The following is a 55,331-nucleotide window of genomic DNA, read 5'->3' on the forward strand; positions in this document are numbered from 1 at the left end:
TTGTCAGCGGCATGGTTCAGCACATCGCCCACCGCCTTGCGCAGCGCGGGCACATCCTTGGCGGGAACGCTGGCGGTGATGGTCTGGTTCAGAAACGTCAGCGGCGCGGCAGAAGCGGCACAGGCCAGCCCCCCCAGAACGGTGGCCAGCACCAGGGCGGACAGGGGACGAGCAGCGGGCTTTTTCATGGTGGCATATCCTCTCATTGAATTTCTCGGTGCGGTCCTGCGCGGCTGGGCAGGCCTGCACAGCGAGCGTCCTCGGGACCGCGTTATCAGCGAGATGATCATATTCCATATAGCCTGATCCACCCACCCAATGAAGGCGATGAGGGCGTTCAGCAGCGCTGCCAGATCCTCCGCAGGATCCCGCCCTGCGCTGCGAACACATCAATGACTCGCGGGCCTGGGCGGTAGCGCGGCAAGGCAGCTTCACCAGGGTGGCCGGGCATCGCAAGTGCCGCTGCCGGTGTCCAGCGGCTGCGGGGTGGTCAGGCCAACCGGGGCAGGTGCCGGGCCACTGCAGCTCCCCTCTGCAGCGACCACTTCAGCGGGTTCCACTACCCGCACCTGCACCGCTTGAGGACTGCGACGCGCTTGGGCGGGATGTAGGGCCTTAGCAGCAGCGCTGACCCCGTCCATGCCACCGCAGCACGAGGCTTGCCAACAAGGCGATGCCAAGAAACAACGCAAATGATAATCATTTTCATATAAAATGGCATTTTTCAGGCGCCAGCAATAACAACACCTTGCCTTGAGCCTGCATCCTCCGCATGCAGCACGGGTCAGTAGCCAGCAGTCTTTCCTTCCCCTTTTGCATTCACTGGCTGGACCCTATGGCTTCTCGCACCTCTGACAAGGCGCAGCGCATGGCTGCGCGCGCCACTTCCACTTTCCAACCCTGTTGCCTGGCCGCTGCCGTGGCCGCGCTGGTATCCAGCGGTGCCTGGGCGCAGCAGGCCGCGCCGGAGCCGGCTGTGCCACTGGCACAGACGGAATCGACGATGCCGCAAGTCACGGTGCAGGCCAAGGCAGAAAAGGCCCCCGGCACGATCACCGTGATCTCCGGCGAGGAGCTGGAAAAAGCCAACAGCATGGCGGACATCTCGCGCTACCAGCCCCTGGTGTCGGCCCCCGGCACGGCATCGGGCACCAGCCGCAACCGCAGCAGCTTTGACCGCTCGGGCACCACCGGCTACAACATTCGCGGTATCGAAGGCAACCGCATCGGCATGGATGTGGACGGCATTGAAATGCCCGATGCGAGCACCCGCCCCTATGTCAGCCGCGCCGGCAACAACACCTTTGGCATTGGCCGCGACTTTATCGACCCGGAGATGTTCTCCTCGGTCGGTATCCAGTCGGGCACCACCACGGCCCGGCGCGCCGCTGGCGGCATTGGCGGTGCCGTCAGCTTCAAGACCAAGTCGGCCAGCGACTTTCTGCGCAATGGCAACACCAGCTACTTCGGTGGCAAGCTCGGCTTTGATTCCGCCGACCATTCCTGGAACGAAAGCATCACCGCAGCCGGCAAATCGGGCAGCCTCGATGGCCTGATCGCCTTCTCGCGCCGCGATGGCAAGGAGACGCAGAACAACAGCGCGCTGGGCATCAAGGCATCGCCGGAAGACTGGCATTCCAACGCGCTGCTGATGAAGGGCGGCCTGCAGATCGATGCCGAGAACCGCCTGGAGCTGTCCGCCGACCTGTACCGGCGCAGCAACCAGAACCAGTTCTATGGCTGGAGCAGCGACAACAGCACCATCACGCAAAACAATAGGCAGGACAGCGACACCAGCCGCAACACGCTGCAGCTGTCGCACCTGTGGACGCCCACCAACGCCGTGCTGGACCAGTTGGACACGCGCCTGTTCTTCCAGAACACCGATACCGAAGACGTGACCGACACCACGACGTTGGCGGGCGGCGCCACCACGCGCAACCTGTCGCAAAACAAGACCAAGGCCTGGGGCCTGTCGACGACCGGCGACAAGCACATCGGCCGCCATCGCATCAGCTTCGGCTTCAACGCGCAGGCGCAGAGCCAGGAGCGCCCCTGGAACGTGCCGGGCTACATGAAGCCACAGCCCGACACCGACACCACGCGCCTGGGTGCCTTCATCCAGGATGACATCGGTTTTGACGTCGGCGGCAAACGCCTGGGCGTGATTCCAGCGCTGCGCGTGGACCGGGTCCAGGTGGAGCCCAAGCATCTGGGCGATTTTGCCGAAGGTGCGCTGACCGAAGAGGCCGCCTCCAAGCTGTACAGCAACCTCAGCAGCACCATCTGGAGCCCGAGCCTGGGCCTGACCTATGCGCTGACGCCCCAATTCATCGCCTACGGCCAGTACAAGCGCAGTGGCCGTGCACCGACCGCTGGCGAGGTGTTTGGCTCCTGGAACATGGACCAGAACTATGCCGGCTCTGCCCAGTACGCACTGATCGGCAACAGCAACCTCAAGCAAGAGACCAGCAACGCCTTTGAGATCGGCGTCAAGGGCTCACCGGCGGACGGCGTGCTGTTCAATGCATCGACCTTCTACACGCGCTACAAGGATTTCATCGGCTACACCCGCTACACCCGCGCCAGCGCACCGGACAAGTTCAGCAATGTGCCGGCGCACATCGGCACCATCTACCAGGCCGAGAACCGCGACGAGGCCACGATCTATGGTCTGGAAATGAGCGCCCGCCTGGACCACGGCCAGTGGGCACCCGCCGTCAAGGGCCTGTACTCGACCTGGGCGCTGGGCCTGGCCCATGGCACCTCCAAGTCCTACTATGCCGGTGACAAGGACGTGCCGCTGGATACCATCCAGCCGCGCAAGGCCATCATCGGCGTGGGCTATGACGCGCCCATGCGCGCCTGGGGCGTGAACATGACCGGCACCTTTGTGGCCGGCAAGCAGGCCCAGGCCACCAACCGCGACAGCTACACCAATGCCGGCAGCAACCTTGCCGACTCCAGCATCGAGCAGTTCCGCGTGCCCGGCTATGCGCTGTTCGACCTGTCGGGCTACTGGCAGATCAACAAGAACGCCCGCCTCAACGTCGGCATCTACAACCTGACGGACAAGCGCTACTGGGATTACGCCAGCAGCCGCAGCCTGCAGCCCTCCGTCGCCAAGGACCAGCGCGACATCCAGCTGCTGACCAACCCGGGCCGCACCTACGCCGTCTCGTTGAACGTCAATTTCTAAGCTCATCTCCCACCAAGAAAGGACCCCGGCATGAACCGCTTTTCCGCCACCATGGCCGCACTCGCAGCCGCCGCGCTGCTGACGGCCTGCGCCAGCAACGACAGCAAGACCGCAGCCCCCGCCGCTGCTGCCAAGACCGCAGCCCAGGGCCCAGTCGCCCCCGTGGGCGGCCACGGCCACAATGCCTTCATCGGCAGCTATGACGCCAACCGTGACGGCGTCGTCACCCGTGAGGAATACGACACCCTGCGCAAGCAGCGCTTCGTCGCCGCCGACACCAACAACGATGGCTGGCTGAGCGAGGACGAATACGTGGCCGAGTTTGAAGGCCGCCTCAAGGCCCAATATGCTGCTGCAGGCAAGAAGCCCGACCAGCAGTACGAAGGCAGCATCAAGCAGGCCCATGTGCGTTTCCACATCCTCGATACCAACAAGGATGGCAAGCTGAGCCTCGAAGAAGAAATCGACATTGCCAACAAGACCTTCAAGAACGCCGACCGCAACGGCGACGGTGTGGTCAACGCAGCCGACATGGCAGGGCAGTAAACCATGCAAGCGCGCCATCTGTTTGCTGCGCTTGCGGCGACGTTCAGCCTGAGCGCCGCCCAGGCCCACATGCCCTTTCTGCTGCCCAGCGTGTTCGATGTGCAGCCCAAATCCACCATCAGTGTGGATGCGGGCTTTGCAGAAAAACTGTTCCTGTCCGAGGTCCAATTTGGCGACACGCCGTTCAGCGTCACCACGCCCTCGGGCACCACGCTGCCCTTTGGAGATGTGCACCAGTTCAAGACCCGCACGGTGGCGGAGCAAAAACTGCCTGACGAGAAAGGTACCTACCGCCTCTCCACTGGCCCGCGTCTGGGCGCCATCTTCCGCAGTTGGGAAGTGAACGGCAAAACCACCGTCGTGCGCGACCCCCAGGCCGCCATGCCCGAGGGTGGCGTGATGAAGCTGCACTACCAGTCACTGTCGGTCTCCGAGGCCTATGTCACCGCCGGTGCGCCCACCCCCACCAAGCCCTACGGCAAGGGGCTGGAGATCGTGCCCAGCACGCACCCCAGCGATGTGTTCGCCGCAGAGAGATTCAACTTTGCAGTGCACTTTGACGGCAAGCCGCTGGCAGACCACAAGGTCAGCATCTACCGATCGCCGATGGACCTGCAAGGCCAGAACAGCGTGGATGAGCTCAGCACCGATGCGCAGGGCGACATCAGCTGGACCCCAAGCAAACCGGGCATCTACATGGCGCTGGTACGCCACCGCGCCCCAGCCCCCGAAGGCGCTGCCGCGCCGACCTATGGCTACAACTACACGCTGACCTTCCGGGTGCTGGAGCAGTAGTGTTGCTCAGGGCTGTGGCACTCGCAGCGCTTGCTCCATCTCTTGCAAGCTCCCCGCAGGGCCACGGCCCGCCTTCCATCACCCATCACCAGTTGGCATCCGCCCTCCCCGGCGGGCGCTGCGGCGCGAACACCTCAACCAGGTGGTCCACCAGCGCCTTGGTCTTGGCGGGCAGATGGGCTCCGCCGTGGAACTGCAGATAGATATCGGCGGGCGGCAGCCGCCAATCCGGCAGCACCGGCAGCAGTTGACCCGCGCGCAGCAGTGGGCCGACCTCCCACTCCGAGCGCATCAGGATGCCGTGCCCCGCCAACGCCCAGGCGGTGGCCGACTCGCCATCGTTGGCGCTCAGCGGCCCCCTCACCTTCACCGTTTCTGTCTGTGTCCCGTTGCGCAGATGCCAGGTGCCAAACGCCTCGTCGCCCTCGCGGATAAAGAGGCAGGCATGGCGCGTCAGCGCTTGCGGTGACGATGGCGCGCCCCTGTCTTGCAGATAGCCTGGCGAGGCACAAAGCACACGGCGGTTGCGTGCCAGCACCCGGGCCGTCCAGCGCGAATCGGGCATATCGCCCATCCGAATGACCACATCGAAACGGTCCTGAGCGAGATCGGCAGGCCGGTCGCTCAGCTGCAGCTGTACCTCCACCTCTGGATAGCGGCGTGCAAACGTTCCCAGCGCTGGCGCAATATGCCGGCGCCCAAAGCCGAAGGTGGCATTGACCCGCAACAGGCCCTGCGGCACGGCGGCCGCCCCGCCAATGGCACGCTCCAGCGAACCCAGCTCGGAGAGCAGACGCGCACCCTCGACCAGGTAGCGCTCGCCCTCAGGCGTCAAGCCCATGCGGCGGGTGGTTCTTTGCATCAGCCGGGCACCCAATCGCGCTTCGAGCGCCGCCAGGCGCTTGCTGACGGCCGGGCCGGTGACACCGAGCTGCTGGGCCGCGCTGCGCATGCTGCCCTCTTTGCTGAGCAGCGCAAAAAAGGCGATGTCGGAAAATCCATCCATTCGTAACTCCAGCGACCGAAAGTCGTGCTCTGGCGCGCATTGTATATTTTCGCCTCAGCTGTGAGACTCGGAGCCATCAGTACACAGAGCTCCCCACATGCACCGCACCCTTTACCGCAAGCTGGTCGACGCCCATACCGTCGCCCAGCTCGATGCGCAGAACGTCCTGCTGTTCTGCGATCTGCACTTGATGAACGAGTACACCAGCCCCCAGGCCTTTGCCGGCCTGGACGAGCAAGGGCGCCAGGTGCTGATGCCCGGCCAGAACATGGCCGTGGTCAGCCACGTGATTCCGACCGACCCGGGCGTCATCCGCGTCATCCGCGATGCTGCGCCCGCGCTCCAGGCCAGCAACCTGCGCAAGAACTGCGAGCAGCATGGCATTCCCCTGTTCGGCACCCAGGATGCGCTGCAAGGCATCGAGCACGTGGTGGCGCCTGAGCACGGCATGGTCCGGCCCGGCATGGTGGTCATTTGCGGCGATTCGCACACGACGACCTACGGGGCATTGGGCGCGCTGGGCTTTGGCATCGGCACGTCGGAGGTCGAGCACGTACTGGCCACGCAAACCTTGGTGTACCGGCTCGCCAAGGACATGCGCATCCAGGTCGATGGCGTGCTGCCGCTGGGCACCACCGCCAAGGACCTGATCCTCATGGTCATCGGCCATATCGGCGCCCAGGGTGCGCGAGGCCATGTCATCGAGTTCTGCGGCACCGCATTCGATGCCATGTCGATCGAAGCGCGCTTTACCGTGTGCAATATGGCCGTCGAGGCAGGCGCCCGTGGCGCCTTGATCGCGCCCGACCAGGAGGCCGCAGACTATGTGCTTGCGCGCTCCGCAGACCTGAGTGGCGCCGTACAGCAGGCCGCCCTGCAGCACTGGGCCAGCCTGCGCAGCGATGCAGGCGCGGTGTTTGATGTGGAGCACCGTTTTGATGCCAGCGACGTGCCCCCGCATGTGACCTGGGGCACCAGCCCGGACCAGGTCGCGCCCGTTGGTGGCGCGGTTCCTGACCCGGCGATGCAGGCCCCTGGGCCCCTGCGCCGCAGTACCGAGCAGGCACTGCGCTACACCGGGCTCGCAGCAGGTATGCCGCTCGAAGGCATCGCCATCCAGCATGTCTTCATCGGCTCCTGCACCAACGCCCGCATGGAAGATCTGCGGGCCGTGGCCGAGGTGGTGCGCGGGCGCCAGGTGGCCCAGGGGGTCCGTGCGATGGTGGTCCCGGGCTCCGGCGCGGTCAAGCAACAGGCGGAAGCAGAAGGCATCGCCCGCCTGCTGCTGGATGCCGGCTTTGAATGGCGCGAACCGGGCTGCTCCATGTGCCTGGCGATGAACGGCGACATTCTGGCAGACGGTGTGCGCTGCGCCTCCACCACCAACCGCAATTTCGAGGGGCGCCAGGGACGCGGCGCCATCACCCACCTGATGAGCCCGGCCATGGCGGCTGCCGCCGCCATCACCGGCACCATTACCGACGTTCGGCGTCTGGAGACCCTGCATGCGTGAGCAACACATCCTGAGCGGCAAGATGGCCCCTCTGGCGATCGAGAACCTGGACACCGACCAAATCATGCCCAAGCAGTTTCTGCACGGCATCGACAAGGCCGGGCTGGACAAGGGCCTGCTGTATGACCTGCGCTTTGACGCCGCAGGCCGCCAGCGCCCCGGCTTTGTGCTGAACCAGCCCGAGCGGGCCGATGTGGAAATCCTGGTGGCAGGTGCCAACTTTGGCTGCGGCTCCAGCCGCGAACACGCGGTATGGGGGCTGCAGCAATACGGTATCCAGGCCATCATCGCACCCAGCTTCGGAGAAATCTTCTTCTCCAATGCGATGAACAACCAGTTGCTGCTGGTCATGCTCCCCGAGACGGACATCGCCATGCTGATGGCCGATGCCGGCAGCCTGGAGACCTCGCATGTCCATATCGATCTGCAGACCCTCCGGGTCAAGAGCCAGAGTGTGGATGCCGCCTTCAGCCTGTCGGAACGCCACCACCGCATGCAACTGGAACGCACAGACCTGATCGGCATGTCGCTGATGTACCAGGCTGAGATCAGGCATTTTGCGCAGCGCCACTGGGCAGCCTATCCTTGGCTCAAAGACGTGGCCCTGCGCACCCGCCAACAATTGGGTGCGACGCCACGCGCCCAGCAACCGGCCAGCTTTGGAGGAAAAGCCTGATGTTCGAGCGTTTTGACACCCGCGATGTAGCCGTCAATGGCACCGTGATTCGTTGCCGCGTTGGGGGCAGCGGCCCCGCGCTGTTGCTGCTGCACGGCCACCCGCAGAGCCAAGTGATGTGGCACCGCGTGGCGCCGGCGCTGGCCGAAACGTTCACCGTCGTCTGCGCCGACCTGCGCGGCTATGGCGACTCGGCCCGCCCCGGGGCCAGCCCGCACCATGCCGCCTACAGCAAGCGCACGATGGCCCAGGACATGGCCGATCTGATGACCAGCCTGGGCCACCAGCAGTTCCGCCTCGCCGCGCATGACCGGGGCGCCCGTGTGGCCCACCGCCTGCTGCTGGACCACCCGGGCCGGGTACAGCGTGCGATGCTGCTCGATATCGCACCAACCTTGGCCATGTACGAGCAGACCACGGAAGCCTTTGCTAAAGCCTACTGGCACTGGTTCTTCCTCATCCAGCCCGCACCGCTGCCGGAGCGGCTGATCGACGCCGACCCCGCCGCCTACATCCGCGATGTGATGGGACGCCGCCATGCGGGCCTGGCCGCCTTCGCGCCGGAGGCACTGCAAGAGTACCTGCGCTGCATTGCCATCCCGGGGACCGCCACATCCATCTGCGAAGACTACCGCGCATCCGCAGGCATTGACCTGGAGCACGACCGGGCTGATAGGCAGAAGGGGCACAAGGTGCTGGCCCCACTGCGCGTGCTCTGGGGCGCCGAAGGCGCCGTGGGGCGCTGCTTCCCGGTGCTGGACCTGTGGCGCGAGGCCGCCACCGAGGTCAGCGGCAAGGCGCTCGGCTGCGGCCACTACATTGCCGAGGAGCAGCCTGCACAGTTGCTGGAGGAGATGGCGGAGTTTTTTGCCGTCTGATGGGCAGCGATGGAGGTGGTCATCTCGAGGCTCGCTGAGGGTATCGGCGGGCCTTTTGCATGAACTAGGACTGATCAGCTGCTATGGAGCCCACTGCATGGGTGACCTTGGCCTGCCGACCTGCGACTGTCTCCGCCCGCTTCTTTCCATGCAGAGCTGCAGAACGCCGTTCGCCAACGCGCAGACAGTTTGCAATTCATTGCTCATCTTCAGGTCTCAACACCGAATACATCCAAGGCAGGCTGACGAGAAGTGCCTTGGCATCTACGTCAAACTCTTCCCTGTAGTGGTGCTGGTGTGGAACCGGAATGCTCGGATCACCCACCTCGAAACCGAGTGCATTGAGCCTTTCTTGGTACCGGCCGATCGGACCGTAAGCAAAGATTTGATCGTGGCGGTCCCAGACAATAGTCGCCCTTTCTTCCACGGAATAGGCCCAAATATCAAACCTCGCATCACCGCCTAGAAACGAGCAGAATCTGCCGATGAAAGCTTGAAGTTCTTCTAGTGAAAGTGCTGGACTTTGGTAGCGACCTTCCGCCCCTTCCCCTCGCGACGTGTGAAGAACAAAAAGCAGAAGATAAGGCGGCGCGAGACTGGCAACGAGCGCCGTAAATGGCAAGGCATCGCCAGCAGGTACGCCTGCTATCAAACGCGCTGTGGAATCCACTGATAAAACTGTATACACCCGTCTATGCGAGAACGGAGCCCAACTGTTGGCGACAAAATAGGAAAGCTTGTGCATCTGGGATAACCACTTGAATGTCGGCCTCTGTGTGAAGCAACCAAGGCCAGAGCAGATCACCAGATTCGCCTGATCCAAGCCGAATCGACGAATCCTAGAGCCCCTTGTGACGCTCAGATAATCTTCAGATATTAGACCCATTCAGGAACCTGACCTTTTCCACCGGAAGTGCAGTCCTGAAAGCCTTGCACACATCGCTTATCGTCGACATTTTCAATCGGTTGATGGTGACCAAGATCATTGGAATGAATCCCGCTGCTCAGATGGTTTCGGCCATCCCACACGCTGTCATATAGACGTTGAATCGCCCCATCTTTGGGACACCATTGAGGTGTTAGAAATATCGCTGTTCAGAGGAGATAGCCCTGCCGCCGGCCCGACTTGGCTCTCAAAGAACTCGTTGGCCTTGGCAACAAGCTTTGGGTGATGAATCCTTGCCTAACCCATCTCTCTGATCAGGAATGAACGCCAATTCTTCTTGCATATCTGGACTCGGTTCGAGAGTACTACTGGTGATATCTTCTCAGCTGAGTGGAAGGACAGACAGGGACGCCTGTTTGCGGCCCATTTAGCGCTGAGCCTTGTATTTCACCATTAGGCTCGCCAATGAAAGTTTTCGTCATCGGTTTAGATTCCTCCACTACGTAGCGGCCGATTGCGGCCCTAAATCGTCATCTCGAAACTACCAAAGGCCCTTTCGCTGCCATTCATGAGTCCCACTTATGACTACATGCGCTCTAAAGGGCTCGAACAGAAGCCGCTAAACCTCTAGCATGCAAGCCATGTATCAGCGGGCCGAGCCTGCGGCCAACGGCAAAGTCCACACACGCCATCGTGCCAGCACGGCGCTGCCTAACACCTTGGCCAACCAGAAGCGTTAAAGCGCTAGCCCCTGGTGGGCTCGCCCTGCACCTGCCCCCAGCCGCCGCCCAGCGCCTTGTACAAGGCCACGCTGGCGCGCAGGCGCTCCTGGTGCAGCTGCACCGCCAAGTCCTGCGCCTGGTACAGCGAGCGCTGCGTGTCGAGCAGCACCAGCTGCGTCTCGGCGCCGGCGCGGTAACGGGCCTCGGCCAGCGCCAGCGCCTTGCGGGCCTGGCGCAGTTCCTCCTCTTGCGCCAGCGCCTGCTGCTGCACACCGGCAACGGCGTTCAACGCGGTCTGCACATCGCTGAAGGCCTGGACAATGCTCTGGCGGTAGGCCAGCAGCAGCTCCTCGCGCTGGGCCATCACCAAATCACGGTTGGCGGCCAGGCGGCCGGCATCAAAGATGGGCGCAGCCAGGCCAGCGGCCAGCGAGTACAGCGGGTTGTCCAGCACACGGTGCAGTTGCCGGCCTTGTGCGCCCAGCTCAGCGCTCAAGGTCAGGCGGGGCAGCATCGCGGCGCGTGCGGCTTCCAGATCCGCATCGGCGGCCTGCAAGCGGGCCTCGGCGCGGGCAATGTCGGGCCTGCGGGTGACCAGCGCGATCGGCTCGCCCTGGTCGATGCGGGGCACCTGCAAGGCTAGCACACTGCTTTGGCGGACGGCAGGGCCTTGCGCCTGGCCCAGCAGCAAGGCCAGGCTGCGCTGGGCATCGGCCTGCTGCTGGTCGAGCGCAGCCAGCGCGCGGCGCTGCGCCGCCACCAGGCCGCGTTGTTGCGCCAGCTCCAGCGGTGTGGCCGCGCCCAAACGGGCCTTGGACTCGACCAGCGCCAGCAGGCGCTCGGCGGTTTGCAGATTGCGCTGGGCAATGTCACCGCGCTCACGCAGGCCCACGTTCAGCAGCCAGGCGTCTGCGACTGCGGCGGTGACCGACAGACGCACCGTGTCATGGTCAAAACTGCTGGCGCGCAGCGCAGCGCCTGCTGCATCGCGCTGCGACTGCAGACGGCCCCAGAGGTCCAGCTCATAGCTGGCGGCCAGGCCCACCGACAGGTTGCGGCCCGTCGTTTCGGCATGGCCGCCCAGCCGCCCTTGGTGCCCGGCCTGGGCGGTGGCATTGACGGATGGCAACAGCTCGGCCCCGGCATAGCGGGCGCTGGCCTGTGCCTGCTGCACCCTGGCCATGGCGGCGGCCACATCCAGGCTGTGCTGCTGGGCATCGGCCACCAGCGCATCCAGCTCCGCGCTGCCAAAGCTGCGCCACCAGCCCTGGCTGACGGCATCGCCTGGGGCAGCGTCACTGCGCTGCCATTGGGCCGGCACATCCAGCGCCTGCAGTTGCGCCTGCTGTACCCCCTGAACCTGCGGCCACGCCGACACACAGCCGGCCAGCACCAGGGCCGCTGCCAGCGCGCTGGCAATTGGGAAGATCTGCATACTCACTCTCCTGCCAGGGCCCGTACCGGGTCCAGGCGCGCGGCCGTCCTGGCCGGCATATAACCAAACACCAGACCGGTGACCACTGCACAGGCAAAGGCACCGGCCATGGCCCGGATGGAAAACACCACCGGCACACCCGCCAGCACCAGCACGGCACCTACCAAGGCGCCCAGCACCAGACCGACGGTGCCACCGGACAGGGTCACCAGGCTGGCCTCGGTCAAGAACTGGCGCAGGATGTCGCTCTGCCGCGCACCCACTGCCATGCGGATGCCGATCTCCCGCGTGCGCTCGCGCACCGTCATCAGCATCACATTCATCACGCCAATGCCGCCCACCACCAGCGACACCGCGGCAATCAGCCCCAGCATCACCGCCATGCTCTGACGCGTGGCCGCCTCGGCCTGAATGCGTGCGGCGGCATTGCCGATGCCAAAGTCCTCGCGGCCGCCATGGCGGGCCAGCAGCACGCGGTGGATGGCCGCCTCAGCCTCGTTGACCACCTCGGAGGACATGGCCTCCACCACCACATAGTCCGGCTGGGTCTGCGCCTGGTAGACGCGTGCCCGGCCCGATTGGTAGGGGAGGAAGACCATGTCGTCATAGTCCTGCGCGCCCGAATCCGCCCCGCGCTCGCTCATCACGCCAATCACCTCGAAGGCCGAGGTGCCGATGATCAGCTGCCGCCCCAGCGGGTTGGGCGTGTCGGGGAAGAAGTGCTTGTGCGCCTTGTGGCCCAGCACCACCAGGGGCGCCAGATCGCGGTCTTCGGTGTCCGTGTAGTAGCGGCCCAGCCTGGGCTTCCAGTGGTGCACCAGCGGCATCTCTTCGCTGGCGGCAAACACATAGACCTGCTTGTCGGCATTGCCATAGCGCACGGTGACAGGGTCGCCAATCACCGGCATCACGCGCCGTATCTCAGGCAGCTCGCGCAAGGCATCCAGGTCTTCTTCGGTGATCTGGCCAGCGGGCCCGCCGGTGGCCGGCGGCTTGCTGCCCATGTAGAGAATCGCCGTGCCCATGGTGCCCATCTGCTCGACCACCTTGCGCCGCGCGCCTTCGCCAATGGCCAGCATCACGATGACCGACACCACGCCGATCACAATGCCCAGCAAAGTGAGACTGGTGCGCACCCGGTTGAGGCGCATGCCCCGCCAGGCTGAGCGCGCGGCCTCCAGCAGCTCGGCCCACAGTGGCGTGGCCGACGCACTGCCGCCCTGGGGCACCGGCGCCAGCTGCATGCGCTTGCCCTCGCCTGTGCTCGCGCTTGCACTAGCAGTTGCACTTGCGGCGGCGGGCGCTTCGGGCTGGCTGGCACTGTCGCCCACAATGCGGCCGTCGCTGATTTCAATGACCCTCTGCGCCTGCGCCGCCACATCGCGGTCGTGGGTGATCAGGATGATGGTGTGGCCAGCGGCGGCCAGCTCGCGCAGCAGTGCCATCACCTCGGCGCCGCTGTGCGAATCGAGTGCGCCGGTAGGCTCGTCGGCCAGGATGATGTGGCCCCCATTCATCAGCGCACGCGCAATCGACACGCGCTGCTGCTGGCCGCCCGAGAGCTGGTTGGGCCGGTTGCCCAGGCGCTCGCCCAGGCCCAGGCGTTGCAGCAGAGACTGCGCGCGCTGCACCCGCTCGCCTTTCGGCAGGCCGGAGTAGATGGCCGGCATCTCCACGTTCTCACTGGCGCTTTCGCTGGCAATCAGGTGGTAGCCCTGGAAGACAAAGCCAAAGGCCTCGCGCCGCAGCCAGGCCAGCGCGTCCGAGTCGAACTGCGCCACATCCTGGCCCTGGAAGTGGTAGCTGCCATCGCTGGGCCGGTCCAGGCAGCCCAGGATGTTCATCAACGTGGACTTGCCCGAGCCCGAGCTGCCCACGACGGCCACAAATTCGCCCGCGTAAATATCCAGGTCAATGCCATGCAGCACCGTCACCAGCGGCTGGCCGCTGGCGGGATCGCCATAGTGTTTGCGAATGCCCCGCAGTGCGATCAGTGGCTGGTTTGCGCCCACCGGGCCGCTCACCATTGCAGCCACCTGGGGCCACGCTGCAGCGCGGTCTCGCCGATGACGACCTTCTCACCTTCGGCCAGGCCTTCCAGTACCTCCACCTGGTGGCGGCTGCGTATGCCCAGCTTCACGCTGCGGGTCTGGGGTTGGCCGTCGGCATCCAGCACCCGCGCCACATGGGCGCCGTCGCGGGCCTTGTCTTCTTCCACCGCCGTCAGCGCTACCGCCAGCGCCTGGCTGGCACGGGCGCTGACAAACACGACCTGCGCCGTCATCTGCGGCATCAGCTCGGCGTCGTCATTGCCCACGTCAAACAGCACGGTATAGGCCACGGCCTTGGTGGCGGGTGCCGGCGTCTGCGCATTGCCGGCCGGCTGGGCCTGGCTGGCGGCAGGCGCGGGCAGCACCTGGCGCACCTGGCCCTGCCAGCGCCGGGGCTTGGTCTGGCCCGCGCCCCCCAAGGTGGTGAAGTAGACCGGCATGACCTCCTTGACACGGCGCACATCGGCCTCGGACACCTCGGTCCAGACCGTCATCGCCGACAGATCGGCAATGCGCAGGATATTGGGCGTCTGGTAGGTCGCGTTCAGGGTCTGGCCCTCGCGTGCGTCGACCGACACCACGGTGCCCGCCATGGGCGCATAGATGCGGGTGTAGCCCAGGCGTGCCTCGTCGGCCTTCAGCGATGCCTGGGTCTGGCTGATCTGGGCCTTCAAGTGGTCCATGCGCGCCACGGCCATCGCCAGGTTGGCCTGGGCGGTCTGCAGGTCTTCCTCGCGCGTGGCCTCGTGCGCGCTCAGCTGCTGCTGGCGCTGCAGCTGCTGGCCCGCCAGCCGGTGCTGGGCCTGCTGCTCGGCCAGCTGGGCACGCAGCCCCGCCAACGAGGCACGGCCCGCATCCACCGTCGCACGCTGCACGCTGGGGTCAATCTCCACCAGCAGATCGCCCTTGGCCACCTCGGCACCGGGCGCCACCTTCAGCTTCAGGATCTGGCCCGAGACCTGGGCACCCACATCCACATAGCTGCGCGGCTGCAAGGTGCCAATCGCCGTCACCGTGGCCTCGATATCCTGGCGCGCCACCGGCTCGCTCTGGTAGGCCATCGCCGGGCGGCCCGACCACCACAGCACCGCCGCTGCCACTACCGCCGCAACGGCGACCACGGTCACTCCGACACGCGAGGCCTTCATGAGATATGTCCCTCAGCCACGCCCAGCCACTGCTTGTGCACACCCGTCATTGCTTCCCCCACCATCGTCCCCTCCACGGTTCTTCAACAGGCCCTCAGGCCCACCACCACCCACCCAACAAGGCCAGCGGCGCCGCTGCAGCCGCTGCACGCGCCGCCCAGCGCGGCGCAGCCGCAATCCACAGCACGGCGACCAGCGCCCCGGCCGATATCCAACCCAGCCAGGCCACCACCCCCACGGTGGCGCCCCAGCCGCCCACACTGGGCAGCACGGCGGCTGCCAGCAGCAAGCTGCCCAGCAGGCGCAGCAAGCGGCTGCGCCCTCTCGCAATCTCTTGTTCGCCCGTCAACTGCGCATGGTGGCGGTCCATCGCAAAGGCCAGTGCCGTCATGCCGGAAAAGGCCAGTGCCAATGCATACCCGGATGCTTGCCAACTGTTCATGCGCCCACCTGTACCTGGTTAGCGGTAGAAGATGCCGCCTTGCCCGCCACCAACGTGCGGCGGCGCCACAGCACACGGCAGGCCCAGACGGCGGCCAGGCCAAAGGCCCAGGCGCCCAGCTCCACGCCGGCGCTTTCCCAGTCGCCGCGCAGCAGCTGCGCGGGCCAGTGGTCACCCACGGTCAACGCATTCAGCACCGGCAGCAGCAGGCAGAGCGCAGCCAGCAGTGCCATCTGCTCCAGCCAGGCCTTGGCCGGGGCGCGCACAAGGCCATGCAGCAGCGCGGCCAGCCACAGCCCAAAGAAGACGCCCAGCTCCCACTGCGCGCGCTGCGGCAGCTCCAGCGACAGCAGGCGGTTGGCCCAGAGGTAGCCAATGCAGGCCACAGCCAGGCCGGCAATGGCCGCCACATTCAGCCCCTCGATCAGGCGGTAGACGGCGGCCGTGGCGCTGCCAAACTCGCCCATGTGCTTGCTGCGGCGCTTGACGACAAACAGGATGGCGCCCGTGGCCATCATCGCGGTGCCCGCCAGCCCGCAGACAAAGTAGAGCCACTTCATCGGCCAGCCGCCAAACTTGACCATGTGCAGCCCGCCCATCACCGACTGGGCGAGCGATGCACCACCGCCTTCGGCCTCGCCCGGCATGCGCAGCTGCAGCAGCTCGCCGCTGGCGGCCGAGAACATGGCCATGCCAGTATTGGGGCTCAGGCGCTTGTCCGCATCGGCATCGCTGTTCCAGCCATAGATGCCCACGCGCGCAGCCGCATCGCCGGGATGGTCTACCACCACCGCACGCACCGGCTGGCCGATCAGCGCCTGGCCGCGTGCGGCAAAGCTCTCCAGATCGGGGACAGCCATGGCCTCGCCCGAGCGCGCTGGTTGCCCGGCTCAGCCAGCTCGGCCGCAAAAGTCTGGCGGTCATGGGGCGCCGTGCCGTACTGGCTCCAGATGCCGGCGGGCATAAAGGTCAGGGCCGATATCGCCACGCCGGTGTAGGCAATCATCAGCTGGAATGGCAGGGTCAACACCGCCACGGCGTTGTGCGCATCCAGCCAGCTGCGCTGGCCCTTGCGGGCGCGGAAGGTGAAGAAGTCCTGAACAATCCGCTTGTGCGTGACCACGCCGCTGATCAGCGCCACCAGCATGGCCATGCCGGCAGCACCGACCACCCATAGCCCCGCCTGGCCGGCATGCAGCTCGTAGTGGAAATGCACAAAATGCTCGCCACCCATCGTCGCCCGCATCGCGCCATGGTGGCCCTCGTCCAAAGGCTCGCCGGTGCGGGTGTCCAGCTCGGCATCGGCGTATTGGCGCTTCTGGTCAAACCAGTAGACCTTCAGGTCACCGCCGCCCTTGGCGTCCGTCGGCCAGATCTCCCACATCTCGGCGCCTTGGTGGTACTTCTCCATAAAGGCCACGCCCCAGGCCAGGCGCTGGCCCCGGCTGGAGGCCAGGCCTGCTGCCTCGGTGGCGGCCTGCTCGGCCGCATGCGCCGCTTCTTCGGCATGGTGCTCGGGCGTCATCCAGTGGCCAATGGCCTCCTGGAACACCGCCAGGGTGCCGGTCAGGAACACCGCATACAACAGCCAGGAGAACCACAGCCCGCACCAGGTATGCAGCCAGGCCTGCGCCTGGCGAAACCCGCCGTGCGCTGCGCCGCTGCCCGGCCGCTTGTCGATCACGGTCTTGCCCATGTCAGCGCCCCAACACCAAAGCACCCGCTGCCAGCAGCGCGCTGGGCAGCGCAATCCCCAGCCAGACCTTTCCCGGCGAGACCGGCGAGAACGCCCACACCGCCGCCAGCGCATGCAGCGCAAAGCTCCACTGCATGCCGGCCAGCACGGCCTCGGCGCGGGCAGCGGGCAGCACCGCCGCCAAAAAGACGGCCAAGGCACTGGCCAACGCATAGCCGCCAATAACGGCGGCCAGCAAGCGGCTCAGGACGGACAGGCCCGGGTGGGCGCTGGAAGCGTGAGGAACGGGGTTCATGGATAAGGGCATCGTGGTGGTGGAATCGGAACCGCTGCGCTGGGTGCGCCTGCGAAGCGCCATGGCTTCTTCTCTTACTTGACACGCGAGATGCAAAAAAGGGCCAAGTCGTTGCCAAACGGCTGCCGAACACTCCCGGCTCGCCCCGCTGCCCGGCAGGCCAGGCGGGTAGAGCATCCCTTTCCAGCCGCTCGTGGCATGGGGCTGGATCATAAGCCATGTAAAGAGAATCATTCTCAATAGCCACAGCAAAAAACAGCCATCTGGCGATGAAAACCCCTGCCGGCCCCGCAAACCCATAGGCGCCCCACTGGCATGGCGGGGCCATGACAATATCAGCCAAATTTGGCTATTCAAAAATTTCGATAAGCATGCGAGATATCAAGAACATGGACCTCAACCTGCTCAAGGCGCTGGACGCACTGCTCGATGAGCGCAGCGTGACCCGTGCCGCCGGCAGGCTGGGGCTGACCCAGCCGGCGATGAGCGGCATGCTCCAGCGCCTGCGCGAGAGTTTTGCCGACCCCTTGTTTGCGCGCGTCCAGCGCGGCATGGTGCCCACGCAGCGCGCGCTGGATCTGGCCTTGCCGATCAAGCAGATGCTCTGCGAGATCGATGCACTGCTGCAGCCACCGGTGTTTGACCCCAGCACCGCCCGGCTCACCTTCCGCATTGCCGCGACCGACTATGCGCTGCGCGCCATTGCCGTGCCCTTTTTGGCGGCCTTGAAGCGCCAGGCGCCGAGCATCCGCGTATCACTGATCCCGCTGGAGCCGCGCCTGGTGCAGGGCCAGCTGGAGCGCGGCGATATCGACCTGGCGTTTTTGACCGGCGACAACACGCCGCAGGACATGCATGCGCGCCAGCTGTTCCAGGAGCACTATGTCTGCGTGATGCGCGAGGGCCACGCCGCTGCGGGCCGCAAGCTCAGCGTCAAGCAGTTCTGCGCGCTGGACCATGCGCTGGTGTCGTATGAGGGCGGCGGCTTCCACGGCGTGGTGGATGAGGCGCTGGAGAAGCTGGGCCAGCGCCGTGAGGTGAGCCTGTCGCTCAAATGCTTTGTGGTGTTGCCCGACATCCTGCGCTCCAGCGACATGGTGGCCGTGCTGCCCAGCCGCCTGGTGGCAGGCATGGACGGGCTGTCGGTCTGCAAGCCGCCGGTGGAGGTGCCAGGGTTCAGCCAGTTGGCCGTCTGGCATGAGCGCAGCCACCACGACCCGGCACAGCGCTGGCTGCGCGAGTTGCTGTTTGCATCGATGCCGGCGATGCAGTAGCCCCGCAAACGCGGGGTCACAGAGGTAGCGCAGGAAGGGGGCTGATATCAGCCAGCCAGATGGCTGCCATAAAAAACCAGCATTTGGTTTATGGCCAGCGCGCCTCAATTGCGAGCGGTGGACGGCCTGCGCAGAGCCCTGCCCGGGGCAGCCAATGCCTGCCCTGGCAGATGCCAAACAGTCTGCGGCGCGGCAGGCTGCACGGCCGACCCATTCCCTCTTTTCTTTTGTATATCCAGCATATCCATGTCTGCCCTGTTTACCCCCTTCACCCTCAAAGACGTCACCCTGCGCAACCGCATTGCCGTGCCTCCGATGTGCCAGTACAGCGCCACCGATGGATTCACCAACGAATGGCACCAGGTGCACTACCCGTCGATCGCCCGGGGCGGCGCGGGCCTGGTGATTGTCGAGGCCACCGGCGTCTCGGCCGACGGCCGCATCAGCCCTGGCTGCCTGGGCCTTTGGGATGACGCCCATGTGCCCGGCCTGGAACGCATTGCTGCCGGCATCGAGGCCGCAGGCGCTGTGCCCGGCATCCAGATTGCGCACGCCGGCCGCAAGGCCAGCGCCAACAGCCCTTGGGAAGGCGACGACCATATCCCCGAGAGCGACCCGCGCGCCTGGCAAACCATTGCCCCCTCAGCCATCGCCTTTGGTGGTGATCTGGGCCGCGTGCCCCGCGAGATGACCCTGGCCGATATCGAACGCGTGAAGGCCGACTTTGTCGCCGCCGCGCGCCGCGCGCTGGCTGCCGGCTTCAAATGGCTGGAGCTGCACTTTGCCCATGGCTACCTGGCCCAGAGCTTTTTCTCGGCCCATTCCAACCAGCGCAAGGATGCCTATGGCGGCAGCTTTGACAACCGCGCCCGCTTTGCGCTGGAAACGCTGGCCGCCGTACGCGAAGTGTGGCCCGAGAACCTGCCGCTGACTGCCCGCTTTGGCGTCATTGAATACGATGGCCGCGATGAAGAGACGCTGGCTGAATCGATCGAGCTGGTGCGCCGCATGCGCGAAGGCGGACTGGACCTGCTCAACGTCAGTGTGAACTTTGTCATCCCCGGCGTGCAGATCCCATGGGGCGAGCCCGCCTTCCTGGCCCCGATTGCCGCCCGCGTCAGCCGCGAAGCCGGCCTGCCCGTCGCATCGAGCTGGGGCATTGACGACGCCGAGCTGGCCGAGCGCGTCGTGGCCGACGGCCAGATGTCGCTGGTGATGATGGGCCGCTCGATGCTGGCCAACCCGCACTACCCCTACACGCTGGCCCAGCAACTCAAGGCAGCGCGGCCTGACTGGGTACTGCCGGCCCCCTACGCGCATTGGCTGGAGCGCTACCGGGGTGCCGGCAAACAGGCAGCCACTGCCTGATCGCTGCATCCCTGCGCGGCCGTGGCCGCGCAGGCCTTTGCCCGCTTAACGGGTACAGCGGGCGCAGCACAGGGCGCAGTTGCCCCCCGTCCAAGCCAATGCCCGCCGGGCTGTACGGCGGGAACTGCTGGCGCCATGATGCAGCCGGAGTGCGGGGAGACCTGGGGCCCCAACGCGCGGCCTGGGGCTCACCGCGCCGCGCGGCCGTCGATGGCGCTCTCCTCGCCGGCGATTTATCCAAAAGCCATTAAAGCCAATCCAAACGACGCATAACCATCGCCATTGATGTGGCAAGAATGCATCGGCACCGCGCTATTTCCTCGCCCCCCGGTAAGCCGTGCCAGTACCGGCATGCGTTGCCTACCGAGGTGTCTGCTTACTGCGTGTTCCAGCCTCCGTCTTCGTGCATGGCAGGCCGGGGCTGCACCGGACCTAGCGTCTGGGCCATGGCAAGGCGTTATTTGATCTGTATCAACAACGGGCCGCTGAAAGATTTTGCCTGTGCTGTCCTACATGCAGATTTTTTCCGTCTCAGTTAATGTGGTCGGCGCCCAATGCAAACAATTCTTAACACGCTGTACACCGCTTTGATGGCTTCGGGGCGGCAGGGCAGCCTTCTTTTGACCTGAAAGGCTCGTATGGATTGGCTCAGAGGTATCTTGCACCAGGCGCCGGAGATTGCGCTGTTTGCAGCGCTCGCCCTAGGCTACGGCATCGGCAAGCTGCGGTTCGGCTCGTTCCAGCTGGGGGGTGTGGCAGGGTCGCTGTTGGCAGCGGTGCTGATCAGCCAGGTGGGGGTCCAGATCGATTCGGGCATCAAGGCGGTGCTGTTTGCGCTGTTCATCTATGCGGTGGGCTTCGAGAGCGGGCCCCAGTTCTTCCGATCTCTGGGGCGGCAGTCGATCAAGGAGATCCTGATGGCGGCGGTGGTCGCCATCTCGGGCCTGGTCACCGTCGTGGTGCTGGCGCGGGTCTTCCACCTGGACAAGGGCCTGGCCGCAGGGCTGGCCGCTGGCGGCATGACGCAGTCGGCCATCATCGGCACGGCGGGCTCGGCCATCGAGAAGCTGGGTCTGGCGGCCGATGAGGTGCAGCGCATGCAGGCCAATGTGGCCATCGGCTATGCAGTGACCTATATCTTTGGCTCGTTCGGCGCCATCTTGTTGTGCGTGAATGTGCTGCAGTGGCTGACCGGCCGCAAGATCCATGACGACGCCATCCAGGCCGAGCAGGAAATGCTCAAGGGCGTGCATGTCTATGGCGCAGGTGAATCGCCTGCGGCGCCCGATCTGGTGGGCCGCATCTTCAAGGTCCGGCAATCGGGCCGCACCGTGGCCGAGCTGGAAGCCAGCGCGCCGCAAGGCTCGGTCACCATCGAGCGTATCCGCCGCAAGAACGCCTTGGTGGGGGTGGACCCCCAGCTGGTGCTGGAAGCGGGCGACATAGTGCTGCTGGTGGGCCGGCGCGCAGCGGTGGTGGCGCTGGGTGCCAACATCGGCGATGAGCTGCAAAGCGCCGAAGACATGGACGTGGTGATGGTGCGCCGCGATGTGTCCATCACCAACAGCCAGTACCTCAACCGCAGCGTCAAGGACATCCTCGACAGCCTGACGCCCGAGTTCAAGCACGGCGTCTATGCGGTAGCGCTGACCCGCTCGGGCTCGCCGTTGCCGATCACCCCCGCCACGCTGATCGTGCCCGGCGATGTGGTGACCTTGTTTGGCACGCCACAGGATGTGCAGAATGCCGCGCAGTCGGTGGGGCCCATCCTCATCCCCAGCGACAAGACGGACTTTGTCTTCCACGGTCTGGGCATCACCGTCGGGTTGCTGATCGGTCTGCTGGTGCTGCGCATCGGCTCGATCCCGATCACGCTGGGCAGCGGCGGTGGCGCCCTGCTCGCGGGGCTGCTGTTTGGCTGGTGGCGCAGCCGCAAGCACACCTTGGGCAATATGCCCACGGCCGCTTCTACCCTGCTGCGTGATCTGGGCCTGGCCGGCTTTGTGGCCATGGTGGGCCTGCAATCGGGCCAGCAGGCGGTAAGTACGGTGATGGAGCAAGGCCTGAGCCTGTTCCTGATGGGCATGGTGGTGACCATCGTGCCGCTGCTGATTGCGATGCTGTTTGGCAAGTATGTGCTGCGCTATGAGAACGTCGCCATCTTTGCCGGGGCCCTGTCGGGCGCACGCAGTGCCAACCCCGCCTTTGGCGAGGTGCTGGACAAGGCGGGCAACGCCATCCCCACGGTGCCGTTTGCGATCACCTATGCGCTGGCCAACGTGTTTCTGACACTGCTGGGCCCGCTGGTGATCGCTTTTGCCTGAGCGGCGCTGCGCCCTCTCACTGATCCATTGACACACCGGCGGCACCGAGCCGCCCCCCGTTTCCCGTTTATCCCGTTTTTCAACGACTGCAAGGAGTTGCACCATGTCTCAGGACTACCAGCGTCTGGCCCATTTGAGCCCGTTCGAGCTCAAGGATGAATTGATCAAGGTGGCATCGGGCAAGGCCAACCGGCTGATGCTCAACGCCGGGCGTGGCAACCCGAACTTTCTGGCGACAACGCCCCGGCGCGCCTTCTTCCGCCTGGGGCTGTTTGCAGCGGCTGAGTCCGAGCTGTCGTACTCGTACATGACGGCCGGCATCGGCGGCCTGGCCAATATCGAAGGCATCGAAAACCGCTTCGAGCGCTACACCGCCGAACACCGCGACCAGGAAGGTGTGCGCTTTCTGGCCAAGTCGCTCAGCTATGTGCGGGACCAGCTCGGCCTGGACCCGGCCGCCTTTCTGCATGAGATGGTGGACGGCATCCTGGGATGCAACTACCCGGTGCCGCCACGGATGCTGACCGTGAGCGAGAAGATCGTGCGCCAGTACATCGTGCGCGAGATGGCCGGTGGCGCCGTGCCGGTGGAGTCGGTCGATTTGTTTGCGGTCGAGGGTGGCACCGCCGCGATGGCCTATATCTTCGAGAGCCTGCGCATCAGCGGCCTGCTCAAGGCCGGCGACAAGGTCGCCATCGGCATGCCGGTGTTCACACCGTATATCGAGATCCCGGAGCTGGCCCAGTACGCGCTGGAGGAGGTCCCCATCCATGCCGATCCGGACAATGGCTGGCAGTACTCCGATGCGGAGCTGGACAAGCTGCGCGACCCGGCCGTCAAGATCTTCTTCTGCGTCAACCCCAGCAACCCGCCGTCGGTCAAGATGGACCAGCGCAGCCTGGAGCGCATCAAGACCATCATTGCCGACCACCGGCCCGATCTGATGGTGCTGACCGACGATGTCTACGGCACCTTTGCCGATGACTTCCAGTCGCTGTTCTCGGTCTGCCCGCACAACACCTTGCTGGTCTACTCCTTCTCCAAGTACTTTGGTGCCACCGGCTGGCGCCTGGGCGTGATTGCCGCGCACAAGGAGAACGTCTTCGACAAGGCGCTGGCCCAGTTGCCCGAGAGCGCCAAGCTCGAGCTGGACCACCGCTACCGCTCTCTGCTGCCCGATGTGCGATCGCTCAAATTCATCGACCGCCTGGTGGCCGACAGCCGTGTCGTGGCGCTGAACCATACGGCCGGCCTGTCGACCCCGCAACAGGTGCAGATGGTGCTGTTCTCGTTGTTTGCGCTGATCGATGAAGCCGACGCCTACAAGCAGGCGCTCAAACAGCTGATCCGCCGCCGCGAGGCCACCCTGTACCGCGAGCTAGGCATGCCGCCGCTGCACAACCCCAACTCCGTCAACTACTACACCTTGATCGACCTGCAGAGCGTGACCTGCAGGCTCTATGGCCAAGCGTTTTCGGACTGGGCAGTGCAGCAGTCCTCGACCGGCGACATGCTGTTCCGCATTGCCGATGAAACCGGTATCGTGCTGCTGCCAGGCCGGGGATTTGGCTCCGACAGGCCATCGGGCCGGGCATCGCTCGCCAACCTGAACGAGTACGAGTACGCCGCCATCGGCCGCGCGTTGCGCAAGATGGTGGATGAACTGTATGCGCAGTTCCAGGCCCAGGCGGGCGGCAAGGGCGGCGCCGCTTAGGCGCGGCGAAGGCGCAGCGCAGGCCCGCACTGTGCTGTCCTCACCTGCCCCACCTCCGCTGCAGCAGGCCGCTAGAACAGCTCCTGCTGCATCGAGGTCAGGCTGCTGAAGTCCTCCCCCAATGGCTGCAGGATCGAATCGGCAATCGGCTGCAGCTGCTTGCTCAGGTAGTGCTCGTAGTCGATCGGCGACTGGCGCACCTCCAACGGCTCGGGCCCGCTTTTGCCCATCACATAGCGGATCCAGCCACCGCTTTGGTATTGCAGCGGGCGGCCCAAGCGCCGGTTGTAGTCATCGGCCATGCGGGCGGCGCGCACCTGCGGCGGCAGGTTGGCCACATAGGCATCGAGCCGGTGGCGCAGGCGCTTGCGGTAGACCAGCAAATCATCCTTCTGGCCCGCCAAGGTGGCCTGTGCATAGCCGATGACAAAGTCGCGGTACGGCAGCCCCTGGAACACGCGCGAGAGCAGCCCTTCCTGGAACTGGCGCGCCAGCAGCGTCCAGTCGCTGCGCGCCATCTCCAGGCCCCGGTAGACCATGGCCTCCTTGCCATCGGCATCCACACTCAGGCCCGCATAGCGCTTTTTGCTGCCCACGTCCGAGCCCCGGATGGTGGGCATGAAGAACTTCTTGTAGTGCGTGTCGAACTCGATCTCAAGAAAGCTCTCCAGGTTCTGTTCCTGGCGCAGGCCTTGCGTCCACCAGGCATTGATATCGCTGACCAGCGATGTGGCGACCGCATGGGCCTCCTGGTTGCTGTGGGCGCGCCCCAGCCAGATGAAGATCGAATCCGTATCGCCGTAGATAACCTCGTAGCCACGCTGCTGCACCAGCGCCTTGGTGCGCTTGACCATCTCATGGCCGCGCAGGGTGATCGACGAGATCAGCGCCGGGTTGAAGAAGCGGCATTCGGTCGCACCCAGCACCCCGGCAAAGGAGTTCATCACCAGCTTGAGCGCCTGCGACAGCGGCTCGTTTCTGCTGCGCTTGGCCTCATCGCGTGCGCGCCAGAGCGTGGTGACGATCTCGGGCAGGCAGTGCTTGTCGCGCGAGAAGCGCGTGTCCATCGGCCCGTGGATCAGTGAAGCGGTATCGCTGGCATGCAGGCCTTCGGCCAGGCCCACCGGGTCGACCAGGTAGGTGCGGATGATCGAGGGGTAGAGACTTTTGTAATCGAGCACCACCACCGAGTCATAAAAGCCCGGCCGCGAATCCAGCACATAGCCGCCCGGCGAGGACTTGCCGCGCACATCGCCCACATTGGGCGCCACATAACCTTGGCGGTGCATGCGCGGCAGGTAGTGGTGGCTGAATGCCGCTATCGAGCCGCCAAACTGGTCCAGCTGCAGGCCGGTCGCATGCGCCCGCTCCATCGCAAACTGTAGCAGTTGGGCCTTGTCAAAAATGCGCAGCACCAGCTCGCAATCGCGGATGTTGTAGACCGCCAGCGCAGGCTTGTCCTCTTGGTAGCGGCGCTCGATCTCGGCCATCTTGTCGTACTCGTCGCCAATGTCCTTGCCCTCGCCCAGCAAGGCCTGGGCCACGTTCTCCAGGCTGAATGACGGAAAGCTCCACACCGCCGCCCGCAAGGCCTCGATGCCATCGAGGACCGCGCGGCCCGGCATCGGCGCAAACCAATAATCTTGCTTGCCCGGATGCGCCCGCCAGGCAATGGGCCGGCCCTCGCGCCCCAGCAGCAGCGGGGTGGCGCAGTCGTCTGCGGTCTTTTGCAGCACCCGCAGGTCGAACTGGACCACATTCCAGCCGACGATGACATCCGGGTCATGGCGCGCAAACCAGTCGTTGAGTTGCTCGATCATCGCCTTGCGGCTGGCGCAATAGATCAGCACGAAATCGCGGGCGGGTTCGGGGGGGCCAGCCTGCCCACCGGGCGCCGGCGCATCGCCGAGCATGAACACCACCCGCTGGCCTGCGCCATCGAGCGCAATCGAATACAGGTCCTGGTGCTGGCTGGTTTCAATATCGAGCGACACCAGCTTGAGCGCCGGCCGGTACGCCGCTGCGGGCAGCAGCTTGCAGTCCACCACCGTGCTGCCCTGCAACAGCCCGCCTTCGACCTGCACGCCAGCAGTGATGAAGCGCTCCATCAAATAGCGTTCGTGGGGGCGCACATCGGCCTCCAGCAGCGATACCCCTATCTGCTTCAAGCCTCGCGCGAGCTTGCCCAACTGCCGGTAGTGCTTGGCATAGACGCCCAGCACCGGCTCCTGCTGAAAACTCCTGAGGGCCAGCTCACGCAGATCCGTATCGGGCATCGCCAGCAACTGCGTCTGCACCACCACCCGGTGCCGCGCCTCGACAAACGCCACTGAGGCCTGCCGGGTCAGCAGCACTTTCAGCGGACCACCATCGGTCGCCAACCAGTACTCAATCTCGGTGCCCGCAGCCGTGTCCCGCCAATGGCGGGTCAGGATGAAACCTTGGAGGGGGGTGGAGGGCACGGTAGATCAGGCAAAGCAAAAAGATGCGGGCCACAGCGACCGACGTTGCATGGCTTCAAGAGCCAACAACCTCGCGTGGCTTGCGCACCGATGATATCGCCGGAGTACCGCCGCGCCTGCACATGGGAGCAGATATTGGCGTCAGCGCCTGTCTGGACAAAAGAAAAAGGACTTAGCTCTCTCGAGCTAAGTCCTTGTCTTTTTGGTCGGAATGGCGGGATTCGAACTCGCGACCCCTTGCACCCCATGCAAGTGCGCTACCAGGCTGCGCTACATTCCGAAGACTTGAATTATATACCTAGTTTTCCGGGTCTCCGGAAAGAATGCGACGAATTTCTTGCAACTCGATCGCGGCCTGGTGCCAGCTCAGCGGTTCAGCGCTTTCGGGCATGCCGGCAGCCAGCGCATCGGTACCCTCTTCCTGCAGCGCGAACATGCTGTCGTCTTCCAGCGCATCGAGCATGGCCTGGCCGCGCGGCAGCGACTGGAGCTGGTTGCGCGCGCCGCTGATCGTGAAGCCGCGCTCATAGAGCAGCTCACGGATGCGGCGGATCATCAGCACCTCATGGTGCTGGTAATAGCGGCGGTTGCCCCGGCGCTTGACCGGGCGCAGCTGCGTGAACTCCTGCTCCCAGTAGCGCAGCACATGCGGCTTGACGTCGCATAGCACCGATACCTCACCGATGGTGAAGTAGCGCTTGGCAGGGATGGGGGGCAGCTGTTTTTCCATGGATAAATTGTAAACAGCCGCGAAAGCGGCCGTGTTGCATATAGGCGAAAGCGGGCAATGGCGGAACCGTCAGTGCTGGTGCACTGGCGCCTCATGCTCACAGGGCCTGCGTCATCCCATGTCGGCGGGGGCCTGCACCGAATCCTTGAGTTTGCCGCTGGCATGGAAGGTCACCACGCGGCGCGCCTCGATCGGCACCTCTTCTCCGGTGCGCGGATTGCGGCCCGGGCGGGCCTTCTTCATGCGCACCTGGAAGTTGCCAAAGCTCGACAGCTTCACATCTTCGCCCTTGATCAAGCTCTCCGAGATCAGGTCGAAAAAGGCATCGACCATGTCCTTGGCTTCGCGCTTGTTCAGGCCGATGTTGTCAAACAGCATGTCGGCCAGCTGCGCCTTGGTCAGCGCAGGTTGTTCCAGGCTCTCAACGGTGAATTCCATATAGCAATCCTCGCGTGTGGGATCAGCGCAGACGCGCACCCAGGCTTTGTGTGAGTTGTTCCACCACGGCCAGCACGGCCGCTTCGATCTCGGTGTCTTCCAGCGCGCGCTCGTCATGGCCCAGGCTCAGACGCACGGCCAGGCTCTTCTCGTCCTGGGCCAGGCTGCCGGCGGCGGCCTCTTCACCGGCCTTGAGCTTCTTGGGCCGGAACACGTCGAACAGCACGGCACTGCGCAGGATAGCACCTGCGCTGGCAGCCGTGATGGCCTGCATGACCTGGGCGTGGGTAACGGCTTCCTTGACGACGACAGCGATGTCGCGCTCGACCACCTGGTGCTTGGCCACTGGCGCGAACACCGGCACCTGGCGCGCCAGGACGGCATCGAGTGCCAGCTCGAACATCACCGGCGCCTGGGCCAGATCCCATTGCTGGCGCCACTGGGGGTGCAGCTCGCCGACAAAGCCGATGGCCTTGCCGTCCAGCAGCACGCGGGCGCAACGGCCGGGGTGCAGCGCGGGGTGCTCGGCCGCTTCAAACACCGGCTTGAGCGGCGCGAGCAGTGCCTCGACATCGCCCTTGACGTCGTAGAAATCGACCTTGGTCTCGTCGCGGCCCCATTGCAGCTGGTCGGCTGCGCCGTAGGCCAGGCCGGCCACGCGCATGGGCTGGTGGAAGCCCTTGACGGTGGTGTCGGACTCGGCGACCGAGTCGTCCTTGAAGAACACGCGGCCCAGCTCGAACACGCGCACGCGCTGTGCCTTGCGGTCCACATTGAACTTGAGCACCTGCAGCAGCGAGCCCAGCAACGAAGAGCGCATCACGCTCAGGTGGCTGGCGATGGGGTTGAGCAGCTTGATGGCCTGGGTGTTGCCCGCCAGCTCCTGCTCCCACTTTTCTTCGACAAAGCTGAAGTTGATGGTCTCCTGGTAGCCCAGGCCGGCCAGCACATGGCGCACGGCGTAAGGGCTGCGGGAGTTCTCGGCACGCAGCTTGGGCGAGATCGGCGCCAGCGGCTTGCTGGTGGGCAGGTTTTCGTAGCCAATCATCCGCGCGATTTCTTCAACCAGGTCTTCTTCCAGGTTGATGTCGAAGCGGAAGGTGGGCGCGGTCACACTGATCACGCCTTCTTGCACCACGGTGGCAGGCAGGCCCAGGCCGTTGAGCGCATCCAGGCATTGCTGCTGGGTCACCGGCATGCCGATGACCTTGGCCGCACGTGCCACACGCAGCTGCACCATCTTGGGCGCAGGCATGTTGGGCTGCTGGTCGTCCATGGCAGCCACCTGCGTCTCAGGCGTGCCGCAGATCTCCAGCACCAGCTGGGTGATGCGCTCGATGTGCTCGGTGGTGAACTGGGGGTCCACACCGCGCTCGAAGCGGTGGCCCGCGTCGGTCGAGAAGTTGAAGTGGCGCGAGCGGCCGGCCACCGCCTTGGGGAACCAGAAGGCCGCTTCGATATAGATGTTCCTGGTGTCATCGGACACGGCAGTGGCGTCGCCACCCATGATGCCGGCCAGCGACTCCAGGCCGTGCGCGTCTGCGATCACGCCGACCTTGAGGAAGTCGTCGATCGTGATGGTGTTGCCGTTGAGCAGCTTGAGCGTTTCGCCCTGCTTGCCCCAGCGCACGCTCAGGCCGCCGCTGATCTTGTCCAGATCGAAGATGTGGCTGGGACGGCCCAGCTCGAACATCACGTAGTTGGAGATGTCGACCAGGGGGCTGACAGCGCGCTGGCCGCAGCGGGCCAGGCGGTCCACCATCCACTGCGGGGTCTTGACCTGGGTGTTGACGTTGCGCACGATGCGGCCGGAGAAACGGCCGCACAGGTCGGTCGCCTCGATCTTGACGGGCAGCTTGTCTTGCGAAGCCACCGCAGCGGCCGGGAAGGACAGCGCCTGGAGCGGCGTGCCGGTCAGTGCCGACAGCTCGCGCGCCACGCCGTAGACCGACAGGCAGTGCGCCAGATTGGGCGTGAGCTTGAGCGTGAACAAGGTGTCGTCGAGGTTCAGGTACTCGCGCACGTTCTGGCCCAGCGGCGCATCGGCGGGCAGCTCCAGCAGACCGCCGTGGTCATCGGCAATGCCCAGCTCCTTGGCCGAGCACAGCATGCCAAAGCTTTGCACGCCGCGCAGCTTGCCGATCTTGATCTTGAAAGGCTTGCCGTCTGCGCCGGGTGGCAGCTCGGCGCCCACGGTGGCGCAGGGGATGCGGATGCCGACGCGCGCATTGGGCGCGCCGCAAACGATGTTCAGCAGTTCAGGGCCACCCACATCGACCTGGCAGACGCGCAGGCGGTCGGCATCGGGGTGCTGCACGGCTTCTTTGATCTCACCGACAACGATGCCGGTGAACGGAGGCGCGACGGGGTCGAGCTCTTCGACCTCGAGACCCGCCATGGTCAAGGTATCGGCCAGCTCTTGGGTGGTCAGCGACGGGTTGCAGTATTGGCGCAACCAGGATTCAGGAAATTGCATAGTCGGACTCTTTGGCGTTCAGGCCTGCAGTGCCATGTCGGGCATCGGCAGGCCGGGCGTTCTTGCGTTTCAATGGGGAGCGGGTGGCAGCACCTGCTGCCCGGGGGCTGGGGATGGCATCGCCCATCTGCAGCACCGCCCGCTCCGTTTTCATGACTGGAACTGCGACAGGAAACGGATGTCGCCGTCAAAGAACAGGCGCAGGTCATTGACGCCATAACGCAGCATGGTCAGGCGGTCAGGGCCCATGCCAAAGGCAAAGCCAATGTATTTCTCGGGGTCCAGGCCCATGTTGCGCACCACGTTGGGGTGCACCTGGCCAGCGCCCGAGACTTCCAGCCAGCGGCCGGCCAGCGGCCCGCTCTGGAACTGGATGTCGATCTCGGCCGAGGGCTCGGTGAACGGGAAGAAGCTGGGGCGGAAGCGCAGCACCAGGTCATCCTGCTCGAAGAAGGTCTTGCAGAAGTCGGTGAACACGACCTTGAGGTCCTTGAAGCTCACGTTCTCGCCAATCCACAGGCCTTCGCACTGGTGGAACATCGGCGAGTGGGTGGCGTCCGAATCCACGCGGTAGGTGCGCCCCGGGGCGATCACGCGGATCTCGGGCATGGTCTGGCCCGCGTCGATCAGGTTGCGGTAGCGCTTGACGTGCTGCACGGCATGGCGCACCTGCATCGGGCTGGTGTGCGTGCGCAGCAGATTGGGCGCGTGCTGCGTGCCGCCTTCCACATAGAAGGTGTCGTGCATGGAGCGCGCGGGATGGTCTTCCGGCGTGTTGAGCGCGGTGAAGTTGAACCAGTCGGATTCGATCTCGGGGCCTTCGGCCACATCGAAGCCCATGGAGCCGAAGATGCCTTCGATGCGCTCCATCGTGATGGACACCGGGTGCAGACCACCGCTGCCACGGCGGCGGCCGGGCAGGGTTACATCCAGCACTTCGGCCTTGAGGTGGGCTTGCAGCTCGGCATCGGCCAGCGCCTTGCGGCGCGCCGTCAAGGCCGCCTCAATCGCCTGCTTGGCCACGTTGATGGCGGCGCCGCGCGATTTTTTCTCTTCGACGGAAAGCTGTGCCATGCCCTTCATGAGCTCGGTCATCTTGCCCGACTTGCCCAGAAACTGCGCCTTGGCGTTTTCCAGATCAGCGGGGGTATGGGCCTGCGCAAACAACTGTTGCGCGCTTTCGACCAGAGAATCCAACTCGTTCATATCGACTCTTATCGACTTTGGTGCCGGGCCGCAAAAAACAGCCTGGCGATAAAAAAACAAGGGCTAGCGCCTTTTCAAGCCCTAGCCCTTGCTGTGTGTGCACCAGCAGCTACCAAATCAACAGTAACTACCGATCGTGACCTTAGGCAGCCAGCTTGGCCTTGACTTGGTCGACGATAGCTGCAAAAGCAGCCTTGTCGTGCACGGCGATATCGGCCAGCATCTTGCGGTCGATTTCAATGGCAGCCTTCTTCAGGCCGTTGGCGAACTGGCTGTAGGTCAGGCCCAGTTCACGGGAAGCGGCATTGATACGGGCGATCCACAGTTGGCGGAACACGCGCTTCTTGGTACGACGGTCACGGTAGGCGTACTGGCCCGCCTTCATTACCGCTTGCTTGGCAACGCGGAAAACGTTACCACGGCGACCGCGGAAACCCTTAGCAAGGGCCAGAACTTTTTTGTGACGGGCGCGTGCCGTTACACCACGTTTGACGCGAGGCATGTGTTTTCTCCTAGTTCGTCAGTGAATTACAGGCCCATGCCGGGCAACATTTGTGCCATGTGACCCATGTTGGTCTCATGCACAGCGGTTGCACCACGCAGATGGCGCTTGTTCTTGGTGGTCTTCTTGGTCAAGATGTGACGCTTGAAGGCTTGACCGCGCTTGACGGTGCCACCTGGACGAACGCGAAAACGCTTCTTCGCGCTGCTTTTGGTCTTCATTTTGGGCATGTGAATGCTCCTTATGTTTGTGCTCGTGAGGCGTTCCATCGCCATGACGGAACTTGTTTTGGCCCCGAGCCACTTCTGTGACAGACCTAGATTACATCTACTCTATCAATGCGCAGAGTGTTGACTGCACCCCTCCGAGGCACCAGGGTCAAGACCCCGGACTCCGGCAAGTGCCGCCGCTGCTCTGCTAAAAACCGAAAGCGGCCTAAGCCGCTTGTCGGTAATCCGGTATTCTAACCGCTTCTTTAAGCTGTGGCTACTGGGGAGGAATTTCCCTCCACCGGCTTGCCAGCGGCAGCGCCACCGGGCTTCTTGCGCGCCGGGGCGATCATCATGATCATCTGGCGGCCTTCCAGCTTGGGGAACTGCTCGACCTGGATCAGGTCGGCCAGCTCGTCGCGGATGCGGTTGAGCAGGTCCATGCCCAGGTTCTGGTGGGTGATTTCACGACCACGGAAGCGCAGGGTCACCTTGACCTTGTCGCCTTCAGCCAGGAAGCGGCGGATATTGCGCATCTTGACGTTGTAGTCGCCATCATCAGTACCGGGACGGAACTTGATTTCCTTGATTTCGATGACGGTTTGCTTGGCCTTGGCCTCGGCCGCCTTCTTCTGCTCCAGATACTTGAACTTGCCGTAGTCCATCAGGCGGCACACTGGAGGCGTGGCCGTGGCGACGATCTCGACCAGGTCAACATCCAACTCTCCGGCCATGCGCAGCGCTTCCATCAGCGGCACGATGCCCAGGGGTTCATTATCAGGACCGGACAGACGCACTTCAGGTGCCTGAATCTCACGGTTCAGACGGTGTTTGCGCTCTTCGCGGTGGCGGCGATCACGGAATTCAGTAGCTATGGCTTTCACCCTAAAAATTTAAAAGCTACGACAGCGTAGCTGCTATTAACGCAGTCCACGCTGTCCAAAGCCTTTCAGTGCCTGGGTAGGCTTGTTACGCTTTAGCGGCGATGTCCTGGGCAATCAGTTCTACGAATGCATCTACGGACATCACACCGAGGTCTTTACCGCCCCGGGCGCGCACTGCTACGGCTCCGGCTGCCTTTTCCTTGTCGCCGGCGACAAGAATATAGGGCAGCTTTTGCAACGAATGCTCCCGTATTTTATACGTAATCTTCTCATTGCGCAGATCGGTAACCACACGCAGCCCTTGGAACGGCAAGGCCTTACGCAGTTTGTCGGCCACTTCCTGCACGTAGGCGCCCTGCGCGTCGGTGATGTTGAGCACCGCTACTTGCGTGGGCGCCAGCCAGGCGGGCAGCGCGCCGGCGTGCTGCTCGATCAGGATGCCGATGAAGCGCTCGAGCGAGCCCACGATCGCACGGTGCAGCATGATGGGGCGGTGGCGCTCGCCGTCTTCGCCGACGAACTCGGCATCGAGACGCTCGGGCAGGTTCGGGTCGACCTGGATGGTGCCGCACTGCCATTCACGGCCCAGTGCGTCCTTCAAGGTGTACTCGATCTTGGGGCCGTAGAACGCGCCCTCGCCCGGCAGGTATTCGAACTCGCAACCCGAGGCGCGCAGGCCTTCGGCCAGTGCCGCTTCGGCCGCATCCCAGCTCTCGTCGGTGCCGATGCGCTTTTCAGGGCGCGTCGACAGGCGGTAAAGGATGTTGGTAAAGCCAAAGTCCGCATAGACCTTTTGCAGCAGCGCCGTGAACGCGGTCACTTCGGCCTGGATCTGCTCGGGCAGGCAGAAGATGTGGCCGTCATCCTGCGTAAAGGCACGCACGCGCATGATGCCGTGCAACGAGCCGGTGGGCTCGTTGCGGTGGCAGGCGCCAAACTCACCAAAGCGCAGCGGCAGATCGCGGTAGCTCTTGATGCCTTGCTTGTAGATGAGGATGTGGCCGGGGCAGTTCATCGGCTTGAGCGCGTATTCGCGCTTTTCCGACTCGGTCGTGAACATGTTCTCGCGGTACTTGTCCCAGTGGCCGGTCTTCTCCCACAAGGTCTTGTCCAGAATCTGCGGGCCCTTCACCTCCTGGTAGCCGTTGTCGCGGTAGACCTTGCGCATGTACTGCTCGACCTCTTGCCAGATCGACCAGCCCTTGGGGTGCCAGAACACGGTGCCGGGCGAATGCTCGTCGATGTGGAACAGGTCGAGCTCGCGGCCCAGCTTGCGGTGGTCGCGCTTTTCGGCCTCTTCCAGCATCGTCAGGTACTGCTGCAGATCGTCCTTGCTGGCCCAGGCCGTGCCGTAGATGCGTTGCAGCATCTCGTTGTTGTGGTCGCCACGCCAGTAGGCGCCTGCCACCTTCATCAGCTTGAAGTGCTTGAGCTTGCCGGTGCTGGGCACGTGGGGGCCACGGCACAGGTCTTCAAACGCGCCTTCGCGGTACAGGCTCACATCTTCATTGCTGGGAATGGAGGCGATGATCTCGGCCTTGTAGTTCTCACCCAGGCCCTTGAAGTAGGCCACGGCTTCGTCGCGCGGCAGCACGCGGCGCACCACGGGCTCGTCCTTGTTGGCCAGCTCGGCCATGCGCTTTTCGATCGCCACCAGGTCTTCGGGCGTGAAGGGGCGCTTATAGGCGAAGTCGTAGTAGAAGCCATTGTCGATCACCGGGCCGATGGTGACCTGGGCTTCCGGGAACAGCTCCTTGACGGCGTAGGCCAGCAAGTGGGCGGTGGAGTGGCGGATCACTTCCAGACCATCCGCGTCCTTGGCCGTCACGATGGACAGCGGCATGTCGCGGTCGATGACAAAGCTGGTGTCCACCACCTTGGCGTTGTCGCCCAGACCCACCTTGCCAGCCAGCGCAGCCTTGGCCAGGCCGGCGCCAATCGATGCAGCGACATCGGCCACCGACACGGGGCCCGGATAGTCGCGCTTGGAGCCATCGGGAAGCGTAATTTGAACCATGAGAAATCCTAAATAATCGTGCTGTACAGAGCCGCGCCGCCCAGAAAAGCAAAAAGCGCGGAGCTTGTCCGCGCTTTGGTGTGAGGAGACGAAATCGTCGTACAGGCGCGAACCACCGGCCTTATTGGCCAGTCAAACCCCAAGTGGTTGTAGTTCGCGGTGTCATAACCGATGTTGCCTTTCTCGCTCTTACCAGTGGATGAAATCTAAAACGACTGTCATTTTCCCACATTCTGATGCAATCTGCTGGTCTTCCCGCAATCCAGCCGCCACCGCGCTTGCCATAATCAAAACGATAGCAGACCTTGACGATTAGATATGCCCTATCGCTACGCCCGATCTGTTGGAATGTCCGCCTGCCTGGCTGCGCTATTGCTGCAAGGGGGCTGCACCAGCACCCCCGCCACCCGTGGCAAAGTCCCCGAACGCGACATGCAGGCCCAGGAATGGGGCCAGTCCGATGTGAACCGCATGGCCACGTTGAGCATGCGCGCCAACCTGCAAAGCCTGTATGTGCTGATGGACAAGCTCTACCGCCGCAATCCTCAGGAGTGGCGCAAGGGCGGTTTCGACAACCGTGAAGCAGCGATGAAGGCCGTGCGCGAAGCGATAGAAAACCAGCAACCCTGGCCGGATTTGTTGGATCAACGCGACATTGCCGGCATGAGCATGGCGCTGGCACCCGAATTCGCGGGCGACCGGGTCGCCGCCTTCACCTGGGCCACGGCCGACATGCTGATCACCGCCTATGGCGGCCGCACCACCTTCTATCTGATCCATGGGCTCGATGCCCAGGCGGTGTACAACGCCTCGCGCAATCTGGAGATTGCCAACTGGATGCTCACCCACCGCAAGCTGGGCAATGGCCAGGCGATGCTGCTGAGCAACGAGCTCAATGCCAACGAACGCAACCTGAGCTTCGAGCGCGAGTTTGGCAAGATGATTGCCCGCAATGACCTGATGGCCGATGTCGTCTCCGAGAAATACCGGCGCGCGGTGATTGGCTATGTGCAGGGGCTGGCCGGCGGCAGCCTGCTGCAGTTCCTGCCGGTGCAGGCGGTGGCGCATTAAGGACCCTCTTCGCGTCGCTGCGCCCCACCCTGCTTGCCCAAAACAGCCGATTCAGCGCGCAGGCAGCGGCAAATGCAGGCTGCGTTTGAGGGTGGCCAGCGCAATCGAGGTGTTGAAGCGCTGGATATTCTGGTCGCCACCGAACAGCCGCTGGGTGATGGCCTGGTACTCCTGCATGTCGCGGGCCGTCACCACCAACAGGTAATCGGTCTGCCCGGTGACCATGTAGCACTGCTGCACAGCAGGCTCGGCCGCCACGCGGGCGCGAAAGCCCTGGGTCAACGCATCGAGCTCATTGACCAGCTGCACCTCGATAAAGATGGTCAGCGGCCGGCCCACGGCCTCCGGACTGAGCTGCGCCGTGTTGGTGGCGATGACCCCGCTGTCCTGCAGGCGGCGAATGCGGCGCTGCACAGCCGCCGGCGACAGGTTCACCAGCTCGGCCACCTCACGCTGGGGCCGCAGGTTGTCGCGCTGCAGGATGGCCAGAATGGCCAGGTCGAAGGCATCGAGTTCAACATTCATCGCAAGGGCCTGGAGGAGAAGCGCACCACAAGAGCGAAACTTGCATTTGGCACCGAATTTTCGAGCAATTTACTTCGCTCAGCTGCAATATTATCTCGGCCATGCAAGATTCTCTCTGGCAGCGCCTGCTGCCCTCGTTGGCGGTATTGGGCTCGGTCAGTGCGCTGTGCCTGGGCACCAGCTTTGCCAAACACCTGTTCCCGGTCGTCGGCGCCCAGGGCACTACCGCCTTGCGCGTGGGCTTTTCCGCGTTGCTGCTGTTGCTCATCTGGCGCCCCTGGCGCTTTGGACCCACCAAGGCCAACCTGGGGCAGATTGCCATCTTTGGCGTGGTGCTGGGGCTCATGAACCTGCTGTTCTACATGGCCATCAAGCGCCTGCCTTTTGGCGTGACGGTGGCCATCGAGTTTGTCGGCCCGTTGTCGGTGGCGGTCTGGACCTCGCGCCGCGTGCTGGACCTGGTCTGGCTGGGGCTGGCGGCGCTGGGCTTGTTTTTGCTGCTGGTGCTGCCGATGTTTGGCGTGCAGACCGCCGCGCTCGACCCGGTGGGCCTGTGCTATGCGGTCATGGCCTCCGCCTGCTGGGCCGGCTACATCGTGCTGGGCAAACGCGCCGGCCATATGCATGGCGGCATGGTGGTGTCGCTGGCGCTGCTGACCGCCGCCATCGTGGTGGTGCCCTTTGGCATTGCCGAGGCGGGCGCCAAGCTGCTGCAGCCCTCCATCCTGCTCTATGGGCTGGCAGTGGCCGCTGTCTCCAGCGCCATCCCCTATACCTTGGAGATGTTCGCGCTCAAACGCCTCAGCTCGGGCGCCTTCTCCACGATGCTCGCCACCGAGCCAGCCATTGCAGCGATTGCCGGCATGCTGGTGCTGGGCGAGCTGCTGACCGCCACCCAGTGGTCGGCCATCGGCCTGATCATGGTGGCAGCAATGGGCAGCGCGCTGACGGCCAAGCCCTCTGCACCGCCGCAGGCAGCAGCGCCCAAACCTGCAGGCCAGGCCGTCGCCTGAGCGCAGCAGCCACCCGCCATGCAAAGAGCGCTTGCCGCATAGACGGCAAGCGCTCTTTTTTTAATGCGTAGCAGAAGGCTTAGTTCTCTCCCGCCCACTCCACCTTGGCGCCCAGGCTCTGCAGGTTCTCCACAAAGCGGGGGTGGGCGCGCTTGATGGGCGCGGCATTGCGGATCTCGGAGCGGCCCTCGATGCTGGCAGCCACCATGAACAACGCAATGGCCACGCGGATGATGTAGGGGCTCTCCACCACCGCAGGGCTCAGCGGGTTGCCGCCGAGGGTGACGATGCGGTGCGGATCGGACGAGAACACATGGGCGCCAAACTTGGACAGCTCGCCCGTCCAGCCCAGCGCGCCGTCATAGACCTTGTTCCAGAACATCGCATTGCCCTCGGCGCGCACGCCCAGCGCGATGAAGATCGGCAGCAGATCCACCGGGAAATAAGGCCAGGGCGCCGCCTCGACCTTGGTCAGCACATTGCGGGTAAACGGCGTCTCGACCTTGAGCGGGCCCTTGCGGATGGCGCGTGACCAGCCGTCCTTGTGCTCGATCTGCACGCCAAACTTGGCAAAGGTGCGGTCGATCAGCGGGAAGTTGTCGGGCGTGCGGTTGCGCACCTGTACATCGCCACCCGTGATGGCACCCAGCGCCAGGAAGGTGGTGATCTCGTGGAAGTCTTCCTCGAAATGGAATTCACCGCCGCCCAGCTGCTCGACGCCATGCACCGTCAGGCGCGAGGTGCCGATGCCCTCGATCCTGGCGCCCAGCATGGCCATGAAGCGGCAGAACTCCTGCACATGCGGCTCGCAGGCGGCATTGGTGAGCACCGAGCTGCCCTGGGCAGTGGCCGCGCACAGCACAAAGTTCTCGGTGGTGGTGACCGAGGCATAGTCCAGCCAGTGCTGGGTGGCCTGCAGCGCGCCATCGCAGCGCACGATCAGCGAACCCTCGCCATGCTCGACCCGGCCGCCAAAGCGGCGGAACACCTCGATATGCGGATCAATCTCGCGCACGCCCAGGGTACAGCCCTTGACGTTGTCCTCCAGCCGCGCCACGCCAAAGCGGGCCAGCAGTGGCGGCACCAGCATGATGGACGAGCGCATTTCTTCGGGCAGGTGGTGCTTGCAGGCGTCAAAGTGCGTATCACGGTGGTGGAGCTTGAGCACGCCGCTGGCGTAGTCCATCTGCACGCTGGAGCCCAGCTTGCCGAAGATGTCCAGGATCTTGCGCACATCGGTGATGTCCGGAACGCCATGGAGCACCAGAGGCTGCGCCGTCAACAATGTGGCGCACAGCACAGGCAGAACGGCATTCTTGTTGGACGAGGGAATGATGCGGCCCTGCAAAGGGGTGCCGCCGTGCACGATGAGTTTGGACATGGATGGGGGGAGGTCGCGAATTCTGGAGTGGCCCGGGGCAGTGTGCGCTATCCGGGCTGACCCTGCATGTTACAGCGTCAAAAACAACAAAAGGCACTCGGTGGGAGTGCCTTTTGTAAATACCCGTCAACAAAATGTGCGGGATGCTGCTAGGCCATGCTAGGGCAGCTTGTTAGCCGATCAGAACGCGGGAACCACGGCGCCCTTGTACTTGTCCAGGATGAATTTCTTCACATCGTCGCCATGCAGCGCACGGGTCAGCTTGGCAATCGCCTCGTCATTGGCGCGGTCAGCACGGGCAGCAATGATGTTGGTGTAGGGCGAGTCGGCACCTTCGATGAACAGCGCATCCTTGGTGGGGTTGAGCTTGGCTTCGATCGCGTAGTTGGTGTTGATCAGCGCCAGATCGACATCACCCAGCGCACGTGGCAGCAAAGGCGCTTCGAGTTCCTTGAACTTGAGCTTCTTGGGGTTCTTGGCGATATCCAATGGGGTGGAGGTCAGCTTGGACGCGTCCTTGAGCTCGAGCAGACCATTCTTTTGCAGCAGCAGCAACGCGCGGCCACCGTTGGAAGGGTCATTGGGGATGGCCACGGTGGCGCCGTCCTTCAAGTCCTTGATGTTCTTGATCTTGCTGGAGTAGGCGCCAAAGGGCTCCACATGCACCTTGCCATTGGGCACTTGCACCAGCGAGCTCTTGCGGTCCTTGTTGTAGCTGTCCAGATAAGGCTGGTGCTGGAAGAAGTTCGCATCGAGCTGCTTGTCTTCCACGGCCGCATTGGGCTGGATGTAGTCGCTGAACTCGCGCACTTGCAGATCCACCCCTTCGGCCTTCAGCTTGGGCTTGATGAAATTGAGAATTTCGGCATGTGGCACCGGCGAGGCCGCCACTTTCAGCACTACATCCGCCGCATGGGCAGACACGGCCAGGGCCGCAACAGCAAGAACGGAAAGCGTTTTTTTGAACATGGTGTTTTGACAAATGAGAAAGACCAGCCCCGGCAACTACTTGGATTTCTCTTGATGGGACTGAACCAAGATGGTGCAAGTCTAGCCTTGTTCGGCATATCACCCAAAGAAAATAAAGAGATTTGGTTATAAAGAATTTGATCTTTATGCCAGCCCGCTACAGCCTGCGCCTGCACCGGCGGGCTATGCTTGGGCCATGTCTACCCCGTTTGACCCCGATCAGCTGCTGCGGCTGCTCACCACCACCATGCCTTTTGGCAAGTACCAGGGCCGCGCCATCGCCGACCTGCCTGGCAACTACCTCAACTGGTTTGCCCGTGAAGGCTTTCCCAAAGGCGATCTGGGCCGGCTGCTGGCACTGATGCACGAGATCGACCACAACGGCCTGGGCGAGTTGCTGCGCCCGCTGCGCGCCAGCCTGCAAGCGAGTGGGCAGGCGGCTGTCCAGCCACCGCGACAATAAAAAACCCGCAGGCTGCAAGCAGCTGCGGGTGGGTTCAGGCGATTGAAGCGCTGCTTTACTTGACGGCGGAGCGGGCTGCGTCAGCCTTGGCCTTGGCTTCATCGGCCTGCTTTTGCAGCGCGGCGGCTTCGGCTTCTGCCTTCTTGGCTTCCGCTTCCTTGGCGGCGGCTTCTTCCTTGCCCTTGTCACCGCCCATCGCGCCAGCCATCGCACTGCCGGCCATCGTGCCAGCGACGGCGCCCACGGCGGCTGCGCCCATGGTGCCCATCATGCCGGAGCCGCCGGCGGCCGGTGCCGCGGCAGCCGGTGCTGCTGCGGCAGGGGCTGCGCCCGCTGCTGGAGCGGCGGCAGGTGCAGCAGCGGCTGGCGTCGCAGGCTTGGCTGCAGGCGCGGGAGCTGCCTTTTGGGTCGCTGCTGGACGCTTGACACCGCCACCCAGGCGCTTGGCATGGGCCAGGCCTGGCAGAACCAGACCAGCAATGGTCAAAGCAAGAACGGATGCAGAGGTGCGAAAAGAGGGGTTCACTACGGTATTTCCAAATAAAAGGCCGGGGCTACAGGCCGATTGCCTGCTTGCCTACCCTTGGTACATGAGGGGAAACGCTGCAAATTCAAGTGCTTGGCAGCACGGCTAGCAGCGGTATGGCTCGGCTTTGGTTATTCGTTATGCGTAGCGCGCAGCTACAAATATTGTAGAGCAGCGCTGGCATGCACGGGGTGTACAAGACCTTGGGCACCGTCAGCCATCGCAGGCATCAGGCAGCGCCTATGTTCTCCAGCCCGCTGTACACCCACCAGGCCAGGGCCAGCATCATCACGCCGGTAAAGCCATCCATCACGCGCCAGGCCTGGGGCTTGGCAAACAGGGTTTGCAGGCGCCGGCCGGCGCTGGCCAGCATCACAAACCAGGCCAGGCTGGCACAGGCAGCACCCAGCACAAAGATCCATTTCAGGCTGCCATCCTGGCGCGCACCGATCGAGCCCACCAGCACGACGGTATCCAGGTACACATGGGGGTTGAACAAGGTGATGACGACCAGCGCCCCCAGCACGCGCCACAGGCCACGCCGGGCGGCAGTGGCGGGCGCAGCCCCGTCAGCATCGGCAGCGGGCGCTGCGCCAGCGGGCATCGCAGCCCGCCACAGCGCCATCAGCCCATAGCCCAGCAGGAACAATGCGCCGCCCAAGGTCAGGTAGTAGGCCAGGGTGGGCGAATCTCCCAGCACCTGGGCCATGCCGGCCACGCCGATTCCGATCAGCAGTGCATCGCTGAACACACACCAGGCGACGCAGGCGCGCACATGCTCGCCGCTCACGGCCTGGCGCAGTACATACAGGTTCTGCGCGCCGATCGAGACGATCAAGGAAAGGCAGACGGTAAAACCGGCCAGCCAGGTAGAAGTCATGCTTGTTGTCCACATCGCAGCTATTGTGCGGCGCACCAATAAATAAGTAAAATTAAACAATCTTAGTCAAATGAAGCAAAACTAAATGCTGGACTACCTGGGACTGGCCGCGCTGGCGGCCGTGGTGCGCGAGGGCAGCTTTGAACGCGCCGCCAAGAAACTCCATGTCACCCCGTCGGCGGTGTCGCAGCGCATCAAGCAGCTGGAAGAGCGCACCGGCCAGGTGCTGGTGCAGCGTGGCAACCCCTGCACCGGCACCGAGGCCGGCCAGCGCCTGTGCCTGCATCTGGAGCAGGTGGCTTTGCTGGAAAACGCCCTGCGCCGCAGCAACCCCGACCTGCTGCCCGATGCACCGGTGGCGCCGACGATCAAGCTGGCGGTCAATGCCGATTCGCTCTCCACCTGGTTCATGGAGGCGATGGCCGAGTTCACCGCCTCGGGCAATGAGCTGCTGGACCTGCGCGTCGACGACCAGGACCACACCGCCCAGGCGCTGCGCGAAGGGGCGGTGCTGGGCGCCGTGACCGGCACCAGCGGCCAGATCCCCGGCTGCAACAGCTGGCCGCTGGGCACGATGCGCTATGTGGCCGCAGCCAGCCCCGGCTTCATGGCGCGCTACTTCGCAGAGGGCGTGAACACGCAGACCCTGGCCCAGGCGCCCATCATGACCTTTGACCGCAAGGACCGGCTGCAGGACCAGTGGCTGCAAGCCCAGGGCATGGCCCCCCGGGGCAGCGGTCCCCGGCATTTTCTGCCGTCCAACCAGGGCTATGTGCGGGCCTGCGAGATCGGCATGGGCTGGGGCATGCACCCCACAGTGCTGATTGCCGACCAACTGGCACGTGGCAGCCTGGTGCCGCTGGTGCCCGATAGCCCGCTGGATCTGCCGCTGTACTGGGCGCTGCCGCGCAGCGCGCAGGCCAGCCTGGCCCGGCTGACCGACTGCGTCATGCGCGCGGCCAGTCGCGTGCTGACGCCAGCCGCTTGAGCGTTTCTGCCGTGGCGTTGTCAGCACAGCGGGGACCGGTGCGCCTATGATGCGAGCAGCTGCAGCGCCAGATAACCAACTTGGCTGTTGCTGCAGAGGGAGGTATCCATGGTTTTCATCAGAAAGAGCACAGCATGATTGAGGTGCAGGATCTCATCGTCGACTACCCCGGCCACCGCGCGCTGCATGGCGTCAGCCTGCAGATCGAGGCCGGCACCGTCACCGCCCTGGTGGGCCCCAATGGCGCCGGCAAATCCACCTTGCTGCGCTGCATTACCGGGCTGGAAGCACCGCTGAGCGGCAGCACCCGGGTGGCGGGCATCGATGTGCAGCAAGAGCCCCGCCGCGCCCACCAGTACATGGGCTATCTGTCGGATTTCTTCGGGCTCTACGAGACCCTGAGCGTGGCCCAGTGCCTGCAATACGCCGCAGAAAGCCAGGGCCTGAGCCGCAAGGACGCCACCGCGCGCGTGCATGCGGTGGCCGAGCAGCTCGCCCTCAGCAGCAAGCTCGGCCATGCCACGCGCAACCTCTCGCGCGGCCAGCGCCAGCGGGTCGCCATTGGCCAGGCCATCATCCACCAGCCCCAGGTGCTGCTGCTCGACGAGCCCGCCAGCGGGCTGGACCCGGAGGCGCGCAGCAGCCTCTCGACCTTGTTCCGCCAGCTGCAGGCCCAGGGCATGACGCTGGTCGTCTCCAGCCACATCCTGAGTGAGCTCGATGAGTACTGCAGCCATATCCTGTCGATCCGCGAAGGCCGCATCACCAGCCACGGGCCGTTGAATGCCGCCAGTGGCCCTGGCGGCAACGGCGCGCTGCCGTCCGAACTGGTGATGCAGGTCGAGCTGGCCGTCCCCCTGCCCCAGCCGGATGGGGCGCTGGCCGGCTACCGCCTGGTCGACATGCGTGCCGGCCGGGACGGCGGCGCTGCCCACCTGCTGTGGATTGCGCTGCCCGCGCAAGACCGTGCTGCGCGCGTGCAGTTGCTGCAGCAGCTGGTGGCCCATGGCGCGCAGGTGCTGGGCTACCAGGAGGCGCGCACCAGCCTGCAGGAGCGCTACCAGCAAAGCCTGGAAGCATCCGTCGATCCCCAAGCGCTGTTTGCCAAGGAGTGGCCATGAATCCGGAATTTCGCCGCCAGCTCAGCCTGGAGCTGAGCCCTGCGCGTTTGGTGCTGATGCCCGCCATCTTGCTGATGCTGGCCATCTGCGTGTTTGTCATCGAGGGCAAGCAGCCGCTGCTGTACCTGCACAAGGGCGCCCTCAGCCTGGTGGGTCTGCTGGCCGCCTGCGTGGGCACCTTCACGGCGCTGTCCAGCATCAATGACGAGCTGAACGAGCGCACCTGGGACCAGCAACGCATGAGCGCCATGGGCCCCTGGCGCATGGCCTGGGGCAAGCTGCTGGGTGGCCCCAGCTATGCCTGGTATGGGGCTTTGCTGTGCGCGGCTGCGGCACTGCTGTGCGGCTTCTGGCTCGGCGAGCTGGCAGATACGGTGCTGGTGCTCGTGCTCACCATTCTGGGCGCCTGCGCCTTGCACTGCGCGATGATGGCCAGCCGCCTCTACAGCATGGACCCCAACAAACCCGCCACCAGCCGCAGTGTCTGGGTGCTGGTAGTGCTGGTGTTCCTGCTGCTGCAACTGGTCAGCAGCGTGGTCGTGGGACTTGACAGCCTGCTGGGCGGCAGCGGCGGCGGCGCCTGGTGGGGCCTGCCGCTGAACGCGGCCAGTCTGCTGCTGGTCTTTGCCATAGCGGGCCTGCTGCTGGGCCTGCTGGCACTGTGGCGGGCGATGTCGATGCAGCTGTCGGTACCCACCACACCCTGGGCCTGGGCACTGGGCAATGCGGCTGGCTGTTTGCTGCTGGTGGGCCTGGTGCCCACCGGCACCGGCCGGGCGCTGACCGCGATGATGCTGTTCGCCCTGGTGACCTACTATGCCGCTGCGCTGGAAAGCCAGGTCGCGCAGCGCTGGCGCGCCCTGCTCTACAGCGCGCGACACGGCCAGTGGCGGCGCTTTTGGCAGAACATGCCACTGTGGCCTATCAGCTGGTGCATGGCCTTTGCGGTGCTGCTGCCGGCCTATTTGCTGTGGAATGCCGACCCGCTGTCCAACCGCTCGCAGCTGGGCCCCCTGGCCTTCATGGTGTTGCTGCATGTGCTGCGCGACTGCGGCATCTACCTGGTGTTCTCGCTGCGCAAGAGCAGCCGCTCCCCGCTGGGCATGACCTTGCTGGTGGTCTTTGTACTCAGCGCCCTGTTGCCGGCCATGTTCTGGTCGCTGGGCCTGGCGCCGCTGTTTGAGCCCCTGTTTGGCGCGTTTGACCCGCGCCTGTCGTCCAACTTTGCGCATGCACCGGCCCTGGGCTGGCTGGCCTGGGTGGGCATGCTGCTGCAGCTGGCGGTGCTTGCCGTCGTGCTGGTCTGGCGCTTCCAGGCCATCACCCCCCAGGCGGGCGGCAAAGACCTGTTTGCGCGCTAGCCAAACACCCAGGCGCCGACCCAGGGTGCAGCCAGCACATTGAGAGCGCCGGCAATCATCATCACCAGTGAGGCGGCCACACCTTGCTGGGGGCCGGCCATCTGCGCCTTGGCAACCCCCGAGCCGTGGGCCGATCCGCCCAGCATGGCCCCCGCTGCGACCCGGCTGCGCAGCCGGGGCAAGAGGCGCAGTACCAGGCCACCGATCAGCATGCCGGTCACTCCGGTGAGCAGCACAAACAAGGCAGCCAGGTCCAGCGGGCCGCCGATGGCACGCTCGGCCTCCACCGCAAAGGGCGTGGTCACGGAGCGCATTGCTAGCCCTTTTTGCAGCAGCGGCGACAGGCCCAGCCAGCGCGCCAGCCACACCGACGTCAGGATGGACACCGTGCTGGCCACCAACACGCCGGCCAAAATGGACATCCAGTGCTTGCGCACCATCTGGCGGTAGTCATACAACGGCAGCGCGAAGGCGACGGTCGTCGGCCCCAGCAGCCATACCAGCCAATGGGTATGGGTGCGATAGTCGTCGTAGCCAATGCCCAGCAGCAGCAGTGCGGCCACCAGCACCAGGGGCGTGACGATGATGGGCATCAGCACCGTATGCGGATGGCGCTGGTACAGCCGCTTGTTGAGGTAATAGCACAGCAGGGTCAGCAGCAGTGACAGCAGCGCTGCGCTGCCATGGCTCAGCGGCCACAGCGGCAACGACGAGGGCAGGGTTGCAGGCGCAGCAGTCATCGCACCCCTTCGGCAGCGGCCTTGGCGCCACGCTCCTGGCAGCGCTTGCGCTGGGCCAGGCGCAGCTCCAGCCGGTAGACCGCATCGACCACCAGCGCGGTGGCCACCATCACGCAGGCAGTGCTCAGCACAATCACGAGCACGATGCGCAGCCCCTGGCTGCGTACCAGGTCGCCATAGTTGATGATCACCAGCATCGCGGGGATGAAGAACAGCAGCATGTCCGACAGCAACCAGCGCGTGCCCTGTGCCAGCCAGCGGCCGGGCACGGCGCGGCTGAACAGCCCCAGCGCCAGTGCGGCAAAGCCAATCAGGCCCGCCGGAATACGCCAGCCCATATGGCTGCGCAGTGCCTCGGCCACCAGCCAGATGGCGCAGAGCACTGCCACCTGCCACAGCGTGCGTGCCGCCTGGCGGGCCTGCCTGGGCAGCCCTTTGTCTGTGGATCTGCCCTCGCCCGCCACCCATTTATCGCTTGTCATGCCATCCTTGTGCTGGCTCGTGGGCCAGCGGCAGTGGCGGCGGTGCGGCCCCTTGCCTCACCATGCTGCACTGCACAAAACGGATTGTAGAAACGGCATAATCATTCGTAAAATGACTTATTTTTATAAATTCCATTCCATCTAGGAATTCACCATGGACCTGCGAGCGCTGCGCTACTTTGTCGAGGTGGTCCACCGCAACAGCTTCACCCGCGCGGCAGAGGCGCTGTATGTCACCCAGCCCACCATCAGCAAGATGGTGAAGGGTCTGGAAGACGAGCTCGGCGGCCGCTTGCTGCTGCGCGAAGGCCGCAAGCTGCAGTTGACCGATGCCGGGCGCGTGGTGTTTGAGCGGGGCCAGGCGCTGCTACAAGAGGCCAGCCGCCTGCGCCAGGAAGTGGCCGAGGTGGACGGCATCGCGCGCGGCACGCTCAGCGTGGGCGTGTCCCCCACCACGGGCCACTACATGGCGCCCATCTTTGCGCAGTACCGCAAACGCTACCCCGGCGTACAGTTGCAGCTGCATGAGCGCGGCGCCCGGGCGCTGGAACAGGCGGTGGCAGAGGGCGAGATCGATGTAGCCATGGGCCTGTTGCGTGCCGGCAGCCCCCTGGCCAGCCTGCGCATACAAACCCACCATACCGTGGCCGTTTTTGCCCATGCGCGCGCGCCCCAGGGGCAAAGCCAGGTGCGCTGGCAGGAGCTGGCTGCCCTGCCCTTTGTGATGTACGAGAGTGATTTTGCGCTGTACGAAGGCGTGCAAAGCTGCTGCGCGCAAGCGGGCTTTGTGCCGCAGATCGCGCTGCAAAGCCGTTACTGGGACTTGATTGGCGACCTGGTCGCCGCCGATGCAGGCATTGCCATCATGTTCGACCATGTGGCCAGCCGCTTTGACCCGGCCCAGGTGCGCTGCCTGCCCGTGGCTGAACCCACGCTGAGCCATGATTTCGGCCTCACCTGGCGGCCCCAGCACCTATCCAAGGCCGCCAGCGCCTGGCTGGCGCTATGCCAGGCGCGCTATCCGCAGACCCCGGCATAGACCCAAGGCCTCAGACCTGGGGCATGAAGGCATCCTGGCGGCCGGGCTCGGCAACCACTTTGCGGGGTGCCGCACTGGGCGCGGTGGCCGCGGCTTGGGCCGCTGCCATACAGGGAATCGTGGCCGGCTGGCGCAGCGGGTGGAAGTTCAGCAGCTGCGTGGCCATCATGGTCTCGACCATGAAGCAGCACAGCGCCGAGACAAAGCTGACCACGCCCAGCCCGAAGCTGAACATCGCCGCCAGCGACCAGCTGTTGGCGTCGATCTCGGTCTTGGTGGTCTGGCCGACGAAGAGCAGGATGATGGTCAGCGCAATCAGCGCGCCGCACAGGGTCAGCAGCCCGATGCAGAGGTTGGCCAGGCGTCCGCGCCGGCGCAGAAAGCCGAGCTCCAGCAAGGACCGCTGCACATAGTCCTCGTCCTTGGAGGCCATCATGCGGTCTTCCAGCACGCGGCCCCGGTCGATGATGCGCGCCAGCCGGCCGGCGACGGCACCGATCATGCCCGCCACGCCGGTGAGAAAGAAAACGGGAGCCACAGCCAGCTGGATGCTGTGGGTGATGTTGCTGACGTCGATGGACATGGTGTTGGAGCAGAGAGGTTGGACAGACTGCGCTGCAGCACACGCCTAGGGACCCTCTGCAAAACTCCCCTGCCGTGGTCTGAACGCGGTCTCGGGCGATCCGCTGCGTTGTCTTCCTTGTCAATAGCTACGGCTATTGACTGCAAAAGACGCCTTGCGGCTCATCCCGATCCGCGTCCATCCCGCTTGGCGAGGGTTTTGCAGAGCATCCCTAGTGCAGGCTGCGACGCCTGCGATGAACACTGCAAAATTCAAGCCAACATTCTCGCACCAAATAGGTGCAAACCCTAATACCTTTTTTGCCCTGTTTCCGGGCTGATTTGAAGCAAATTGTGTGCTTCCTGAGGCAGAGGCCTGCGTTCAGTAGTGTGGCGGCAGCTCGTCGCGTGCACCTGGCGCAACAGCTCCGGTCTCGGGCATGCGCTGCTGCAAGTCCTTGACCAGGTGCAGCAAGCGGTCGATCTGCTGCTGTTGCTTGTAGATCGTCAGGTTGAGCTCTTCGAGCAGGTCGTCGGCATAGGCCGCCTTGATCTCCAGGGCTTCAAGGCGCTGCTGCAGGGGTTCGGGCATTGTCGTCATGGCGTCTCCTGGCATCGGATGGGGAGGGAGGGGAAAGAATAACGCCGGCATATGACAGCGCATATGCCGGCGTGGAGAGCGGGAAGGCGGGCTTACAGCGCCTTGGCCAGGCGGGCAATGCCCTCTTCGATGCGGGCGATATCAGCGGTGGCAAAGGACAGCCGCAGGGTCGAGGCATCGGGGTTCTGGGCAAAGAATGGCGTGCCCGGCACAAAGGCCACCCCCTGCTCGATGGCGCGCTTGGCCAGCGCATTGCCATCCTTCTCCTGGCCCCGGGCGCCCGTCAGTTGCACCCAGATGAACATGCCGCCCTGGGGCTGCACAAAGCGCACCGCATCGCCCAGCTGGCTGCGCAGGCCGTCGCCCATGGCCTTGCTGCGCGCCGCGTAGGTGGTGCGCACGCGGTCCAGGGTGGCGGGCATGCGGCCGGCCTTCAGGTACTGGGCGGCGGTCGCCTGGCTGAAGGTACTGGTATGGGCATCGCTGAACTGCTTGCACATGACGCACTTGCCCAGCAGCTCGGCCGGGGCAATCAGCCAGCCCAGGCGCAGGCCGGGGCTGAGCACCTTGCTCATGCTGCCGCAGTGGGCCAGGTAGTCACGGCTGCCGGGTACGCTGTCTGACAGCGCCAGCAGGCTGGGCGGTGGCGGTGCGTCAAAGTACAGGTCGCCATAGGGGTCGTCCTCGACGACCAGGGTCTGGTGGCGCACAGCCATCTCGAGAATCTGGCGGCGGCGCTCCAGGCTCAGCAGCACACCGCTGGGGTTGCCAAAGGTCGGGATCAAGTAGACCAGCTTGGGCTGGTGTTCGGCTATCAGCTGCTCCAGCGCCTCGGGGATGACACCGTTCTCGTCGGTGGGGGCGCTGATGACTTCGGCGCCATAGAGACGGAAGCACTGGATGGTGGCCAGAAAGGTCGGGCCCTCGACGATCACCTTGTCACCGGGCGAGATCATTGTCTTGCCCAGCAGGTCGAGCGCCTGCTGGCTGCCGGTGGTGACGATCAGCTGATCGGGCGTCAGCGACTGCACGCCCTTGGCCGCCATCAGGCCGACGATCTGCTCGCGAAAGGGCTGGTAGCCCTCCGTCGCGCCGTACTGCAGCGCAGCGCCCGGCTCCTCTTTCAACGCCGCATTGGCCGCTGCCTGCACACCGTCCACGTCGAACATGGCTGCATCCGGAAAGCCCCCGGCAAAACTGATGATGCCGGGCTTGCCCAGCAGCTTGAACAGTTCACGGATGGCGGACGTCTCGACATTGTCGAGGCGGGAGGCAAAGCGCAGTGTCATGGAATGTTCTCTCAAGTCAAAAAGCGCAGCCCGGTCGATCGCCGGGCCGCCCTGGCATTTTGCTACTTTTTACCGGCCCCATGCGTCGCTCTGGCATCCCTGAGCCCGCCATTGCCCCCCGCTATCGACTATGCTTGCGCCCTAAAGGACTGGGTCACCATGCGCATCGCCGCTTTCTTCATTGTTTTGGTCAAATTGCTGGCCTCGTTGCTCATGCTGCTGGGCGTGGTCTGGGCCTGTGGCGCGCTGTGGTTTCAGCTGGCGCAATCGGTCAAGTCGGGCTCGGCCCGGGGGCTGCTGCTGGGGGTCTGGGTGGGGGTCGGCCTGTACTGCATCTACCTGCTGTGGCAGCAGCGCATGCCCAAGGGCCTGCTGATCTACGGGCTGCTGCTGGCAGCCATCCTCGCCTGGTGGGCCAGCATCCAGCCCTCCAACACACGCAAATGGGCCCCCGATGTGGCCCGGCAGCTGTCAGGCACCGTCCAGGGTGATCTGGTGCAGCTGCACAATGTGCGCAATTTTGACTGGCAGACCGACAGCAAGGCCACCGTGCGCTGGGAAGACCGGGACTACGACCTGCGCCAGCTCGTTTCGGTGGACATGAGTACCTCGTACTGGATGGGGCCGGCCATTGCCCACACCTTGGTGTCCTTCGGCTTTGACGACGGCAAGAGCCCGCGCCGCTATGTGACGTTTTCGGTGGAGATCCGCAAGGAACAGGGCGAGCAGTTCTCGGCCGTGGGCGGCTTCTTCAAGCAGTTCGAGCAAAGCCTGGTGGCCGCCGATGAGCGCGACATCCTGCGCGTACGCAGCAATATGCGGGGAGAAGAAGTCTACCTGTACAGCGTGGCCATGCCGCGCGCTGCGATGCGCTCACTGCTCATCGCCTATGTGGACAAGGCCAATGCGCTGGTCGAGACGCCGCAGTTCTACCACACGCTGTTTGCCAACTGCACCACCATCGTGTTCGACATGGTGCACCACATTGTGCCGGGCCTGCCGATGGACTGGCGCCTGCTGGCCAGCGGCTACCTGCCCCAGTATGTGGACAGCCTGGGCGCCCTCGCCCGCCCGAACGACTTTGAGGCCATCCATGCGGCAGCGCACATCAATGCCCGCGCCAAGGCGGTGCGGCCGGGCGAGGATTTCTCGGCCGCCATCCGCCAGGGTGTGCCGCAGGCGCCGCTGCAGCCCTGATGCAGGGACCCAGGCTCAGGCCTTGCCAGATAATGGCAGCCGAGCCTGCACCACCACACGATGAAAACCGCTGATATCCAACCCTTCTTCGCCACCTTGAAGGCGGCCAACCCTTCGCCCCAGACCGAGCTGGAATACACCTCGGTGTTCGAGCTGCTTGCCGCCGTGCTGCTGTCGGCCCAGGCGACCGATGTGGGGGTCAACAAGGCCACCCGCAAACTCTTCCCGGTCGCCAACACGCCCCAGGCCATTCTGGCGCTGGGGCTGGAAGGCCTGGAGGGCTATATCAAGACCATCGGCTTGTACCGCAGCAAGGCCAAGCACCTGATGGAGACCTGCCGCATCCTGGTGGAACGCCATGGCGGCCAGGTGCCCGACACGCGCGAGGCGCTGGAAGCGCTGCCCGGCGTGGGCCGCAAGACCGCCAATGTGGTGCTGAACGTGGCCTTTGGCCAGCCGACGATGGCGGTGGACACCCATATCTTCCGCGTCAGCAACCGCACCGGCCTGGCACCCGGTAAAAATCCGCTCGAAGTGGAAAAGCAGCTGATGCAGCGCGTACCCGGCGACTATGCCGTCGATTCGCACCACTGGCTGATCCTGCTGGGCCGCTATGTCTGCCAGGCGCGCAAGCCGCGCTGCTGGGAATGCCTGGTCAGCAGCTATTGCGATTTCACGCCCAAGACGCCGCCACCCCAAGGCGCGCTGCGCTGATCGCGGCGGCGAGGCATCACGTGCTGCTCTGGGTGCTGACGCCGGCCGAGGCAAAGCTGGCCATGTCACGCAGCATCGCGCAGGCCGATTCCAGCAGCGGCCAGGCCAGCGCCGCACCGGAGCCCTCGCCCAGGCGCAGCTGCCAGTCGAGCAGCGGCTGCGCCTGCAAGGCCGCCAGCAAGTGGCTGTGGCCCGGCTCGCCCGAGCGGTGGGCATAGACGCAGCGCTCCAGCACTGCAGGCTGCAAGCGGGAGGCCACCAGCACTGCGGCACTGGTGATGAAGCCATCGACCACAATCACGCGGCGCTCCAGCGCGGCCTGTAGCACCGCGCCCACCATGGTCGCCACTTCCAGCCCGCCCATCGCAGCCAGCACTGCCAGCGGCTCCTGCACACCGGCATGGCGCGCCAGCACCCGGCGCAGCACCGCGGCCTTGCGGGCCACGCCCTCGCCGCTCAAGCCCGTGCCTGCGCCGGTCACCGTCTCCACATCCAGATTGCAGAGCCGCGCCAGCAGCAGCGATGCGCTGGAGGTGTTGCCAATGCCCATCTCGCCCAGCAGCAAGGCATTGCCAGGCAAGGCCTGCAGCAGCGCGCGGCCATTGGCAATCGCGGCTTCGCACTGCGCCATGCCCATCGCAGGGCCGAGGCTGCTGTCCTGGGTGCCGGGGGCAATCTTGCGCAGCCACAGGCGCGGCGCGCCTGCGGGCAGCGCATCGCTCTGCGGTGCAAAATCACGGGCCACGCCGCAATCGACCACATTCAGCGCCACGCCATGCTGGCGCGAGAGCACGCTTACCGCCGCGCCACCGGCCAGAAAATTGCCCACCATCTGCCAGGTCACATCGGCCGGGTAGGCTGACACGCCCTGCGCCACCAGGCCATGGTCAGCCGCAAACACGACCATCTGGGGATCGGCCAGGCGGGGCTGGCTGCTGCCCAGGATGCAGGCGATGCGCAACGCCAGCGCTTCGAGCAGGCCCAGCGAGCCCAATGGCTTGGTCTTGTTGTCCAGCAGCTGCTGCACCTGCTGGCGGAAGGCGGCATCGTCCATCGATACGATAGAGGGAATAAGCGGAGAGAACGAGGATTCGGACATGGTCAGGGTACGGAGCGGGAGCACGGCGATACGCCAAGCCGCCAGTATCGCGCTGCCTGCCCCGGTTTGCAGCGCCCTGCGCGCAAACCAATGAAAAACGCTCTGCGCAGCCAAAGCTGGGCAGAGCGTGGATCAGCTAAATCAGTTAGCTTACTTGGCAGGCACCGTGTAGGTGTACTCACGCAGGATGCCACCGCCTTGCACCGAGCCGCTGTCCTGGCCCTGGGCCACGCGGCCCACGCAGGCACGGCGGTCCTCTTCAGTCTTGAAGACCGCGCAGCGTGCGGTGGCGTTTTCGCGGAAGCTGGAACCTGGATCCGTCAGCTGACCCTGGCGCGCGGCCTGGCGAGCGGCTGCCGCTTCGCGGGCGCTGGAGCTGCCTTCGGCCACATCGGCATTGGCGCGGGCATCGCCACGCGCTTCACCACGCTTGTGGTGGGCGCCGTGCGGGCCATGGGGCATGGGCTTCACATGCTTGGCAGGGGGTGGTGGGGGTGGCGGTGCGGATTGGGCGCTGGCATAGCCTGCGGTGCCCAAGGCGAGGGCCATCGCGGCCATTTGCAAAGACTGGCGGAACATGTTTTTCATAGCGATCATCCTTATCGGTGATGAGAAGCAACACAAACAGCATGCCTGCGCGGCAGGCGCGCCCCTATCGGCCCAATCCACCAGTGCTTGCAATATTTGGCCTACAGGCAAAGGTGTTGGTCATTCAGGGCAAGCGGTCCCCAAACCATTCACCCACGCCTTGGGCCATGCGCGCAAACACCTGGTCCAGGCTGGGTGCGTCATGGCCAAACAGCGCATGGATGACGGCCGCGTTCTCGAACAGCCCATGCACATAGGTGCCCAGCACCTGCGGCGCGCCGCCCTGCCACAACAGGCCCGGCAACAGCTCTTGCGCCGGCTCGGCTGCACCGGCCTGCATATCCGGGCGCAGTTCGGTCTGTCCATGGTGGATTTCATAACCGGTCACCACCAAGCCGCTCAGTGCCTGCCAGGGTGCCTGTACCTCAGGCAGCTCCAGGCGCGCAGGCTGCACATTCTTTTGCGGTGCAAACAAGGTCACCAGCGGCAGCAGTCCGAGGCCGGCGGCATTGCCGTCCACCCCATGCAGATCGACCAGCGCCTCGCCCAGCATCTGCAGGCCGCCGCAAATACCCAGCACCCGCTTGCCGGCCTGCGCATGACGGGCGACAGCGGCATCCAGGCCCTGCTGGCGCATCCAGCCCAGGTCGGCCGCCGTGGCCTTGCTGCCCGGCAGGATCACCCAGTCCGCATCGCTCAGCTGCGCGGGCGTGCGCGCCCAGACCACGCGCACACCAGGCAGCTGCAGCAGCGGCTGGAACTCATCGAGGTTGCTGATGCGCGGGTAGGCCACGATGGCGATGCAGGTGTGCACGGCCTGCCCCTGGCCGCCACTGCCCCGGTCGTCAAACACACCGTCTTCCTCGGGCAGGCCGTGCTGGAACTGCATCGGAATGCAGGCCACCGTCGGCACACCGGTCTTGTCTTGCAGCATCTGCGGCGCCGGCGCCAGCAAGGCTGCATCGCCCCGGAACTTGTTGAGCACAAAGCCCTTGATCAGGCCTTGCTCCTCGGGCGGCAGCAGCGCCCAGGTGCCGTAGAGGTGGGCAAAGGCCCCTCCCCGGTCGATATCGGACACCAGCAGGCAATGGGCATCGCAGTGGCGCGCCACGCGCATATTGACCACATCGCTGCTGTGCAGGTTGATCTCGGCGGGCGAGCCCGCGCCCTCGATCACCACCACATCGTTCTCGGCGCGCAGCGCATCGAGCGCCTGCGCGATCTGTGGCCAGACCTTGAGGCTGCGGCCGCGCCAGGGCATGGCCGACAGCGCCTCGTCCACCTGGCCAAACAGCACCACCTGGCTGCGGGTATCGGCCTCGGGCTTGAGCAACAACGGGTTCATGCGCACATCGGGCACGGCGCCTGCGGCCAGCGCCTGCAGGTACTGGGCCGTGCCGATCTCGCCCCACTGGCCATCGGGCGTGGCTACGACGCGGGCATTGTTGCTCATGTTCTGCGCCTTGAAGGGCGCCACCTTGTAGCCCTGGGCCCGGTACCAGGCGCACAGCGCCGTGGCCACCCAGCTTTTGCCGGCGCCACTGCTGGTGCCCAGCACCATGATGCAGCGCGCGCTCATCGCGGTGCACTGCCCAGCGGCAGCACCATGCGCGCCATGATGCGCTCCAGCGCCGAGCCCGCATCGGTGCACAGGCCCGTGTGCACCGGCGAGGTCTGGATCATGCTGCTGCGCTTGGCTGTGAGCCAGTGGAAGCGCGCGCGGTACGGCAGCTGGCCGATGGGCCCGGCCTCGGGCACGCCAGCGCAAATGGCTACGATGCTGCCTAGGTGGCGGTAGACGGCTTGCAGATCGACTTGCGGGTCCAGCGCC

The 55,331-nt window shown here is 64.6% G+C and carries 51 protein-coding genes, 1 tRNA gene and 1 pseudogene (2 of these 53 running past the window's edge); 19 read left to right on the forward strand and 34 right to left on the reverse strand.

The genetic code is table 11. The features are described from left to right. On the reverse strand, positions 1-188 hold the 5' portion of the coding sequence (locus ACCQ08_RS01750; protein ID WP_312459082.1) for a hypothetical protein. The gene continues 211 nt to the left of window position 1, outside the view; only the first 188 of its 399 coding nucleotides appear in the window; its start codon is at positions 186-188; its stop codon lies beyond the left edge, outside the window. A gap of 647 nt (positions 189-835) precedes the next feature. Between ACCQ08_RS01750 and ACCQ08_RS01755 the strand changes: the two genes are divergently transcribed. From ACCQ08_RS01755 to ACCQ08_RS01765, 3 genes are read left to right on the forward strand one after another with little or no spacing between them, the layout of a single operon-like run. Beyond that, complete coding sequence (locus tag ACCQ08_RS01755; protein ID WP_373448677.1) at positions 836-3,199, forward strand: TonB-dependent hemoglobin/transferrin/lactoferrin family receptor; 2,364 nt, start codon at positions 836-838, stop codon at positions 3,197-3,199. Between the two features lie 30 nt (positions 3,200-3,229). Further along, complete coding sequence (locus ACCQ08_RS01760) at positions 3,230-3,745, forward strand: EF-hand domain-containing protein (protein ID WP_239811250.1); 516 nt, start codon at positions 3,230-3,232, stop codon at positions 3,743-3,745. Positions 3,746-3,748: 3 nt separating this feature from the next. After that, positions 3,749-4,540 carry a DUF4198 domain-containing protein gene (locus tag ACCQ08_RS01765; protein WP_373448678.1) on the forward strand — a complete coding sequence of 264 codons (792 nt, stop codon included), beginning with the start codon at positions 3,749-3,751 and terminating at the stop codon, positions 4,538-4,540. Positions 4,541-4,625: 85 nt separating this feature from the next. Here the strand turns inward: ACCQ08_RS01765 and ACCQ08_RS01770 are convergent, their stop codons facing one another. Beyond that, on the reverse strand, positions 4,626-5,546 hold the full coding sequence (locus ACCQ08_RS01770) for a LysR family transcriptional regulator (RefSeq protein WP_239811248.1): 921 nt from the start codon (positions 5,544-5,546) through the stop codon (positions 4,626-4,628). A 97-nt stretch (positions 5,547-5,643) separates the two neighbouring features. On the opposite strand from ACCQ08_RS01770, the gene leuC reads away from it, so the two are divergent. Genes leuC through ACCQ08_RS01785 form a run of 3 tightly spaced genes read left to right on the forward strand, consistent with a single transcriptional unit; the run spans position 5,644 to position 8,613 of the window. Further along, positions 5,644-7,059: a 3-isopropylmalate dehydratase large subunit gene (gene leuC / locus ACCQ08_RS01775; RefSeq protein ID WP_373448679.1), complete on the forward strand. Its 1,416-nt coding sequence runs from the start codon at positions 5,644-5,646 to the stop codon at positions 7,057-7,059. Beyond that, a complete protein-coding gene (gene leuD, locus ACCQ08_RS01780) occupies positions 7,052-7,735 on the forward strand; it encodes a 3-isopropylmalate dehydratase small subunit (RefSeq protein ID WP_373448680.1) in 684 nt (227 codons plus the stop codon). The genes leuC and leuD overlap by 8 nt, the downstream gene beginning before the upstream one ends. Continuing rightward, entirely contained in the window at positions 7,735-8,613 is an 879-nt protein-coding gene (locus tag ACCQ08_RS01785) for an alpha/beta fold hydrolase (protein ID WP_373448681.1), read from the forward strand. Before leuD ends, ACCQ08_RS01785 begins: the two co-directional genes overlap by 1 nt. A 196-nt stretch (positions 8,614-8,809) precedes the next feature. Here the strand turns inward: ACCQ08_RS01785 and ACCQ08_RS01790 are convergent, their stop codons facing one another. The 7 genes and pseudogenes from ACCQ08_RS01790 to ACCQ08_RS01820 all read right to left on the reverse strand — a co-directional run bounded on the left by ACCQ08_RS01790 (position 8,810) and on the right by ACCQ08_RS01820 (position 17,288). Beyond that, the gene (locus ACCQ08_RS01790; protein WP_373448682.1) at positions 8,810-9,358 is read right to left on the reverse strand and encodes a hypothetical protein; all 549 of its coding nucleotides are present in this window, start codon (positions 9,356-9,358) and stop codon (positions 8,810-8,812) included. 885 nt (positions 9,359-10,243) lie between these two features. Further along, positions 10,244-11,656, reverse strand: a complete 1,413-nt coding sequence (locus ACCQ08_RS01795; protein WP_373448683.1) for an efflux transporter outer membrane subunit — start codon at positions 11,654-11,656, stop codon at positions 10,244-10,246. Positions 11,657-11,658: 2 nt separating this feature from the next. Beyond that, entirely contained in the window at positions 11,659-13,683 is a 2,025-nt protein-coding gene (locus ACCQ08_RS01800) for an ABC transporter permease (RefSeq protein ID WP_373448684.1), read from the reverse strand. After that, positions 13,677-14,855 (reverse strand): efflux RND transporter periplasmic adaptor subunit, encoded by a 1,179-nt coding sequence (locus ACCQ08_RS01805; protein ID WP_373448685.1) that lies wholly within the window; start codon positions 14,853-14,855, stop codon positions 13,677-13,679. Before ACCQ08_RS01805 ends, ACCQ08_RS01800 begins: the two co-directional genes overlap by 7 nt. Positions 14,856-14,949: 94 nt before the next feature. After that, positions 14,950-15,297, reverse strand: a complete 348-nt coding sequence (locus ACCQ08_RS01810; protein ID WP_312525670.1) for a DUF3325 domain-containing protein — start codon at positions 15,295-15,297, stop codon at positions 14,950-14,952. Then, positions 15,294-16,993 (reverse strand): annotated as a pseudogene (locus ACCQ08_RS01815) (PepSY-associated TM helix domain-containing protein). Before ACCQ08_RS01815 ends, ACCQ08_RS01810 begins: the two are co-directional and overlap by 4 nt. Position 16,994: 1 nt before the next feature. Continuing rightward, positions 16,995-17,288, reverse strand: a complete 294-nt coding sequence (locus tag ACCQ08_RS01820) for a DUF3649 domain-containing protein (protein ID WP_373448686.1) — start codon at positions 17,286-17,288, stop codon at positions 16,995-16,997. A gap of 371 nt (positions 17,289-17,659) precedes the next feature. Here ACCQ08_RS01820 and ACCQ08_RS01825 point away from each other — a divergent pair, with 371 nt between their 5' ends. From ACCQ08_RS01825 to ACCQ08_RS01840, 4 genes are all read left to right on the forward strand, one after another. Then, entirely contained in the window at positions 17,660-18,562 is a 903-nt protein-coding gene (locus ACCQ08_RS01825; RefSeq protein ID WP_369458916.1) for a LysR family transcriptional regulator, read from the forward strand. A 246-nt stretch (positions 18,563-18,808) separates the two neighbouring features. Then, the gene (locus tag ACCQ08_RS01830) at positions 18,809-19,930 is read left to right on the forward strand and encodes an NADH:flavin oxidoreductase/NADH oxidase (RefSeq protein WP_373448687.1); all 1,122 of its coding nucleotides are present in this window, start codon (positions 18,809-18,811) and stop codon (positions 19,928-19,930) included. Positions 19,931-20,568: 638 nt separating this feature from the next. Further along, positions 20,569-22,254, forward strand: a complete 1,686-nt coding sequence (gene aspT / locus ACCQ08_RS01835) for an aspartate-alanine antiporter (protein WP_239811230.1) — start codon at positions 20,569-20,571, stop codon at positions 22,252-22,254. A gap of 103 nt (positions 22,255-22,357) precedes the next feature. Continuing rightward, on the forward strand, positions 22,358-23,968 hold the full coding sequence (locus ACCQ08_RS01840; protein WP_312410057.1) for a bifunctional aspartate transaminase/aspartate 4-decarboxylase: 1,611 nt from the start codon (positions 22,358-22,360) through the stop codon (positions 23,966-23,968). Positions 23,969-24,039: 71 nt separating this feature from the next. On the opposite strand, the gene ACCQ08_RS01845 is transcribed toward ACCQ08_RS01840, so the two are convergent. From ACCQ08_RS01845 to thrS, 11 genes are all read right to left on the reverse strand, one after another. Next, on the reverse strand, positions 24,040-26,430 hold the full coding sequence (locus tag ACCQ08_RS01845) for a DNA polymerase II (RefSeq protein ID WP_373448688.1): 2,391 nt from the start codon (positions 26,428-26,430) through the stop codon (positions 24,040-24,042). 203 nt (positions 26,431-26,633) lie between these two features. After that, positions 26,634-26,710: transfer RNA gene (locus ACCQ08_RS01850), tRNA-Pro, on the reverse strand. Between the two features lie 18 nt (positions 26,711-26,728). Next, the gene (locus ACCQ08_RS01855; RefSeq protein ID WP_373448689.1) at positions 26,729-27,160 is read right to left on the reverse strand and encodes a MerR family transcriptional regulator; all 432 of its coding nucleotides are present in this window, start codon (positions 27,158-27,160) and stop codon (positions 26,729-26,731) included. 111 nt (positions 27,161-27,271) lie between these two features. Continuing rightward, entirely contained in the window at positions 27,272-27,598 is a 327-nt protein-coding gene (locus ACCQ08_RS01860; RefSeq protein WP_239811226.1) for an integration host factor subunit alpha, read from the reverse strand. A 22-nt stretch (positions 27,599-27,620) separates the two neighbouring features. Then, positions 27,621-30,074: a phenylalanine--tRNA ligase subunit beta gene (gene pheT / locus ACCQ08_RS01865; RefSeq protein ID WP_373448690.1), complete on the reverse strand. Its 2,454-nt coding sequence runs from the start codon at positions 30,072-30,074 to the stop codon at positions 27,621-27,623. Beyond that, complete coding sequence (locus tag ACCQ08_RS01870; protein WP_373448691.1) at positions 30,061-30,228, reverse strand: hypothetical protein; 168 nt, start codon at positions 30,226-30,228, stop codon at positions 30,061-30,063. Before ACCQ08_RS01870 ends, pheT begins: the two co-directional genes overlap by 14 nt. Continuing rightward, positions 30,225-31,280: a phenylalanine--tRNA ligase subunit alpha gene (gene pheS / locus ACCQ08_RS01875; protein WP_239811224.1), complete on the reverse strand. Its 1,056-nt coding sequence runs from the start codon at positions 31,278-31,280 to the stop codon at positions 30,225-30,227. Before pheS ends, ACCQ08_RS01870 begins: the two co-directional genes overlap by 4 nt. Before the next feature lie 142 nt (positions 31,281-31,422). After that, the gene (gene rplT / locus ACCQ08_RS01880; RefSeq protein WP_021025157.1) at positions 31,423-31,782 is read right to left on the reverse strand and encodes a 50S ribosomal protein L20; all 360 of its coding nucleotides are present in this window, start codon (positions 31,780-31,782) and stop codon (positions 31,423-31,425) included. Between the two features lie 26 nt (positions 31,783-31,808). Continuing rightward, positions 31,809-32,012 carry a 50S ribosomal protein L35 gene (rpmI, locus tag ACCQ08_RS01885; protein WP_021025158.1) on the reverse strand — a complete coding sequence of 68 codons (204 nt, stop codon included), beginning with the start codon at positions 32,010-32,012 and terminating at the stop codon, positions 31,809-31,811. Positions 32,013-32,257: 245 nt separating this feature from the next. Further along, positions 32,258-32,875, reverse strand: a complete 618-nt coding sequence (gene infC, locus ACCQ08_RS01890) for a translation initiation factor IF-3 (protein ID WP_021025159.1) — start codon at positions 32,873-32,875, stop codon at positions 32,258-32,260. Between the two features lie 85 nt (positions 32,876-32,960). Then, positions 32,961-34,892 carry a threonine--tRNA ligase gene (gene thrS, locus ACCQ08_RS01895; protein ID WP_239811222.1) on the reverse strand — a complete coding sequence of 644 codons (1,932 nt, stop codon included), beginning with the start codon at positions 34,890-34,892 and terminating at the stop codon, positions 32,961-32,963. 348 nt (positions 34,893-35,240) lie between these two features. Between thrS and ACCQ08_RS01900 the strand changes: the two genes are divergently transcribed. Further along, positions 35,241-35,963, forward strand: coding sequence for a hypothetical protein (locus ACCQ08_RS01900; RefSeq protein WP_239811221.1), 723 nt, complete (start codon positions 35,241-35,243; stop codon positions 35,961-35,963). 51 nt (positions 35,964-36,014) lie between these two features. Here the strand turns inward: ACCQ08_RS01900 and ACCQ08_RS01905 are convergent, their stop codons facing one another. Continuing rightward, positions 36,015-36,488 carry an Lrp/AsnC family transcriptional regulator gene (locus tag ACCQ08_RS01905; protein WP_373448692.1) on the reverse strand — a complete coding sequence of 158 codons (474 nt, stop codon included), beginning with the start codon at positions 36,486-36,488 and terminating at the stop codon, positions 36,015-36,017. Positions 36,489-36,589: 101 nt separating this feature from the next. Between ACCQ08_RS01905 and ACCQ08_RS01910 the strand changes: the two genes are divergently transcribed. After that, positions 36,590-37,501, forward strand: coding sequence for a DMT family transporter (locus ACCQ08_RS01910; protein WP_373448693.1), 912 nt, complete (start codon positions 36,590-36,592; stop codon positions 37,499-37,501). Between the two features lie 79 nt (positions 37,502-37,580). Here the strand turns inward: ACCQ08_RS01910 and ACCQ08_RS01915 are convergent, their stop codons facing one another. Together ACCQ08_RS01915 and ACCQ08_RS01920 are read right to left on the reverse strand one after the other, a co-directional pair. Further along, on the reverse strand, positions 37,581-38,882 hold the full coding sequence (locus ACCQ08_RS01915) for a UDP-N-acetylglucosamine 1-carboxyvinyltransferase (RefSeq protein WP_312459205.1): 1,302 nt from the start codon (positions 38,880-38,882) through the stop codon (positions 37,581-37,583). Positions 38,883-39,062: 180 nt separating this feature from the next. Beyond that, positions 39,063-39,851, reverse strand: coding sequence for a MetQ/NlpA family ABC transporter substrate-binding protein (locus ACCQ08_RS01920; protein ID WP_239811218.1), 789 nt, complete (start codon positions 39,849-39,851; stop codon positions 39,063-39,065). 196 nt (positions 39,852-40,047) lie between these two features. Here ACCQ08_RS01920 and ACCQ08_RS01925 point away from each other — a divergent pair, with 196 nt between their 5' ends. Next, a complete protein-coding gene (locus ACCQ08_RS01925; RefSeq protein ID WP_239811217.1) occupies positions 40,048-40,314 on the forward strand; it encodes a DUF3820 family protein in 267 nt (88 codons plus the stop codon). Between the two features lie 55 nt (positions 40,315-40,369). Here the strand turns inward: ACCQ08_RS01925 and ACCQ08_RS01930 are convergent, their stop codons facing one another. Then, positions 40,370-40,840, reverse strand: a complete 471-nt coding sequence (locus tag ACCQ08_RS01930) for an ABC transporter substrate-binding protein (RefSeq protein ID WP_230771788.1) — start codon at positions 40,838-40,840, stop codon at positions 40,370-40,372. Between the two features lie 229 nt (positions 40,841-41,069). Beyond that, positions 41,070-41,735, reverse strand: coding sequence for a LysE/ArgO family amino acid transporter (locus ACCQ08_RS01935; RefSeq protein WP_373448694.1), 666 nt, complete (start codon positions 41,733-41,735; stop codon positions 41,070-41,072). 70 nt (positions 41,736-41,805) lie between these two features. On the opposite strand from ACCQ08_RS01935, the gene ACCQ08_RS01940 reads away from it, so the two are divergent. The 3 genes from ACCQ08_RS01940 to ACCQ08_RS01950 all read left to right on the forward strand — a co-directional run bounded on the left by ACCQ08_RS01940 (position 41,806) and on the right by ACCQ08_RS01950 (position 45,190). Beyond that, complete coding sequence (locus ACCQ08_RS01940) at positions 41,806-42,708, forward strand: HTH-type transcriptional regulator ArgP (protein WP_312451437.1); 903 nt, start codon at positions 41,806-41,808, stop codon at positions 42,706-42,708. Between the two features lie 134 nt (positions 42,709-42,842). Beyond that, the gene (locus ACCQ08_RS01945) at positions 42,843-43,829 is read left to right on the forward strand and encodes an ABC transporter ATP-binding protein (protein ID WP_373448695.1); all 987 of its coding nucleotides are present in this window, start codon (positions 42,843-42,845) and stop codon (positions 43,827-43,829) included. Then, entirely contained in the window at positions 43,826-45,190 is a 1,365-nt protein-coding gene (locus tag ACCQ08_RS01950; RefSeq protein ID WP_373448696.1) for a hypothetical protein, read from the forward strand. The genes ACCQ08_RS01945 and ACCQ08_RS01950 overlap by 4 nt, the downstream gene beginning before the upstream one ends. On the opposite strand, the gene ACCQ08_RS01955 is transcribed toward ACCQ08_RS01950, so the two are convergent. Further along, positions 45,187-45,930 carry an LrgB family protein gene (locus ACCQ08_RS01955; RefSeq protein WP_373448697.1) on the reverse strand — a complete coding sequence of 248 codons (744 nt, stop codon included), beginning with the start codon at positions 45,928-45,930 and terminating at the stop codon, positions 45,187-45,189. The two genes, ACCQ08_RS01950 and ACCQ08_RS01955, sit on opposite strands and share 4 nt — an antisense overlap. Further along, positions 45,927-46,412, reverse strand: coding sequence for a CidA/LrgA family protein (locus ACCQ08_RS01960; protein WP_373448698.1), 486 nt, complete (start codon positions 46,410-46,412; stop codon positions 45,927-45,929). The genes ACCQ08_RS01955 and ACCQ08_RS01960 overlap by 4 nt, the downstream gene beginning before the upstream one ends. Positions 46,413-46,566: 154 nt before the next feature. Between ACCQ08_RS01960 and ACCQ08_RS01965 the strand changes: the two genes are divergently transcribed. Further along, positions 46,567-47,451 carry a LysR substrate-binding domain-containing protein gene (locus tag ACCQ08_RS01965; protein ID WP_373448699.1) on the forward strand — a complete coding sequence of 295 codons (885 nt, stop codon included), beginning with the start codon at positions 46,567-46,569 and terminating at the stop codon, positions 47,449-47,451. Positions 47,452-47,461: 10 nt separating this feature from the next. Here the strand turns inward: ACCQ08_RS01965 and ACCQ08_RS01970 are convergent, their stop codons facing one another. The 3 genes from ACCQ08_RS01970 to ACCQ08_RS01980 form a co-directional block, all read right to left on the reverse strand. Further along, entirely contained in the window at positions 47,462-48,034 is a 573-nt protein-coding gene (locus ACCQ08_RS01970) for a DUF2721 domain-containing protein (RefSeq protein ID WP_373448700.1), read from the reverse strand. Between the two features lie 360 nt (positions 48,035-48,394). Continuing rightward, on the reverse strand, positions 48,395-48,613 hold the full coding sequence (locus ACCQ08_RS01975; protein ID WP_239811207.1) for a SlyX family protein: 219 nt from the start codon (positions 48,611-48,613) through the stop codon (positions 48,395-48,397). A gap of 92 nt (positions 48,614-48,705) precedes the next feature. Further along, positions 48,706-49,902: a PLP-dependent aminotransferase family protein gene (locus ACCQ08_RS01980; protein ID WP_239811206.1), complete on the reverse strand. Its 1,197-nt coding sequence runs from the start codon at positions 49,900-49,902 to the stop codon at positions 48,706-48,708. A 159-nt stretch (positions 49,903-50,061) separates the two neighbouring features. On the opposite strand from ACCQ08_RS01980, the gene ACCQ08_RS01985 reads away from it, so the two are divergent. Both ACCQ08_RS01985 and nth read left to right on the forward strand, forming a co-directional pair. Next, on the forward strand, positions 50,062-51,099 hold the full coding sequence (locus ACCQ08_RS01985) for a DUF4105 domain-containing protein (RefSeq protein WP_373448701.1): 1,038 nt from the start codon (positions 50,062-50,064) through the stop codon (positions 51,097-51,099). A gap of 60 nt (positions 51,100-51,159) precedes the next feature. Continuing rightward, positions 51,160-51,813 (forward strand): endonuclease III, encoded by a 654-nt coding sequence (gene nth / locus ACCQ08_RS01990; protein ID WP_373448702.1) that lies wholly within the window; start codon positions 51,160-51,162, stop codon positions 51,811-51,813. Between the two features lie 16 nt (positions 51,814-51,829). Here the strand turns inward: nth and cobT are convergent, their stop codons facing one another. From cobT to ACCQ08_RS02010, 4 genes are all read right to left on the reverse strand, one after another. Further along, on the reverse strand, positions 51,830-52,912 hold the full coding sequence (gene cobT / locus ACCQ08_RS01995; RefSeq protein ID WP_373448832.1) for a nicotinate-nucleotide--dimethylbenzimidazole phosphoribosyltransferase: 1,083 nt from the start codon (positions 52,910-52,912) through the stop codon (positions 51,830-51,832). 150 nt (positions 52,913-53,062) lie between these two features. Continuing rightward, complete coding sequence (locus ACCQ08_RS02000; protein ID WP_239811202.1) at positions 53,063-53,500, reverse strand: hypothetical protein; 438 nt, start codon at positions 53,498-53,500, stop codon at positions 53,063-53,065. A 124-nt stretch (positions 53,501-53,624) separates the two neighbouring features. Continuing rightward, positions 53,625-55,079 carry a cobyric acid synthase gene (locus tag ACCQ08_RS02005; protein WP_373448703.1) on the reverse strand — a complete coding sequence of 485 codons (1,455 nt, stop codon included), beginning with the start codon at positions 55,077-55,079 and terminating at the stop codon, positions 53,625-53,627. Continuing rightward, positions 55,076-55,331, reverse strand: partial view of a DUF3037 domain-containing protein gene (locus ACCQ08_RS02010; protein WP_312410136.1) — the 3' portion only. The gene runs 149 nt beyond the window's last position; 256 of the gene's 405 nt are visible here — the last part of the coding sequence; the start codon falls outside the window, past its right edge — the gene reads right to left on this strand; its stop codon occupies positions 55,076-55,078. Before ACCQ08_RS02010 ends, ACCQ08_RS02005 begins: the two co-directional genes overlap by 4 nt.

The sequence above is a fragment of the Comamonas sp. SY3 genome, from assembly GCF_041730275.1.
GTDB classification, from domain to species: Bacteria; Pseudomonadota; Gammaproteobacteria; order Burkholderiales; family Burkholderiaceae_C; genus Comamonas; species Comamonas sediminis.

What these genes read in the sequence shown, in the direction of transcription:
- ACCQ08_RS01810 (WP_312525670.1), bottom strand. Translation starts at nt 15,297, where the DNA reads ATGAACAGTTGGCAAGCATCCGGGTATGCATTGGCACTGGCCTTTTCC.
- ACCQ08_RS01935 (WP_373448694.1), bottom strand. Translation starts at nt 41,735, where the DNA reads ATGTGGACAACAAGCATGACTTCTACCTGGCTGGCCGGTTTTACCGTC.
- ACCQ08_RS01805 (WP_373448685.1), bottom strand. Translation starts at nt 14,855, where the DNA reads ATGAAGGCCTCGCGTGTCGGAGTGACCGTGGTCGCCGTTGCGGCGGTA.
- ACCQ08_RS01870 (WP_373448691.1), bottom strand. Translation starts at nt 30,228, where the DNA reads ATGAAAACGGAGCGGGCGGTGCTGCAGATGGGCGATGCCATCCCCAGC.
- leuD (WP_373448680.1), top strand. Translation starts at nt 7,052, where the DNA reads ATGCGTGAGCAACACATCCTGAGCGGCAAGATGGCCCCTCTGGCGATC.
- ACCQ08_RS01795 (WP_373448683.1), bottom strand. Translation starts at nt 11,656, where the DNA reads ATGCAGATCTTCCCAATTGCCAGCGCGCTGGCAGCGGCCCTGGTGCTG.
- ACCQ08_RS01910 (WP_373448693.1), top strand. Translation starts at nt 36,590, where the DNA reads ATGCAAGATTCTCTCTGGCAGCGCCTGCTGCCCTCGTTGGCGGTATTG.
- ACCQ08_RS01945 (WP_373448695.1), top strand. Translation starts at nt 42,843, where the DNA reads ATGATTGAGGTGCAGGATCTCATCGTCGACTACCCCGGCCACCGCGCG.
- ACCQ08_RS01825 (WP_369458916.1), top strand. Translation starts at nt 17,660, where the DNA reads ATGCGAGATATCAAGAACATGGACCTCAACCTGCTCAAGGCGCTGGAC.
- ACCQ08_RS01975 (WP_239811207.1), bottom strand. Translation starts at nt 48,613, where the DNA reads ATGACGACAATGCCCGAACCCCTGCAGCAGCGCCTTGAAGCCCTGGAG.
- ACCQ08_RS01840 (WP_312410057.1), top strand. Translation starts at nt 22,358, where the DNA reads ATGTCTCAGGACTACCAGCGTCTGGCCCATTTGAGCCCGTTCGAGCTC.
- ACCQ08_RS01920 (WP_239811218.1), bottom strand. Translation starts at nt 39,851, where the DNA reads ATGTTCAAAAAAACGCTTTCCGTTCTTGCTGTTGCGGCCCTGGCCGTG.
- leuC (WP_373448679.1), top strand. Translation starts at nt 5,644, where the DNA reads ATGCACCGCACCCTTTACCGCAAGCTGGTCGACGCCCATACCGTCGCC.
- ACCQ08_RS01860 (WP_239811226.1), bottom strand. Translation starts at nt 27,598, where the DNA reads ATGGAATTCACCGTTGAGAGCCTGGAACAACCTGCGCTGACCAAGGCG.
- ACCQ08_RS01965 (WP_373448699.1), top strand. Translation starts at nt 46,567, where the DNA reads ATGGACCTGCGAGCGCTGCGCTACTTTGTCGAGGTGGTCCACCGCAAC.
- ACCQ08_RS01830 (WP_373448687.1), top strand. Translation starts at nt 18,809, where the DNA reads ATGTCTGCCCTGTTTACCCCCTTCACCCTCAAAGACGTCACCCTGCGC.
- ACCQ08_RS01855 (WP_373448689.1), bottom strand. Translation starts at nt 27,160, where the DNA reads ATGGAAAAACAGCTGCCCCCCATCCCTGCCAAGCGCTACTTCACCATC.
- pheS (WP_239811224.1), bottom strand. Translation starts at nt 31,280, where the DNA reads ATGAACGAGTTGGATTCTCTGGTCGAAAGCGCGCAACAGTTGTTTGCG.
- ACCQ08_RS01915 (WP_312459205.1), bottom strand. Translation starts at nt 38,882, where the DNA reads ATGTCCAAACTCATCGTGCACGGCGGCACCCCTTTGCAGGGCCGCATC.
- ACCQ08_RS01970 (WP_373448700.1), bottom strand. Translation starts at nt 48,034, where the DNA reads ATGTCCATCGACGTCAGCAACATCACCCACAGCATCCAGCTGGCTGTG.
- ACCQ08_RS01985 (WP_373448701.1), top strand. Translation starts at nt 50,062, where the DNA reads ATGCGCATCGCCGCTTTCTTCATTGTTTTGGTCAAATTGCTGGCCTCG.
- pheT (WP_373448690.1), bottom strand. Translation starts at nt 30,074, where the DNA reads ATGCAATTTCCTGAATCCTGGTTGCGCCAATACTGCAACCCGTCGCTG.
- ACCQ08_RS01790 (WP_373448682.1), bottom strand. Translation starts at nt 9,358, where the DNA reads ATGCACAAGCTTTCCTATTTTGTCGCCAACAGTTGGGCTCCGTTCTCG.
- ACCQ08_RS01905 (WP_373448692.1), bottom strand. Translation starts at nt 36,488, where the DNA reads ATGAATGTTGAACTCGATGCCTTCGACCTGGCCATTCTGGCCATCCTG.
- rplT (WP_021025157.1), bottom strand. Translation starts at nt 31,782, where the DNA reads ATGCCTCGCGTCAAACGTGGTGTAACGGCACGCGCCCGTCACAAAAAA.
- ACCQ08_RS01785 (WP_373448681.1), top strand. Translation starts at nt 7,735, where the DNA reads ATGTTCGAGCGTTTTGACACCCGCGATGTAGCCGTCAATGGCACCGTG.
- ACCQ08_RS02005 (WP_373448703.1), bottom strand. Translation starts at nt 55,079, where the DNA reads ATGAGCGCGCGCTGCATCATGGTGCTGGGCACCAGCAGTGGCGCCGGC.
- ACCQ08_RS01980 (WP_239811206.1), bottom strand. Translation starts at nt 49,902, where the DNA reads ATGACACTGCGCTTTGCCTCCCGCCTCGACAATGTCGAGACGTCCGCC.
- nth (WP_373448702.1), top strand. Translation starts at nt 51,160, where the DNA reads ATGAAAACCGCTGATATCCAACCCTTCTTCGCCACCTTGAAGGCGGCC.
- ACCQ08_RS01820 (WP_373448686.1), bottom strand. Translation starts at nt 17,288, where the DNA reads ATGAACCCCGTTCCTCACGCTTCCAGCGCCCACCCGGGCCTGTCCGTC.
- ACCQ08_RS02000 (WP_239811202.1), bottom strand. Translation starts at nt 53,500, where the DNA reads ATGAAAAACATGTTCCGCCAGTCTTTGCAAATGGCCGCGATGGCCCTC.
- ACCQ08_RS01760 (WP_239811250.1), top strand. Translation starts at nt 3,230, where the DNA reads ATGAACCGCTTTTCCGCCACCATGGCCGCACTCGCAGCCGCCGCGCTG.
- rpmI (WP_021025158.1), bottom strand. Translation starts at nt 32,012, where the DNA reads ATGCCCAAAATGAAGACCAAAAGCAGCGCGAAGAAGCGTTTTCGCGTT.
- ACCQ08_RS01955 (WP_373448697.1), bottom strand. Translation starts at nt 45,930, where the DNA reads ATGACTGCTGCGCCTGCAACCCTGCCCTCGTCGTTGCCGCTGTGGCCG.
- ACCQ08_RS01755 (WP_373448677.1), top strand. Translation starts at nt 836, where the DNA reads ATGGCTTCTCGCACCTCTGACAAGGCGCAGCGCATGGCTGCGCGCGCC.
- ACCQ08_RS01800 (WP_373448684.1), bottom strand. Translation starts at nt 13,683, where the DNA reads ATGGTGAGCGGCCCGGTGGGCGCAAACCAGCCACTGATCGCACTGCGG.
- ACCQ08_RS01940 (WP_312451437.1), top strand. Translation starts at nt 41,806, where the DNA reads ATGCTGGACTACCTGGGACTGGCCGCGCTGGCGGCCGTGGTGCGCGAG.
- cobT (WP_373448832.1), bottom strand. Translation starts at nt 52,912, where the DNA reads ATGTCCGAATCCTCGTTCTCTCCGCTTATTCCCTCTATCGTATCGATG.
- ACCQ08_RS01900 (WP_239811221.1), top strand. Translation starts at nt 35,241, where the DNA reads ATGTCCGCCTGCCTGGCTGCGCTATTGCTGCAAGGGGGCTGCACCAGC.
- ACCQ08_RS01765 (WP_373448678.1), top strand. Translation starts at nt 3,749, where the DNA reads ATGCAAGCGCGCCATCTGTTTGCTGCGCTTGCGGCGACGTTCAGCCTG.
- aspT (WP_239811230.1), top strand. Translation starts at nt 20,569, where the DNA reads ATGGATTGGCTCAGAGGTATCTTGCACCAGGCGCCGGAGATTGCGCTG.
- thrS (WP_239811222.1), bottom strand. Translation starts at nt 34,892, where the DNA reads ATGGTTCAAATTACGCTTCCCGATGGCTCCAAGCGCGACTATCCGGGC.
- ACCQ08_RS01960 (WP_373448698.1), bottom strand. Translation starts at nt 46,412, where the DNA reads ATGACAAGCGATAAATGGGTGGCGGGCGAGGGCAGATCCACAGACAAA.
- ACCQ08_RS01925 (WP_239811217.1), top strand. Translation starts at nt 40,048, where the DNA reads ATGTCTACCCCGTTTGACCCCGATCAGCTGCTGCGGCTGCTCACCACC.
- ACCQ08_RS01770 (WP_239811248.1), bottom strand. Translation starts at nt 5,546, where the DNA reads ATGGATGGATTTTCCGACATCGCCTTTTTTGCGCTGCTCAGCAAAGAG.
- ACCQ08_RS01950 (WP_373448696.1), top strand. Translation starts at nt 43,826, where the DNA reads ATGAATCCGGAATTTCGCCGCCAGCTCAGCCTGGAGCTGAGCCCTGCG.